This window comes from Streptomyces sp. NPDC059398, assembly GCF_042751845.1.
In the GTDB taxonomy this organism is placed as follows: Bacteria; Actinomycetota; Actinomycetes; order Streptomycetales; family Streptomycetaceae; genus Streptomyces.
The window spans coordinates 1-56,190 of sequence record NZ_JBHYWP010000009.1 but is presented as its reverse complement, the minus strand read 5'-3'; the positions used below and the strand labels follow the sequence as shown (position 1 = coordinate 56,190).

The 56,190-nt window shown below is 72.2% G+C and carries 48 protein-coding genes (1 of these 48 only partly in view); 23 read left to right on the top strand and 25 right to left on the bottom strand.

The genetic code is table 11. From position 1 onward, the window contains the following. Together ACFXBC_RS05600 and ACFXBC_RS05595 are read right to left on the bottom strand one after the other, a co-directional pair. Nucleotides 1-885: the 5' portion of an aldehyde dehydrogenase family protein gene (locus tag ACFXBC_RS05600; protein ID WP_385019016.1), read on the bottom strand. The gene continues 657 nt to the left of window position 1, outside the view; 885 of the gene's 1,542 nt are visible here — the first part of the coding sequence; its start codon is at nt 883-885; its stop codon lies beyond the left edge, outside the window. A gap of 260 nt (nt 886-1,145) precedes the next feature. Then, on the bottom strand, nt 1,146-2,084 hold the full coding sequence (locus ACFXBC_RS05595) for a beta-ketoacyl-ACP synthase III (protein WP_385019014.1): 939 nt from the start codon (nt 2,082-2,084) through the stop codon (nt 1,146-1,148). Nucleotides 2,085-2,385: 301 nt separating this feature from the next. Between ACFXBC_RS05595 and fdhD the strand changes: the two genes are divergently transcribed. Both fdhD and ACFXBC_RS05585 read left to right on the top strand, forming a co-directional pair. Beyond that, nucleotides 2,386-3,225, top strand: coding sequence for a formate dehydrogenase accessory sulfurtransferase FdhD (gene fdhD, locus ACFXBC_RS05590; protein ID WP_385019011.1), 840 nt, complete (start codon nt 2,386-2,388; stop codon nt 3,223-3,225). Between the two features lie 119 nt (nt 3,226-3,344). Beyond that, a complete protein-coding gene (locus tag ACFXBC_RS05585) occupies nt 3,345-4,007 on the top strand; it encodes a hypothetical protein (RefSeq protein WP_385019009.1) in 663 nt (220 codons plus the stop codon). A gap of 12 nt (nt 4,008-4,019) precedes the next feature. On the opposite strand, the gene ACFXBC_RS05580 is transcribed toward ACFXBC_RS05585, so the two are convergent. Next, entirely contained in the window at nt 4,020-4,487 is a 468-nt protein-coding gene (locus ACFXBC_RS05580; RefSeq protein WP_385019007.1) for a MarR family winged helix-turn-helix transcriptional regulator, read from the bottom strand. A gap of 83 nt (nt 4,488-4,570) precedes the next feature. On the opposite strand from ACFXBC_RS05580, the gene ACFXBC_RS05575 reads away from it, so the two are divergent. Further along, nucleotides 4,571-5,497, top strand: a complete 927-nt coding sequence (locus ACFXBC_RS05575) for a zinc-binding alcohol dehydrogenase family protein (RefSeq protein ID WP_385019005.1) — start codon at nt 4,571-4,573, stop codon at nt 5,495-5,497. On the opposite strand, the gene ACFXBC_RS05570 is transcribed toward ACFXBC_RS05575, so the two are convergent. Then, on the bottom strand, nt 5,487-6,509 hold the full coding sequence (locus tag ACFXBC_RS05570; RefSeq protein WP_385019003.1) for a bile acid:sodium symporter family protein: 1,023 nt from the start codon (nt 6,507-6,509) through the stop codon (nt 5,487-5,489). The two genes, ACFXBC_RS05575 and ACFXBC_RS05570, sit on opposite strands and share 11 nt — an antisense overlap. A gap of 146 nt (nt 6,510-6,655) precedes the next feature. Here ACFXBC_RS05570 and ACFXBC_RS05565 point away from each other — a divergent pair, with 146 nt between their 5' ends. Beyond that, the gene (locus tag ACFXBC_RS05565) at nt 6,656-7,522 is read left to right on the top strand and encodes a LysR family transcriptional regulator (protein WP_385019001.1); all 867 of its coding nucleotides are present in this window, start codon (nt 6,656-6,658) and stop codon (nt 7,520-7,522) included. A 102-nt stretch (nt 7,523-7,624) separates the two neighbouring features. Here ACFXBC_RS05565 and ACFXBC_RS05560 read toward each other — a convergent pair whose 3' ends face one another. Together ACFXBC_RS05560 and ACFXBC_RS05555 are read right to left on the bottom strand one after the other, a co-directional pair. Continuing rightward, nucleotides 7,625-8,365, bottom strand: a complete 741-nt coding sequence (locus ACFXBC_RS05560; protein WP_385018999.1) for a class I SAM-dependent methyltransferase — start codon at nt 8,363-8,365, stop codon at nt 7,625-7,627. 126 nt (nt 8,366-8,491) lie between these two features. After that, a complete protein-coding gene (locus ACFXBC_RS05555; protein ID WP_385018997.1) occupies nt 8,492-9,481 on the bottom strand; it encodes an Lrp/AsnC family transcriptional regulator in 990 nt (329 codons plus the stop codon). Nucleotides 9,482-9,618: 137 nt separating this feature from the next. Between ACFXBC_RS05555 and ACFXBC_RS05550 the strand changes: the two genes are divergently transcribed. From ACFXBC_RS05550 to ACFXBC_RS05540, 3 genes are all read left to right on the top strand, one after another. Next, entirely contained in the window at nt 9,619-11,148 is a 1,530-nt protein-coding gene (locus tag ACFXBC_RS05550) for an MFS transporter (protein ID WP_385018994.1), read from the top strand. A gap of 585 nt (nt 11,149-11,733) precedes the next feature. Next, the gene (locus tag ACFXBC_RS05545; protein ID WP_385019090.1) at nt 11,734-13,530 is read left to right on the top strand and encodes an AMP-dependent synthetase/ligase; all 1,797 of its coding nucleotides are present in this window, start codon (nt 11,734-11,736) and stop codon (nt 13,528-13,530) included. A gap of 234 nt (nt 13,531-13,764) precedes the next feature. After that, a complete protein-coding gene (locus tag ACFXBC_RS05540; RefSeq protein ID WP_385018992.1) occupies nt 13,765-14,601 on the top strand; it encodes an aldo/keto reductase in 837 nt (278 codons plus the stop codon). Between the two features lie 79 nt (nt 14,602-14,680). On the opposite strand, the gene ACFXBC_RS05535 is transcribed toward ACFXBC_RS05540, so the two are convergent. Then, entirely contained in the window at nt 14,681-15,544 is an 864-nt protein-coding gene (locus tag ACFXBC_RS05535; protein ID WP_385018990.1) for a class I SAM-dependent methyltransferase, read from the bottom strand. Between the two features lie 69 nt (nt 15,545-15,613). After that, nucleotides 15,614-15,919 (bottom strand): 4a-hydroxytetrahydrobiopterin dehydratase, encoded by a 306-nt coding sequence (locus ACFXBC_RS05530; RefSeq protein ID WP_385018988.1) that lies wholly within the window; start codon nt 15,917-15,919, stop codon nt 15,614-15,616. A gap of 49 nt (nt 15,920-15,968) precedes the next feature. Between ACFXBC_RS05530 and ACFXBC_RS05525 the strand changes: the two genes are divergently transcribed. Then, nucleotides 15,969-16,781, top strand: a complete 813-nt coding sequence (locus tag ACFXBC_RS05525; RefSeq protein ID WP_385018986.1) for a helix-turn-helix domain-containing protein — start codon at nt 15,969-15,971, stop codon at nt 16,779-16,781. A 128-nt stretch (nt 16,782-16,909) separates the two neighbouring features. Here the strand turns inward: ACFXBC_RS05525 and ACFXBC_RS05520 are convergent, their stop codons facing one another. After that, nucleotides 16,910-17,134 (bottom strand): hypothetical protein, encoded by a 225-nt coding sequence (locus ACFXBC_RS05520; protein ID WP_385018984.1) that lies wholly within the window; start codon nt 17,132-17,134, stop codon nt 16,910-16,912. Between the two features lie 262 nt (nt 17,135-17,396). Between ACFXBC_RS05520 and ACFXBC_RS05515 the strand changes: the two genes are divergently transcribed. The 3 genes from ACFXBC_RS05515 to ACFXBC_RS05505 are packed head-to-tail and all read left to right on the top strand — an operon-like array spanning nt 17,397 to nt 20,834. Then, nucleotides 17,397-18,650: a PP2C family protein-serine/threonine phosphatase gene (locus ACFXBC_RS05515; protein WP_385019088.1), complete on the top strand. Its 1,254-nt coding sequence runs from the start codon at nt 17,397-17,399 to the stop codon at nt 18,648-18,650. Beyond that, nucleotides 18,643-20,391, top strand: a complete 1,749-nt coding sequence (locus ACFXBC_RS05510; RefSeq protein ID WP_385018982.1) for an ATP-binding protein — start codon at nt 18,643-18,645, stop codon at nt 20,389-20,391. Before ACFXBC_RS05515 ends, ACFXBC_RS05510 begins: the two co-directional genes overlap by 8 nt. Continuing rightward, nucleotides 20,388-20,834, top strand: a complete 447-nt coding sequence (locus tag ACFXBC_RS05505) for a response regulator (RefSeq protein ID WP_385018980.1) — start codon at nt 20,388-20,390, stop codon at nt 20,832-20,834. Before ACFXBC_RS05510 ends, ACFXBC_RS05505 begins: the two co-directional genes overlap by 4 nt. Before the next feature lie 40 nt (nt 20,835-20,874). Here the strand turns inward: ACFXBC_RS05505 and ACFXBC_RS05500 are convergent, their stop codons facing one another. Both ACFXBC_RS05500 and ACFXBC_RS05495 read right to left on the bottom strand, forming a co-directional pair. Then, nucleotides 20,875-21,246, bottom strand: a complete 372-nt coding sequence (locus ACFXBC_RS05500; protein WP_385018978.1) for a hypothetical protein — start codon at nt 21,244-21,246, stop codon at nt 20,875-20,877. A gap of 65 nt (nt 21,247-21,311) precedes the next feature. Next, nucleotides 21,312-22,715 (bottom strand): NADP-dependent succinic semialdehyde dehydrogenase, encoded by a 1,404-nt coding sequence (locus ACFXBC_RS05495; RefSeq protein ID WP_385018976.1) that lies wholly within the window; start codon nt 22,713-22,715, stop codon nt 21,312-21,314. A 250-nt stretch (nt 22,716-22,965) separates the two neighbouring features. Between ACFXBC_RS05495 and ACFXBC_RS05490 the strand changes: the two genes are divergently transcribed. After that, nucleotides 22,966-25,023, top strand: a complete 2,058-nt coding sequence (locus tag ACFXBC_RS05490) for a phosphocholine-specific phospholipase C (protein ID WP_385018974.1) — start codon at nt 22,966-22,968, stop codon at nt 25,021-25,023. 138 nt (nt 25,024-25,161) lie between these two features. On the opposite strand, the gene ACFXBC_RS05485 is transcribed toward ACFXBC_RS05490, so the two are convergent. Beyond that, nucleotides 25,162-27,258: a phage holin family protein gene (locus ACFXBC_RS05485; protein ID WP_385018972.1), complete on the bottom strand. Its 2,097-nt coding sequence runs from the start codon at nt 27,256-27,258 to the stop codon at nt 25,162-25,164. Between the two features lie 358 nt (nt 27,259-27,616). On the opposite strand from ACFXBC_RS05485, the gene ACFXBC_RS05480 reads away from it, so the two are divergent. From ACFXBC_RS05480 to ACFXBC_RS05455, 6 genes are all read left to right on the top strand, one after another. Further along, complete coding sequence (locus ACFXBC_RS05480; RefSeq protein ID WP_385018970.1) at nt 27,617-28,387, top strand: MBL fold metallo-hydrolase; 771 nt, start codon at nt 27,617-27,619, stop codon at nt 28,385-28,387. Beyond that, the gene (locus tag ACFXBC_RS05475) at nt 28,384-29,019 is read left to right on the top strand and encodes a DedA family protein (protein WP_385018968.1); all 636 of its coding nucleotides are present in this window, start codon (nt 28,384-28,386) and stop codon (nt 29,017-29,019) included. Before ACFXBC_RS05480 ends, ACFXBC_RS05475 begins: the two co-directional genes overlap by 4 nt. Before the next feature lie 181 nt (nt 29,020-29,200). Next, entirely contained in the window at nt 29,201-30,166 is a 966-nt protein-coding gene (locus ACFXBC_RS05470) for an alpha/beta hydrolase (protein ID WP_385018966.1), read from the top strand. Continuing rightward, nucleotides 30,159-31,331, top strand: a complete 1,173-nt coding sequence (locus ACFXBC_RS05465) for an acyltransferase (RefSeq protein WP_385018964.1) — start codon at nt 30,159-30,161, stop codon at nt 31,329-31,331. The genes ACFXBC_RS05470 and ACFXBC_RS05465 overlap by 8 nt, the downstream gene beginning before the upstream one ends. Continuing rightward, nucleotides 31,318-32,649 (top strand): sensor histidine kinase, encoded by a 1,332-nt coding sequence (locus tag ACFXBC_RS05460; protein ID WP_385018962.1) that lies wholly within the window; start codon nt 31,318-31,320, stop codon nt 32,647-32,649. The genes ACFXBC_RS05465 and ACFXBC_RS05460 overlap by 14 nt, the downstream gene beginning before the upstream one ends. Continuing rightward, nucleotides 32,646-33,314, top strand: coding sequence for a response regulator (locus ACFXBC_RS05455; RefSeq protein ID WP_385018960.1), 669 nt, complete (start codon nt 32,646-32,648; stop codon nt 33,312-33,314). The genes ACFXBC_RS05460 and ACFXBC_RS05455 overlap by 4 nt, the downstream gene beginning before the upstream one ends. Before the next feature lie 165 nt (nt 33,315-33,479). Here ACFXBC_RS05455 and ACFXBC_RS05450 read toward each other — a convergent pair whose 3' ends face one another. Together ACFXBC_RS05450 and ACFXBC_RS05445 are read right to left on the bottom strand one after the other, a co-directional pair. Beyond that, complete coding sequence (locus tag ACFXBC_RS05450) at nt 33,480-34,550, bottom strand: MBL fold metallo-hydrolase (RefSeq protein ID WP_385019086.1); 1,071 nt, start codon at nt 34,548-34,550, stop codon at nt 33,480-33,482. A 193-nt stretch (nt 34,551-34,743) separates the two neighbouring features. Next, nucleotides 34,744-35,961, bottom strand: coding sequence for an aminotransferase class I/II-fold pyridoxal phosphate-dependent enzyme (locus ACFXBC_RS05445; protein ID WP_385018958.1), 1,218 nt, complete (start codon nt 35,959-35,961; stop codon nt 34,744-34,746). A 308-nt stretch (nt 35,962-36,269) separates the two neighbouring features. Between ACFXBC_RS05445 and ACFXBC_RS05440 the strand changes: the two genes are divergently transcribed. Continuing rightward, nucleotides 36,270-37,775: a bifunctional phosphatase PAP2/diacylglycerol kinase family protein gene (locus tag ACFXBC_RS05440; protein ID WP_385018956.1), complete on the top strand. Its 1,506-nt coding sequence runs from the start codon at nt 36,270-36,272 to the stop codon at nt 37,773-37,775. Here the strand turns inward: ACFXBC_RS05440 and ACFXBC_RS05435 are convergent. Beyond that, nucleotides 37,747-38,700, bottom strand: coding sequence for a cation diffusion facilitator family transporter (locus ACFXBC_RS05435; RefSeq protein WP_385018954.1), 954 nt, complete (start codon nt 38,698-38,700; stop codon nt 37,747-37,749). The genes ACFXBC_RS05440 and ACFXBC_RS05435 overlap by 29 nt on opposite strands. A 179-nt stretch (nt 38,701-38,879) precedes the next feature. Continuing rightward, nucleotides 38,880-40,748 carry a transketolase gene (locus ACFXBC_RS05430; protein ID WP_385018952.1) on the bottom strand — a complete coding sequence of 623 codons (1,869 nt, stop codon included), beginning with the start codon at nt 40,746-40,748 and terminating at the stop codon, nt 38,880-38,882. Between the two features lie 265 nt (nt 40,749-41,013). On the opposite strand from ACFXBC_RS05430, the gene ACFXBC_RS05425 reads away from it, so the two are divergent. Both ACFXBC_RS05425 and ACFXBC_RS05420 read left to right on the top strand, forming a co-directional pair. Beyond that, nucleotides 41,014-41,823: a methyltransferase domain-containing protein gene (locus tag ACFXBC_RS05425; RefSeq protein ID WP_385018950.1), complete on the top strand. Its 810-nt coding sequence runs from the start codon at nt 41,014-41,016 to the stop codon at nt 41,821-41,823. Nucleotides 41,824-41,895: 72 nt separating this feature from the next. Further along, complete coding sequence (locus ACFXBC_RS05420; RefSeq protein ID WP_385018948.1) at nt 41,896-42,276, top strand: VOC family protein; 381 nt, start codon at nt 41,896-41,898, stop codon at nt 42,274-42,276. A 37-nt stretch (nt 42,277-42,313) separates the two neighbouring features. Here the strand turns inward: ACFXBC_RS05420 and ACFXBC_RS05415 are convergent, their stop codons facing one another. Beyond that, entirely contained in the window at nt 42,314-44,254 is a 1,941-nt protein-coding gene (locus ACFXBC_RS05415; RefSeq protein WP_385018946.1) for a DUF5107 domain-containing protein, read from the bottom strand. Between the two features lie 235 nt (nt 44,255-44,489). On the opposite strand from ACFXBC_RS05415, the gene ACFXBC_RS05410 reads away from it, so the two are divergent. After that, complete coding sequence (locus ACFXBC_RS05410; protein ID WP_385019084.1) at nt 44,490-44,825, top strand: DUF6204 family protein; 336 nt, start codon at nt 44,490-44,492, stop codon at nt 44,823-44,825. Between the two features lie 18 nt (nt 44,826-44,843). Here ACFXBC_RS05410 and ACFXBC_RS05405 read toward each other — a convergent pair whose 3' ends face one another. From ACFXBC_RS05405 to ACFXBC_RS05380, 6 genes are all read right to left on the bottom strand, one after another. Further along, the gene (locus ACFXBC_RS05405) at nt 44,844-45,398 is read right to left on the bottom strand and encodes a GNAT family N-acetyltransferase (RefSeq protein ID WP_385018944.1); all 555 of its coding nucleotides are present in this window, start codon (nt 45,396-45,398) and stop codon (nt 44,844-44,846) included. Between the two features lie 9 nt (nt 45,399-45,407). Then, a complete protein-coding gene (locus tag ACFXBC_RS05400) occupies nt 45,408-46,415 on the bottom strand; it encodes an LD-carboxypeptidase (protein ID WP_385018942.1) in 1,008 nt (335 codons plus the stop codon). Beyond that, nucleotides 46,412-48,412: a prolyl oligopeptidase family serine peptidase gene (locus tag ACFXBC_RS05395; RefSeq protein ID WP_385018940.1), complete on the bottom strand. Its 2,001-nt coding sequence runs from the start codon at nt 48,410-48,412 to the stop codon at nt 46,412-46,414. Before ACFXBC_RS05395 ends, ACFXBC_RS05400 begins: the two co-directional genes overlap by 4 nt. A 13-nt stretch (nt 48,413-48,425) precedes the next feature. After that, on the bottom strand, nt 48,426-49,772 hold the full coding sequence (locus ACFXBC_RS05390) for a M20/M25/M40 family metallo-hydrolase (protein ID WP_385018938.1): 1,347 nt from the start codon (nt 49,770-49,772) through the stop codon (nt 48,426-48,428). Continuing rightward, a complete protein-coding gene (locus ACFXBC_RS05385) occupies nt 49,765-50,598 on the bottom strand; it encodes a M55 family metallopeptidase (RefSeq protein WP_385018936.1) in 834 nt (277 codons plus the stop codon). The genes ACFXBC_RS05390 and ACFXBC_RS05385 overlap by 8 nt, the downstream gene beginning before the upstream one ends. A 187-nt stretch (nt 50,599-50,785) precedes the next feature. Next, nucleotides 50,786-51,157, bottom strand: a complete 372-nt coding sequence (locus ACFXBC_RS05380) for an SH3 domain-containing protein (protein ID WP_385018934.1) — start codon at nt 51,155-51,157, stop codon at nt 50,786-50,788. Nucleotides 51,158-51,541: 384 nt separating this feature from the next. Here ACFXBC_RS05380 and ACFXBC_RS05375 point away from each other — a divergent pair, with 384 nt between their 5' ends. Then, nucleotides 51,542-52,573, top strand: a complete 1,032-nt coding sequence (locus ACFXBC_RS05375) for an MASE1 domain-containing protein (RefSeq protein ID WP_385018932.1) — start codon at nt 51,542-51,544, stop codon at nt 52,571-52,573. A 33-nt stretch (nt 52,574-52,606) separates the two neighbouring features. On the opposite strand, the gene ACFXBC_RS05370 is transcribed toward ACFXBC_RS05375, so the two are convergent. Both ACFXBC_RS05370 and ACFXBC_RS05365 read right to left on the bottom strand, forming a co-directional pair. Next, the gene (locus tag ACFXBC_RS05370; protein WP_385018930.1) at nt 52,607-53,329 is read right to left on the bottom strand and encodes a class I SAM-dependent methyltransferase; all 723 of its coding nucleotides are present in this window, start codon (nt 53,327-53,329) and stop codon (nt 52,607-52,609) included. Between the two features lie 88 nt (nt 53,330-53,417). Next, nucleotides 53,418-55,892 (bottom strand): SpoIIE family protein phosphatase, encoded by a 2,475-nt coding sequence (locus tag ACFXBC_RS05365; protein ID WP_385018929.1) that lies wholly within the window; start codon nt 55,890-55,892, stop codon nt 53,418-53,420. Between the last annotated feature and the right edge of the window lie 298 nt (nt 55,893-56,190).

The following is a 56,190-nucleotide window of genomic DNA, read 5'->3' as shown; positions in this document are numbered from 1 at the left end:
GGCCGTGCACCGCTGCTTCCCGTAGTCGAAGAGCTTGGGGATCACCTTGGAGAGTGCGGACCAGTCCGTGAAGTCCCAGAAGCCCCAGGTGTTGAGCCCCTCCTGTTCGAGGATGTGCCGTTTGCCGAGGTCGGCCACGTCGGTGGCGATCCTCGCCCCGGTGTCCCGGCCGCCCACGAACGAGACACAGCCGATCTCCGGCGAGCGGACCAGAGCCTCCGAGAGCTCACCGCCGCTGCCGCTGACCAGGCTCACCGGGACGCCCTCGCGGGCCATGAGTGCGCAGGCGAGCGTGAGACAGGCAACCCCGCCGTCGGTCGGCGCCTTGGCGATGACCGCGTTCCCGGCCAGCGCCTGCACCAGCATCGCGTGGACCAGTACCGACATCGGATAGTTCCAGCTCGCGATGTTGGACACCGGGCCTTCGAGCGGGGCACGCCCTTCGGCCATCGCCTCGATGCCGTCGGCGTACCAGCGCACACCGTCGATGGCGCGGTCGACGTCGGCCGTGGCCAGCCGCCAAGGCTTGCCGATCTCCCAGACCAGCAGGAGCGCCATCAGCTCACGGTGCTCGGTCAGCGCGTCGAGCGCGGCCAGGACCCGGGCCCGGCGCTCGGGCAGCGGGACCTGGCGCCAGCCGCGGTGCTGGTCGAGGGAGGCGCGTACGGCCTGTGCGGCGGTGGGGGCGTCGAGGCGGGGCGGGCCCGCGATGCGGCTGCCGTCGACGGGGCTGGTCGCGGGCTGCGGCCGTCCGTCGGCCTGCCAGGCGCCTTTCCAGAGGTTCAGTACGCGGTCGTCCCTGAACGCCTCGGGCGCCGCGTCGAGGCAGCGCTGCCAGGCATCGGCCCAGGAGGTTCCGGACTTGAGGGTGAGGGTGGGTGCCATGGGCGGGTCTCCGCTCAGCTGGGCGGGGCAGGTGGTCGTTCTCCTGGTACGCGGCCCACCGCCAGTCGTACGGGCGGCGCCCACCCCGGTCCCGATGACACGGGTGCCGCTCTCAGCGTACGCCGCGATCACCACCACGTCGTGCGCAGACGGCTACACCCTGTGCCCGGCCGGTGGTGATTCCCGCTTTCGGCGCCCCCCTCCGGTCCCGGGTTCCTGCTAGCCCCCGGGCCCCGTCAGTCACCGGCCCCATCGGGCCGTCACGGACAACGCACGACCTGCCCCGCGTACGAGAGGTTCCCGCCGAAACCGAAGAGCAGCACGGGTGCGCCGGACGGGATCTCCCGCCGCTCCACCAGCTTGGACAGGGCCATCGGGATACTGGCCGCGGATGTGTTGCCGGAATCGACCACATCGCGTGCGATCACCGCGTTCACCGCGCCGATCTTCGCGGCCACCGGCTCGATGATCCGCAGATTGGCCTGGTGCAGGACGACGGCGGCCAGCTCATCGGGGGCGACCCCCGCCTTCTCGCAGACCCTGCGGGCGATCGGCGGCAGCTGGGTGGTGGCCCAGCGGTAGACGGACTGCCCCTCCTGCGCGAAGCGCGGCGGTGTCCCCTCGATGCGTACGGCGTTCCCCATCCCGGGGACCGATCCCCACAGCACCGGGCCGATGCCGTCCTCGTCGCAGGCCTCGACCACGGCCGCGCCGGCCCCGTCCCCCACCAGGACACAGGTGGAGCGGTCGGTCCAGTCGGCGATCTCGGCCATCTTGTCGGCGCCGATGACCAGGGCCCGCTCGGCGGATCCGGTCCGTACCGCCTGGTCGGCGACGGCCAGGGCGTGCGTGAAGCCCGAGCAGACGACGTTGACATCCATGGTCGCGGGCGAGCCCATGCCCAGCTTGGCGGCGACGCGGGCCGCCATGTTGGGCGAGCGGTCGATCGCCGTGGAGGTCGCGACGAGCACCAGGTCGATCTCGCCCGGTGCGTGTCCGGCGGCGGCGAGGGCCTTGGCCCCGGCCTGGGCGGCGAGTTCGTCGACCGGTTCCTCGGGACCGGCGATGTGGCGGGTCTTGATCCCCACCCGGGTCCTGATCCATTCGTCGCTGGTGTCGACGAGGGCGGCGACATCGTCATTGGTGAGCACCTTGGCCGGCTGGTAATGGCCGAGTGCGGCGATGCGTGTTCCGGTCATGCCCGGGACCCCTCTGCTGCTGATGTCAGGAGCCCTCCAGTCTCGTCAGCGACTCACCGGTACGACGGCATGTAAAGCAACAGGATTCGGGCGTCCCTCTTGGAGGCTTCGGATCACTTCCGCACGCCGTACGGGCGAACGGCACAGGTACGGGCACGGCTACCGGGAGTACTGCGCCGCTACCGGACGTACCGCGCCGCGCCCTTTTCGGCCGGATGCCCGGTGCCCGCTCCGCGGTCGCCGCCCCCGTCCAGGAGAATGAGAGGGCCGCAGCACCGAGCGAAGAGTAGGACTGATTCCCATGGGCCGGGTCACCGAACGCCGCCGCACCATCCGCATCAGGGACGGCGCGGTCACCACCCGCCCCGACACCCTGGTCGCCGAGGAGCCGCTGGAGATCCGGCTGAACGGCAAGGCCCTGGCCATCACCATGCGCACCCCCGGCGACGACTTCGCCCTCGCGGCGGGCTTCCTGGTCAGCGAGGGAGTGCTCGGTTCGGCGGACGAACTCCAGTCGATCGTGTACTGCGCGGGGGCCACCGCCGACGGCTCGAACACGTACAACGTGGTGGACGTCAGGCTGGCCCCGGGCGTCGAGCTGCCGGACATCACGCTGGAGCGCAACGTCTACACCACCTCCTCGTGCGGGCTCTGCGGCAAGGCGAGCCTGGAAGCGGTACGGACCACCGCGCGCTTCCCGATCGCCGACGCGCCGCCGGTGCGGGTCGAACCGGATGTGCTCTCCGTCCTCCCCGACCGGCTGCGGGCGGCGCAGCAGGTGTTCGACCGGACCGGGGGGCTGCACGCTGCCGCGCTCTTCACACCCGAGGGCGAACTGCTCGACATACGTGAGGACGTGGGCCGCCACAACGCGGTGGACAAGCTGGTCGGCCGGGCTCTGCAGAACGGACTGCTGCCGCTCTCCCAGGTCGTTCTCCTCGTCTCGGGCCGGGCCTCCTTCGAACTGGCCCAGAAGGCGGTGATGGCGGGTATCCCGGTGCTCGCGGCGGTGTCGGCCCCTTCATCGCTGGCGGTGGATCTGGCTGCCGAGTCCGGTCTCACGCTGGTCGGTTTCCTCCGCGGCTCCTCCATGAACGTGTACACGGGTGACGAGCGCATCGCCCTGCGCTCCGGGGTCTGAGCCGGCCCGGGTCTGAGCCGGCCCGCCCCGCCGAGAGCCGCGGACCCTGTTGCCCGCACCGTGCGGCCGCGGTGTGGACGCTGTTCCCCGCGCGGTGCGGCGGCAGTACGGTCAGGGGCATGACCGACCGGCTGTCCGCGACCCAGCGCCGGGCGATCCGGACCGCCGACGCCGGATCCGGACTGCTCCGGGGCCCTGCGGCGGCTCTCGCGCCCCTGGTCGCACAGGGCCTTGCCGTGCGCCATCCGCGGCCCCCGCACCGGCACTATCTGACGCCTGCCGGGCAGCGGATGCGGGAGCGGCTGGCCGCCGAACCGGTCCGGCTGGTCCCGCCGCCGGAGCCGGACCAGGTCCCGGGGCCGGACCAGGTCCCGGCAGCGGACTCCACGGGAGTGGACCCGCCCGGGGTGTTCCATGCCCGCTCCTCCGCCGGGGGCGGGGACACCACGCCGGACCCCGACCCCGTACGGGAGCGTGAGGTGCGCAGCGCGTGGGCCGGTCTGGTCGAGATGCGCCGGGTCACCAACCCCGACCGCTCGGTGGAGCGGCCGTGCGCCTGGGAGCGTACGCATCTGACCCAGGCCGTCGCACTGGCACTTGAGGCGGGCTGCTGCCATGGCTATCTGGTGAGCGAGTCGGCGCAGCCCGAGGCGGTCCGGGTGGACGGGCCCGCTCCCTGGGCCTACACGGAGACACTGAACCGGGCGGGCTGGCAGACCTCGGCGCATACGGACCGGCGGGCGGGCGCCGCCTATCTGCTGGCCTCACCGCGCCGCGTCTGACCGCCCGCGGCGTCATGCGCCCCGCGTGTCCTGGGCGTCCGGCGCGTGCACGATCCGGGAGAGCAGCGCGGTGAGCTGTGCGCGTTCGGCCGGGTCGAGCGGGGCGAGCAGTTCGTCGTTGGCGGCGTCGCCCAGCTCCTCCAGGCGGTGCAGCGCGGTGCGCCCCGCGGACGAGACGGCGATCGCGTTCTTCCGCCGGTCCGCGGGGTCGGGTGTGCGGGTGACGAGGCCCTTGGCCTGGAGTTCGCCGACGACCGTGACCATGTCCTTGGGATCGATGCGTACCGTACGGCCCAACTCCGCCTGGGACACGGGCCCGAGCGCCGCGACGGCGGTCAGCACCACATGGTGCGGCAGCCGCAGCCCCTCCCCCGCGAACGCGTCGGCGAGCAGCCGGTGGCCGCGGGCCGCCGCCCGGCCGAGCAGCCAGCTGGGCAGTGCGGTGATCCGGGCGAGCGCGGGAGAGGTCTCGGATGTCATGGGACGACTCTAACGGAAAACCATTGGGGCCCCCAACGAAAATCGGATACCGTTGGGGGCCCCAATGAAACCTGGAGGTGCCCATGCGCCGTGTCCGGTACGACACGAACGGCGGGCCCGAGGTCCTGTACGTGGAGCAGGCCCCCGTCCCCGAACCCGGCCCCGGCGAACTGCTGGTCCGCTCCGAGGCGATCGGGGTGACCCTGCCCTCCGTACGGAAGGTGCGCGAGGGCAGCGTCCCCGCGCCGCTGGGCGGCGAGATCGCGGGCACGGTCGCCGCCGTCGGGGCCGGGGTCACCCGCTTCGCGGCCGGTGACCGGGTGACCGGCCTCTGCTTCGCGGGCTCCTACGCGGACCTTGCCGTCCTGGGCGAGCCGTTCGCGACCAGGATCCCTGAGCACGCGAGTGCGGTGGACGCGGTGGCCCTGGTCCGCAGCGGCCTGGTGGCCCGGGGCGCCCTGCATGCCGCCAGGACCGGTCCGGGCGAATCGGTGCTGGTGACGGCTGCCGCGAGCGGTGTCGGCCATCTGGCGCTCCAGCTGGCCCGCCTGGACGGCGCAGGACGGTTGGTCGCCGCCACCGGCTCCGCGGAGAAGGCGGAGTTCCTGCGCGGGCTCGGCGCCGACGCGGTGGTGACGTACGACGAAGCGGACTGGGGTGAGCCGGTGGACGTCGTGGTGGACGGGGTCGGCGGGACGCTGCTCGCCCCGGCGGTCGCCACCCTCGCGCCGAACGGGCGGCTGGTCGCGTTCAGTTCGGGCGGCGGCACCCTTGAGGCGTACTCCCTGCTGACCGGCGCCAAGTCGGTCATCGGCTTCCAGATGGCGCTCATCGCCAGGGACCGGCCCGAGCTGTACGCGCAGTGGTGCGCCGAGCTGTGGGAGCTGCACCGCAGCGGACGGCTGCGGGCCGCCGTGCACGCCGAGATCCCGCTCGAAGAGGCGGCGCTGGCCCACCGGTTCATCGAGTCCCGGGCCAACCTCGGCAAGGTAGTGCTGATCACCGGGTAGCGGTCGCGGCCGGGACCGGTTGCTCCACCCCGGCGGGCAGCGGGTCGCGAGAGCGGCGCTTGGCGATCACCGCGCAGACCATCAGCTGCATCTGGTGGAAGAGCATCAGCGGAAGCACGGCCAGCGACGCCTGCGCGCCGAACAGCACACTCGCCATGGGCAGTCCGGCCGCCAGGCTCTTCTTCGAACCGGCGAACTGGATGGCGATCCGGTCGCCCCGGTCGAAGCCGAGCCGCTTGGCTCCGTACCAGCTCAGCACCAGCATGACGGCGAGCAGCACCGCCTCGGCCCCGAGCAGCCCCAGCAGCCGGACGAAGCTCACCTGGTGCCAGACACCGCGCACCATGCCCTCGCTGAACGCCGCGTAGACCACCAGCAGGATCGAGCCCCGGTCGACATAGCCGAGGACCTTCTTGTGCCGTACGAGGAAGCCGCCCACCCAGCGGCGCAGCAACTGCCCCGCCACGAACGGCACCAGCAGCTGAAGCACGATCTTCAGCAGCGAGTCGGCGGAGAAGCCGCCCCCGCCGCTGCCCAGGACCAGCGCCGCCAGGACCGGGGTGATGACGATGCCGGCGAGCGAGGAGAAGGAGCCCGCGCAGATCGCGGCGGGCACATTGCCGCGGGCGATCGAGGTGAAGGCGATCGACGACTGGATGGTCGAAGGGACCAGGCAGAGGAAGAGCAGCCCGTTGTAGAGCGGGGGCGTCAGCAGGAACGGCACCAGCCCGCGCGCCGCGAGACCCAGCAGCGGGAACGCGACGAAGGTGCAGGCCAGGACGGTGAGGTGGAGCCGCCAGTGCTTCAGCCCCTCGACCGCCTCGGCGGTGGAGAGCCGCGCGCCGTAGAGGAAGAAGAGCAGGGCGACCGCCCCGGTGGACGCTCCCCCCGCCACGTCGGCCGCCGCACCACGGGCCGGCAGCAGCGCCGCCACGGCGACGGTACCGATCAGGGCCAGGATGTACGGATCGATCGGCAGCCAGGACGGAAGCTGCGGCTTTCGGCGGCTCATGGTCTCCACTTGCTCTCGGGTACGGACCATCGGGTACGGACTCTCGGGTACGGAAGGTGTCGTGACCATGGTCCACGCGATCCCTCTGATCGGGAATCCTGCATACCACTCTGACTGACATCACGAAGCGCGATAACCTCAGGATCATGTACGACCCCGCGCAACTGCGCACCTTCCTCACCGTGTCGCAGACCCTGAGCTTCACCCAGGCCGCCCACCGCCTCGGCCTGCGCCAGTCGACGGTGAGCCAGCACGTCCGCCGGCTGGAGGAGGCGACCGGCCGGACCCTGTTCACCCGCGACACCCACAGCGTGGAGCTGACGGAGGACGGCGAGGCGATGCTGGGCTTCGCCCGTACGATCCTCCAGGGCCACGAGCGGGCGGCGGCCTTCTTCGCGGGCGCCCGGCCGCGCGGCAGGCTGCGCTTCGGCGCGTCGGAGGACTTCGTGCTGACCAGGCTGCCGGAGATCCTGGAGTCGTTCCGCACCGAGCACCCCGAGGTGGATCTGGAACTCACCGTCGGCCTCTCCGGCACCCTGCACGAGCAGCTGGCGGCGGGCGGGCTCGACCTGGTGCTGGCCAAACGGCGGAGCGGCCAGAGCCACGGCCGCCTCGTCTGGCGCTCCACCCTCGTCTGGATCGGCGCACCCCGGCTGCGCATCGACCCCGAACGCCCGCTGCCGCTCATCCTCTTCCCGCCGCCCGGCATCACCCGCGCCCGCGCTCTCGAAGTGCTGGAGGAGGACGGCCGGGCCTGGCGCATCGCCTGTACGAGCACCAGCCTCAGCGGGCTGATCGCGGCGGCCCGCGCGGGCCTCGGCATCATGGCGCACACCCGCGGCCTGATCCCGCCGGGGCTGACCCAGGTACCGGCCAGGGCCGGGCTGCCCGACCTCGGGGATGTGGACTTCGTCCTGCTGCACGGCCGGGAGGGCGGAAACGCCCAGGAGGCCGCCGACGCGCTGGCGTCGGCGATCCTGACGGGCGCCGACCGGCTGCACCACCAGGTTTAGGCGTACTGCCCGGTGTGACACCACCAGGTCCAGGCGTACGGACCGGTGAAGGAATGCCCTCACGTCCCGGCGCGGCGGAGTCCAGGGTTTGCGCGGCGGAACCTACGGCTTGTGGGTTACCCAGAGCGACTCCGCCGGCCAGTGGTGTGCCCAGTCGGGTGGGTCGGTTTCGTTGTAGCCGTTGGGTGTTCCGCGTCCGGGCCGCGGCTCGATGAGGTCGTCGATGAGGAGACCCGCGCCGCGCAGGACCCTGACCCAGTCGCCGTAGGTGAGCTGATAGCTGGTCGCGCCGTCGCCCTCGGCGATGGTGTTCAGCCCGAAGTAGTCCTGCCGCAGCGTCGTGGTCACGCGGCCCGCGGCTTCGTCGTAGCAGGCTTCGAACCAGGGGCTGGCGACGTTGAACACCAGGCGCCCGCCCCGGCTCAGGACACGTGCGGCCTCCGGGACGGCCAGGTGCGGGGGCGCCCAGCTGAGCCCACCGAAGTCGCAGAACACCAGGTCGAAGCTGTCGGCGACGAAGGGAAGTTGTTCGGCGGCGCCTTGCACCAGCGGGTAGCGGGCCGCTCCCCTCGCACGGGCCGCCGCGGCGAGCTGGGCTTCGGACAGGTCGATCCCGACCACGGTGGCCCCCTCGGCGGCGAGCGCCCTGGACCACTGGCCGGCGCCACAGCCCAGTTCGAGTACGCGCTTGCCGGTGACGTCGCCCAGGGCGTGCAGGTGCGCGTCGGGGACGGAGTACATGCCCCACAGCCGGGGCGTGGCGCCGATCTGCGGGTCGTGCTCGTGCTGGTAGGCGCTGCTGATCCGGTTCCAGAGCCGCCGGTTGGCGGGGATGCTGTCCACGTGCCGAGTCCAGCACTGGCTGCTGGGGGCGGTCAACACGATGGGGGCACTGGCCGGCCCTCGCCTCGGTCCGGGCCTGGCTCCGTCCGCACCTCCCCCGGACAGAACAACCAGCAAACAGAACACCTAGGAAACCGTCCGCCCGGCGGGCCGCTCCTCGTACGTGAGCTGCTTGACCCGGCGCAGCATCGGGGTGCACTCCACATGCTGGACCCCCTCCAGCCGGCCGAGGCGTGCGCTCACATACGCGTACAGCTCAGGGGTGTCGCGGCAGACCACCACAGCGAAGAGATTGCACGGTCCCGATACCGCGCTCGCGGTGGCCACCTCCCGGTGTGTCGCCAGCGCGCGCCCGACCGCGTCCAGCGCGGAAGGGGCCGCGGTGATCCACAGCAGGGCGGCGATGCCGTACCCGAACTGCTCGGAGTCGAACTGCACATCGATGAAGAGCGTGCCGGAGCCCAGCAGCTGGTCGAGCCTGCGGCGCACCGCCGACTCCGAACGGCCCGTGGCCTTGCTGAGTTCGGCGAAGGAGGCACGGCCGTCGCGTGCCAGTGCGGCGACCATCGGCTCGTCGTCCGCGGTGATGCCGGAGCCTGGCGCCCGCCCGGCATCGGCCGGGCGGAGCGCCGCGACCTGCGCGTCGGTGAGCGCGCGGCTCTTGCCGAGCCAGCCGGCCGGGCCTCCGTAGAAGCGGTGGAGCAGCTGATGGGCTCTGATCTCCGTGATGCTCGGGGTGCGCGGGAGCTTTCCGAGGAGCAGGGCCTCGTGTTCACCGCGGGTGCGGGCGCTGGTCTGGCCGACCACCTCGGTGCCGCCCGATGTGAGTCCGATCCAGGCGGTGTCGGGGCGGCGGGCCAGCGCTCTGGCGATCGAGTCGGCGGCGTCGGGCGCGCAGCGCAGCCGGAGCATCCAGGTGTCCTGGCCGAGGCTCGCCGCGTCGCGCACCCCGACCACGCGCAGGCCGCCCTCGGTGTGCAGGCGCCGGTACCGGCGGGCGACCGTCTGGTCGGAGACGCCGAGGACCGCCGCGAGCCTGCTGAACGAGGCGCGCGCATTGACTTCGAGCCCGTGCAGCAGCTGGAGGTCGAGCTCGTCGAAGTCATGCGATTCCACGGTTTGCCACCCTTCAGATGTCGGCTTCCGGCGAATATCCGACCATGGTTAGGGGATCCCGCCGTGCCCATCCGATCGTACGGGGGACCACAAGCAGGACCGAGAGGCCGTGGAACACGGCACAGGGAGAGAACGACATGCGTAAGTGGGGGCCGCTCATAGCGGTCTGTCTGGGCACCTTCATGCTGCTGCTCGATGTGACGATCGTGATCGTGGCGCTGCCCGACATGGCGGGTTCGCTGAAGGCCTCGCTCTCCGATCTCCAGTGGGTGATCGACATCTACGCGCTGGCGCTCGCCGCGCTGCTGCTCGGCGCGGGGGCCGCGGCCGATGTCACCGGGCGGCGCAGGCTGTACGCGGCGGGCACCGCCCTGTTCGCCCTGGCCTCGCTGGCCTGCGGTCTCTCGACGAGTCCGGCGATGCTGATCGCGATGCGCGGGCTCCAGGGGGTGGGCGGCGCCGCCATGTTCGCGACGACCCTCTCGCTGCTCGGCGCCGCCTACCAGGGGCGGGACCGCGGTGTGGCGCTCGGGGTGTGGGGCGCGGTGAGCGGTGCGGCGGCGGCGATCGGGCCGGTGCTCGGCGGGGTGCTGACGCAGTCGCTGGACTGGCGGTGGATCTTCTTCGTCAATCTGCCGGTGAGCGCGGCGGCCATCTGGATCACGCTGCGCACGGTCACCGAGTCGCAGCGGCAGTCGGACCGCAGGGTCGACTGGGCCGGTACCGCGACGTTCGCGGTGTTCGCCGGGGCGCTGACGTTCGCCGTGGTCCGCGCGGACACCGTGGGCTGGACCTCCGGACGTACCGGGGCGGCCGTGGCCGTCGCCGTGGTGGCGCTGGCCGCCTTCGTGCTGGTCGAGCGGCGTGCCGTGCATCCGCTGCTCGATCTGGGGCTGCTGCGCCGCCCGTCGTTCGCCGTGGTGATGGTGGGCGCGCTCGCCTTCAACGCGGCTGCGTTCGGGGTGCTTCCGTACACCTCGATCTGGCTCCAGACGCTGCTAGGGATGAGTCCGGTCAAGGCGGGGCTCGCCGTACTGCCGCTGGCCGTGGCCTCGTTCGTGGTGGCGGCGGTCGGTGGACGGCTGCTGCACGGCAGGTCGCCCCGGCTCGTGATCGGCGGCGGTCTCGTCCTGATCGGCGCCGGGGCACTGGCCCAGGCCACGCTGGACGCGGGGTCGGACTGGACCGGTCTGTCGGCCGGTCTTGTGCTGGCCGGGATCGGCGTGGGGCTGGTGTCGCCCGCGCTCGCGGGGGCTGCTCTCGCCTCCGTACCGCCGCGCAACGCGGGGATGGCGGGCGGCGCGGTCAACACCTTCCGCCAGCTCGGATTCGCGCTGGGCGTCGCGGTGTTCGGCACCGTACTGACCTCGCAGATGGAGGGGGCACTGCCCGGTCCCTCCGCGGCGGCACACTCCACGGCCCATGTCCTGGCCGGCGGCGGGGCCTCCGCGCTGCGCTCCCGGATCCCGGATGCCACGCTGCACGGCGCCTTCGCCTCGGGGCTCAATGGCGCCGCGCTCGTCGCGGGCATCCTGGGCCTGGTCGCCGGGGCCGCGGTTCTGGCCTTCCTGCGTCCCGCCACCGGCCCCGGCGAGCGGCAGAACGGGCGGCAGGACGAGCGGCCGCCGGTGCGCGCCGACGAGCCTGCGGTCGCCGCGTCCCGGTGACCGTGCTGCGGTGACCACGTCCCGGTAGCCACGTCCCCGTGACCACGTCCCGGTGAGTCGGCGTGGCCGGAAACGGTGCCCTGAGGTCGCCGGGAGACATCGCCATGAGATACAGAGGGTGTCCGCACGATCCGTGCGGGCACCCTCCGTGCGTCCCGGCGCCACCATCGGCCCGGAATCCGCCGCCATCGGCCCGGAATCCGCCGCCACCGGGCCGGATCCGCCCCCGCCCCGCCCGTGATCACAGTGGGATCACAGCCACATCACAGGACGCTGCGGTCGGCGGAATGCCCCGCCCCGCGCAACCCCCGCAGGTCACAGGGGTTGAGCGGCCTCCGTGCCTGCTCGGTACAGATTCCGTGGAGATTCCACCTCGCGGAACTTACCGTTCGGTCAGGAGGGTGCCCAACCCTTCCCCAGGTGGGTACATTTCACCTGCCGAACCCCCTGCGGAACCTCGCGGTATCACCGCAAACCGGTCACTGGACCCATCGAACGCCGGGTCCCGCGTTGGGGTAGCGTCACGGCGCTGTGCGGAGCGTCACATAGGAGCAGGTCATTTTGCGCGAGTTCACTGTCCCACCCATAGTGACGGCGCCCCAGGTCGGCGGACTGGCGGACGTCGTGTTCGAGCACGCCGATGACGACCCCCACCGGCCGGCGCTCGGCCGGAAGGAGGACGGGCGCTGGTACGACATGTCGGCCGGCGAATTCCGGGACCAGGTGCTCGCACTCGCCAAGGGGCTGCTCGCCGACGGAGTGCGGTTCGGCGACCGGGTGGCGATCATGTGCCGGACCCGCTACGAGTGGACGCTCTTCGACTTCGCCCTCTGGTCCGTGGGCGCCCAGTCGGTCCCCGTCTACCCGACGTCATCCGCCGAGCAGGTCCTCTGGATGCTGTACGACTCGGAGGTCAGCGCGTGCATGGTGGAGCACGAGGACCACGCCATGACCATCGGCTCGGTGATCGACCGGCTGCCCGCGCTGCGCAGGCTCTGGCAGCTGGACGCGGGCGTCCTCGACGAACTCCTCGCGGCGGGCGCCGACATCGACGACGACGTGGTGCACCGCCACCGGCAGTCCGTGACCTCGGACTCCGTCGCCACCGTCATCTACACCTCCGGCACCACGGGTCGCCCCAAGGGCTGTGTGATCACCCACGCCAATCTGATGTACGAGGCCGACACGATGGTCGCCCGCTGGGAGCCGGTGTTCCGCTCCAAGCGCGGTGAGACCTCGTCGACGCTGCTCTTCCTGCCGCTCGCCCATGTATTCGGCCGGATGGTCGAGGTGGCGGCCGTCCGCGGCCGGGTGAAACTGGCCCACCAGCCGGAGCTGGCGGCCCGCGCGCTCCTGCCCGACCTGGCCGCCTTCCGCCCGACCTTCATCCTCGCCGTGCCCTACATCTTCGAGAAGGTCTTCAACGCGGCCCGCCGCAAGGCCGAGACCGAGGGGAAGGCCGCCCCCTTCGACAAGGCCGTCGAGGTGGCGGTGCGCTATGCGGAGGCCCTGGAGCACAAGGCGTTCGGGCTCGGCCCCGGCCCGTCGGCGGGTCTGCGGATGCAGCACCAGTTCTTCGAGAAGGTCGTCTACGCGAAGGTGCGCGAGGCGATGGGCGGCCGGGTGCGGCACGCGATGTCCGGTGGTTCGGGGATGGACCGGCGGCTCGGTCTCTTCTACGAGGGCGCCGGCGTCTCCATCTACGAAGGGTACGGACTCACCGAGTCGACGGCGGCGGCCGCCGCCAATCCGCCCGAGCGCACCCGCTACGGCACGGTCGGCCAGCCGATCCCCGGTGGCACCGTGCACATAGCCGACGACGGCGAGGTGTGGGTGCGCGGCCGGAACGTGTTCGGCGGCTACCTCAACTCCCCCAAGGCCACCGACGGCGTACTCCACGAGGGCTGGCTCTCCACCGGTGACCTGGGCTCGCTGGACGACGACGGATATCTCACCATCACCGGCCGCAAGAAGGAGATCCTGGTGACCTCCGGCGGAAAGAGCGTCTCGCCGACCGGTCTTGAGGAGCGGGTACGGGGCCATCCCCTGGTCGCCCAGTGCCTGGTCGTGGGCAACGACCGCCCCTATATCGCTGCGCTCGTCACGCTCGACCAGGAGGCGGTCGCGCACTGGCTCTCGCTGCACGGCAAACCGCCGATGAAACCGGCCGCCCTGGTGCGCGACCCGGATCTGGAGATGGAGGTCAGGCGGTCCGTGGTGGCGGCGAACACCCTGGTCTCGCAGGCCGAGTCGATCCGGACGTTCCGGATCCTCGCCCATCAGTTCTCCGAGGAGCACGGCCTGCTCACCCCGTCGCTGAAACTCAAGCGCAAGGCGATCGAGACGGCGTACAGCGAAGAGGTCGACGCGCTCTACCGGTGAGGCGCTCCGGAGCGGGCCGCCCTGCCGCCGAGGCGCTCCGGAGCCGGGCCGCCCTGCCGCTGAGGCGCCCGCCACCGTGACCGGGTGTCCCTGATGCCCGCGATGCCCGAGATGCCCGTGAGGGGATTTCCCCGGCGGCGGGGCGGGAATGGGGCGCTCCGTGTGATCGTTGACCAAAGGCGTATCAACCGATGACGTACTCACCCATCACGCACCAAGAGGAGTCGACCGCTCGTGAGCAAGGTCCCCTTCATCACCCTCAACAACGGCGCCCGGATGCCGCAGCTCGGCTTCGGGGTCTGGCAGGTCGCCGACGACGAGGCCACGAAGGCCGTCGGTACCGCGCTGGAGGCCGGCTACCGCAGCATCGACACCGCTGCGATCTACGGCAACGAGGAGGGCACAGGGAAGGCGCTCGCCGCATCGGGAATCGCGCGTGACGAACTCTTCGTCACCACCAAGCTGTGGAACGCCGAGCAGGGTTACGACTCGACCCTGCGCGCCTTCGACACCTCGCTGTCCAAGCTGGGCCTCGACTACGTCGACCTGTATCTGATCCACTGGCCGGTCCCCTCCAAGGACGCCTACGTGGACACGTACAAGGCGTTCGAGAAGATCCACGCCGACGGCCGCGCCAAGTCCATCGGTGTCTCCAACTTCCTTCCGGAGCACCTGAAGCGGCTGCTGGGCGAGACCTCCGTGGTCCCCGCCCTCAACCAGATCGAGCTCCACCCGCAGCTCCAGCAGGCCGAGTCGCGTGCCTTCCACGCGGACCACGGCATCCACACCGAGGCCTGGTCCCCGCTCGGCCAGGGCAAGGGGCTGCTGGAGGTCCCGACCATCGTCGCCATCGCGCAGAAGCACGGCCGCAGCGCCGCCCAGGTGGTGCTGCGCTGGCATCTGCAGACCGGCAACGTCGTCATCCCCAAGTCCGTGACCCCGTCGCGGATCAGGGAGAACATCGACGTCTTCGGCTTCGAGCTGGACGCCGACGACCTGGCGGCCATCGCCGCACTCGACGAGGGCAAGCGGCTGGGCGCCGACCCGGCCACCATGGCCCTCGGCACCTGACCCGGCCCGTTCCGCGACATGGCCGCCCGCACCGCACCGGTGCGGGCGGCCATGTCGGCGTTGCCCGTTGTGCGGCGGATCAGCCCCGGCGTGCGGTGTGCACCGTGCGGGTCGTCAGCAGATAGGTGTCGTCGCGCAGCAGCAGCCCCCGCGGGTCCTCCGGGGCCAGCAGGACGTCGATGGCGGCGGCGTCCTCCGCGGTGAGCCGGTCCGCGAAGATCTCGCGCTGCCGGGTGAAGTGCGCGACGAGCTGCTCGCGTACGGCGCCGGGCAGCGGTGCGGGGATGTCGAGCAGGAACGACCTGGTGCCGGACGGTGTGAGGCCCGCCGCGGTGAGCAGGGCGCGCCAGTCCTCGACCTCGCGCCGCGAGCCGGGCAGCTTCGCCCGCATCTCCTCGAACCACTCGGCCCCGGCCGCGTCGAGCCGCGCCTCCAGATCCGGCCTGCCGATGCCGGTGTCACGCGGCAGATGACGTGCGGTGAGGCCGCCTTCGGCCACGGCGAGGATGCCGCCGGGGCGCAGCAGCCCGGCGAAGCCCCGGAGCGCGGCGCGCTGGTCACCGATGTGATGCAGCGAGTTACCCGCCCATACCAGATCGGCGCCCCCCAACTCCCCCATGTCCTGCGGGAGTTCGGCCCGGAGAGTATGAACCCGGCCGTCCAGGCCGGTGCGCGCCGCCCGCTGCCGGGCACGGTCGAGCAGGGCCGGGGATGCGTCGACTGCGACCACTTCCGCGTACGGGAAGACCTCGGCGAGCAGACAGGTGACAACTCCCGGCCCACTGCCGACGTCGAGGATCCGGCGGACGCCGCCAACGGAGAGCTGTTCGGCGATCCAGGCCGCCGCGCGCTGGTGTACGGGCCGGTTCAGCTCGGCGGCCCGCTCCAGGAGCGGGGCCATGACGTCCCAGTCGATTTCGGTGGTGTCGTGGTGGTGGCTCATGGGGCCAGGGTGCACCGCCGGCCGCCGGACACGGGAACTGCGTTGCCGTTACGGCAAAACGGACTGCCCTCAGCTCGCCCCGTGCCCCGGAGCGGTCTCCTCGACCCGTCGGGCCAGTTCGAAGTCCTTGGCGGTGATCGCGCCGCCCGCGTCATGGGTGTGCACGCTCAGGGCCACCGTGTTGTATCCGAGCGTCAGCTCGGAGTGGTGGCCCAGCTCCTCCTGGATCTGTGCGATGTGAACGACCATCGCGGTGGCGGCGAAGTGGCCGGGCAGCCGGTACGAGCGGCTGATCCGGTCGCCCTCCACCGACCAGCCGGGCAGCTCGTCCAGCCGGTCCTCGGTCTCTTTCGGCGTCAGCGGTTCCGCGGGCATGTGCGGTACTCCTTCCGGGGGTCTGTCCGTACGACGTTACGGTCTGGGGATGACAACTGTCGCTCCCGACACCGGAGTGGGGCCCCTGCTGCGCGACTGGCGCAGACAGCGCCGGATCAGCCAGCTGGAGCTGGCCCTGCGGGCCGGCTCGTCGGCCCGCCACATCAGCTTCATCGAAACGGGCCGGTCCCGCCCCAGCGAGGAGATGGTGCTGCGCCTCGCGGAACATCTGGACGTGCCCGTCCGGGAGCGCAATGCGCTGCTGCTCTCGGCGGGCTATGCGCCGCGGTACGGGGAGACCATGCTCGACGACCCTTCGATGGGGCCGCTGCACGAGGGGATCAACCAGCTTCTGCGGGGGTACGAGCCGTATCCGGCGCTGGTCGTCGACGCGCGGTACGACGTGGTCGCCGCCAACCGCGGTATCGCGATGCTGCTGGAGGGGGTGGCCGAGCAGCTGCTCGGACCGCCGCTGAACGCGATGCGGCTCACGCTGCACCCGTCCGGGCTGGCCCCGCGTATCCGCAATCTGCACGAGTGGCGGGGGCATCTGCTGCACCAGATGGAGCGCCAGCTCGCGTTGGCCCGCTCCGATTCGCTGCGAGAACTGTACGAGGAGGTCGCGGGCTATCCGATTCCCGCCCCCGCGAAAGAGCGGCCGGGGCCGGGCGAGCAGTCATTTCCGCGTTTCGCGCTGCCGTTGGAGATCGAGCACGAAGGGCGGGTGCTCTCCTTTCTCTCGTCCATCTCCACCTTCAATACACCGATGGACGTGACCGTGGCCGAGCTGGCGATCGAGACGTTCCTGCCGGCCGATCCCGGCACGGTCGCCTATCTGCGGTCACTCCGGCCGACGGCCTGAACGCGACGGGAAATCCACCGCGGGCCCGACGGCTCAGGGCGAGCCGGGACGGGCCAGGACGGGCCAGAGAACTGGCCGGGATGCGCCAGGGAACTGGCCGGGACGCGCCGGGGAACTGGCCGCGGATATCAGGGAACCTGCCGCAGATACAGAGCCCCGCAGGTGTGGCAGAAGGGCTGGCTCCCGCCGGTCCCCCAGGCGTCCGTCGACTGCCTGGGTGCGCCGGGGTCGAGTTCACGCCCGCACAGCGCCGTCGTCTCCCCGGCGTGCGTGATGTGCCAGTACTCCACCTGAGGGTGCTCGTCCGATGGCGACGAGCCCTCCTGGAGATAGGCCCGCATGACGTATTCCATTTCCGCCTCCTTGTCTCTTATTCTCCCACCTCGGCAAATGGATCGACGTCACATGCGAATGCCCTGACCCGTCGTGTCCCGGCCGTACTCCGGGACAACCGGGATAAAGGGACTCCGGAATTCCGCCGACGACTTCGGGGCGACGTCCGGTCGTTGTCCCACCCGGCCGTCGCAGAGCCGGGCCTCTGTCGCATATGCTTCCGGGCGATACGGCGCCCCGTGACCCGCGCCGTCGGGCTGGGTGGGGTGGAGTGTGTCCGAGATGTCTGTGGCCGCTTCGGCGCGTCCTGGGGTGCCTGCCGCGAGGAACCGGCAGCAGCTCCTGACGGCGACCGGTGAGTACGTCGGCGACATCGAAGCGGTCCTGCTGCTGGTCGAGGACGACGCGGGGGACGCCCTGCTCGTCGAGGAGATGCTGGCCGACAGCGATCTGGACTCCCCGGTCAGCTGGTGCAAGACGCTGGCGGCGGCCCAGCAGTTCCTGCGGACCTGCCGCACCCCGGTGTGTGTGCTGCTCGATCTGCATCTGCCGGACGTCCAGGGGCTCGACGCGGTCACCCGTATCGTCGGCTCGGCGCCCGATGTGGCGATCGTGGTGCTGACGGGTCTCGCCGAGGGCGACGCGGGCCTGGCCGCCGTGGCCACCGGCGCGCAGGACTACCTGGTCAAGGACCGGCTCGACCCCGAGTCGCTGAGCCGCGCCGTCCGCTACGCCCTCCAGCGCAAGCAGGTCGAGCAGTCGGCCGCCGCGCTGCAGGCCAACCGGCGGATGGCGGAGGAGAACGCCCGGCTGGAGCGGGGGCTGCTGCCCGTGCCGCTGCTGCGCGGGCGTGACTTCGAGGCCGTCGCGCGGTACACCCCGGGGCGGGCCCACGGGCTGCTCAGCGGGGACTTCTACGACGTGGTGGAGACCGCCGATCGCACCGTGCACGCGGTGATAGGCGACGTCTCGGGTCATGGGGCGGCCGAGGCGGCCCTCGGTGTGTGTCTGCGGGTCGCCTGGCGTACCGCCGTGCTGTGCGGGATGGAGCATCTGGAACAGATCAGGCTCCTGGAGGAGATCCTGGTCGCCGAGCGCTCGGATCCGTGCATCTTCGCCACCGTGACCTCGCTGGTCTTCCCGCCCGGCGGCCGCACCGTACGGGTCACCCGGGCCGGACATCCCGGGTTCCTGGTCCGGCACGGCGCGGAGGTCGGCTGGGCCGAGCCGGGCGGCGGTATGGCCCTGGGCCTCGCCCCCGGCGCGGCCCGCTGGACGGAGACCGAGCTGCCGCTGCCCAGCGGCGGGCAGCTCGTGCTGTTCACCGACGGGCTGTTCGAGGGCCGTACCGGCGCCGAGTCCAGGCTCGGGGAGACGGGGCTGCTGGATCTGGCCCGAAGACACGGGGCGTTGCCCGCCGCCGGATTCGTCGACGCGCTGGTGCGCGGCGCGGACGACGGGGCAGCGCCCTACGGGGGCCTCGCGGACGACGTGGCCGTCCTGCATCTCGGATGGGGGCCGACTCACCATGAGTAGTCAGATCAGTCAGACAAGCCGGACCGAGGGCGTCGGTCAGAGTGGTGGGACCGCCGTGGACGACCGGGCGGCCGACAGCGGCCACAGCGGCACCGGCACGGAGCCCGGCGACGCCCCGGGCAGCGGTGGCCGCCCCGCGCAGCCCCCGGCACGGCCACGCTTCCGCTCCCGTCTCTCGGTGCAGAACTGGGTCCATCTGATCCTCGCCGGATTCGTGATCGTGGTCTGCGGCTGCACAGCCGTGGGCGGTGTCTTCCTCTCCCGTACCAACGACAGGACCACCGCACTCGTCGACCGCATCCAGCCGGCCCGCTCCGCCTCCCTCCAGTTGCAGAAGGCGCTCCTGGACCAGGAGACGGGTGCCCGCGGCTATGCGCTCAGCGGCGACGTGTCCTTCCTGCAACCGTACGAACAGGGCGTACGCGACGAGCGGGTCTACCGCGCCAGGGTCGGCGCGTTCACCGGCTCGGGGCGCCCCTACGCGCAGGACCTGGAGCGGCTCAGGCTGGCCGCGCAGAAGTGGCGCAGCGAGCAGGCCGAACCGCTGATCGCCGCCGTACGGGCCGGGGGGCGCGGCGCCGCGTCGGTGGCACAGATCGCACGGAGCAAGTCCGCCTTCGACGGGCTGCGGGCCGACATGGCCGTGCAGCAGCGCCACATCGAGGATGACGCGGCGCGCGCGAGGGCCGGTCTCGACGCGGCCCGCCGGACCCAGGACCGGGTACTGATCGCCCTGCTCGCCGCCTTCGCCCTGGTGGTGGTCACGCTCAGTGTGCTGCTGCACCGGATCGTGGGCCGGCCGCTGAACGCGCTGCGCGTCTCGTCCGGGACCGTACGCGGCGGGGACTTCCACCACCGGATCGAGATCGGCGGGCCCGCCGATGTGCGGGCCGTCGGAGCGGCCGTGGAGGACATGCGGCGGCGGCTCGCCGACGAGCTGGGCGACTCCCTGGAGCGCGAGACGCTGCTCGCCGGGCAGGCCGAGGAGCTGCGGCGGTCCAATTCGGAGCTGGAGCAGTTCGCCTATGTCGCGTCGCACGACCTCCAGGAGCCGCTGCGCAAGGTCGCCTCGTTCTGCCAGCTGCTTGAGAAGCGGTACGGCGAGGTGCTGGACGACCGGGGCAAGCAGTACATCGACTTCGCGGTGGACGGCGCCAAGCGGATGCAGGTCCTCATCAACGACCTGCTCACGTTCTCCCGGGTCGGCAGAGTTCTCGACGGCTGGAAGACCGTCTGCCTCGACGCCTCGCTGGACGGGGCGCTGGCCAATCTGGCACTGGCGGCCGAGGAGTCGGGGTCGACCGTCGTACGGACGGACCCGCTGCCCGAGGTGACCGGCGACCCCACGGCGCTGGCCATGCTCTGGCAGAACCTGATCGGCAACGCCGTCAAGTTCCGCAGGCCCGGCCACCCCTCCGTCGTCACCGTCGGCTGCACCGCCGACGGCGACAGCTGGCATGTGACCGTGGCGGACAACGGCATCGGGGTCGCCCCGGAGTTCGCCGAGAAGATCTTCGTGATCTTCCAGCGGCTGCACGCACGGGACGAGTACGACGGAACCGGCATCGGGCTCGCGCTCTGCCGGAAGATCGTCGAGTTCCACGGCGGCCGGATCTGGCTGGACGAGTCGGTGACGGAGGGCGCGTGCATCCACTTCACGCTCCCGGTGAGCCCCGCCCCCGCCCCCGCCCCCGCCCTCACCGCCGAGCACCCCACCACAGAACAGGGAGACACCGCGTGAACACCACCCTCCAGACCATCGAGGTCCTGCTCGTGGAGGACGACCCGGGCGACGAGCTGATGACCCGTGAGGCGTTCGCCGACAACAAGATCGGCAACACGCTGCATGTGGTGCGGGACGGCGAGGAGGCGCTGGACTTCTTCTACCGGCGCGGCGCCCACACCTCCGCGCCGCGCCCCGATCTGGTGCTGCTCGATCTGAACCTGCCCAAGTACGACGGCAGGCAGGTGCTCGAACAGATCAAGTCGGACCCCGCACTCTGCGACATCCCCGTCGTGGTGCTCACGACGTCGTCGGCCGAGGAGGACATCGTGCGCAGCTACCGGCTGCACGCCAACGCATACGTCACCAAGCCGGTCGATCTGGAGCAGTTCATGTCGGCGGTGCGCCAGATCGACGACTTCTTCCTCACGGTGGTCCGCCTCCCGCAGCAGCGGATGTGACCCGCGCGGGCGTGTGGGCTACCCGCTCCCCACGCTTGGGCTACCCGTTCCCCAGCTGGAGGTTCAGCTCCTTCTCCTGGTCGCCCAGCGCCTCGCCCTGCTCCTCGACGGAGAAGACGGCGCCCAGCGCGTCCCGCATCATGTCCACCGCGTGGTAGTGCCCCTGCACGGTGGCCTTGACGGGCGCGGTGAGGCGGGCGGAGCCGGGCTGTCCCGGAGCCCCTTCCCGTACCTCGTAGGCCGCCGTCCACACGGTCGGCCTGCCGGGGATCTCCGGCTGCGGGGTGTCGCCGGGCCCGCGGTCGCTCGGGAAGGCGGCGCGCAGTGCGCCGAAGACCGCCGCCGCGTCCTCCCGTGAGTGGCCGGTGAGCGCCACCGTGACAAGGGTGTCCTGGTTCTCCGTGTCGGCCATCGTGCTCACTTTCCTCGCTGGTTCGTGCTCGGTACGCGTACGGGGACGGGCGGGGGCCCGCCGGTTCACTCACCGGGGTCGGCGCCGTGCCAGACGGTGGTGATGTTGCAGAACTCCCGGATGCCGTGGGCGGCGAGCTCGCGGCCGTAGCCGGAGCGCTTGATCCCGCCGAAGGGCAGCGCCGGGTGCGAGGCGGTCATGCCGTTGAAGAAGACACCCCCTGCTTCGAGATCCCGTACGAAGAGGTCTGCTTCCCCGTCGTCCCGCGTCCAGACGTTGGAACTCAGACCGAACGGCGTGTCGTTCGCCACCCGTACCGCTTCTTCGGCGCTCGCCACCCGGTAGACCGTGGCCACCGGGCCGAACGCCTCCTCGTGGTGGATCCGCATGTCGGTGGTGACGCCCATCAGGACCGTGGGCGAGTAGAACCAGCCGCGCCCGGCCCCCTCCGGCCGCCCGCCGCCGCAGAGCGCGGTCGCTCCCTTGCGTACGGCGTCGTCGACCAGCTCCTCCAGATCCGTGCGGCCCTGCTCGGTGGCGAGCGGCCCGACATCGGTCGACTCGTCCAGCGGGTCGCCGACCTTCAGGGCGGCCATCCGGGTGGTGAACTCCTCCGTGAACGCGTCATAGACATCCGTATGGACGATGAAGCGCTTGGCGGCGATGCAGGACTGCCCGTTGTTCTGCACCCGGGCCGTGACAGCGGTCCGGGCGGCCCGCCCGATGTCGGCCGACGGCATCACGAGGTAGGGATCGCTGCCGCCCAGCTCAAGGACGGTCTTCTTGACCTCGTCGCCCGCCACGGCCGCGACCGAGCGGCCGGCGGGCTCACTGCCGGTCAGGGTCGCCGCGGCCACCCGGGGGTCGCGCAGGACCGCCTCGACCGCGCCCGAGCCGATCAGCAGGGTCTGGAAGCAGCCCTTCGGGAACCCGGCGCGTTCGAAGAGTTCGCCCAGGTAGAGGGCGGTCTGCGGCACGTTCGACGCATGTTTGAGCAGGGCGGTGTTGCCCGCCATCAGCGCGGGCGCCGCGAACCGTACGACCTGCCAGAGCGGGAAGTTCCACGGCATCACGGCCAGCACGACGCCCAGCGGACGGTAGCGGGTGTACGCGCGGTCGGCGCCGGAGTCCTCCGCGTCGGCCCGGGAGGGGTGCTCGTCGGCGAGCAGTTCGGGTGCGTGCTTGGCGTACCAGCGCATCGCCTTGACGCATTTGGCGGCCTCCGCGCGGGCGGCGGCGACCGGCTTGCCCATCTCCGTGGTCATCGTGCGCGCGATGTCCGACTGCTCGCTCTCCAGCAGATCGGCCGCCCGGTTCAGCAGCCGGGCCCGTTCGGCGAAGTCCGTCGTGCGGTACTCGCGGAACGTGGCGTGGGCCGCCGCGAGACAGCGTTCGATCTCGTCGGCGCCCGGCGCCTCGAAGGTCCGGAGCGTCTCACCGGTGGCGGGGTTCACCGTGGCGATGGGCATGGGTGGGTCCTCCTCGTACTCGCCCCTCCGACCTTCGCTCGCCCCGGCCGCCGCCGCCCCGCGGGCGGCGGCCGGAGGGACTGGCGCGGCGTGAAGGGACTGTGGTGCGGGTGGGACGAAATCAGTCTGGTTGTTCGGATCGTGTGCCCGGTTCTGTCACTCCCACGTCACCACCCCTTCCCTTTCACCCCCTCATCTGGGAAGACTCGGCTGGATCAATCCCCTCACACCGCGAGAGGTCCCCCACCACATGCCTCAGTTCAATCGGCGCCGCTTCCTCCAGATCGCGGGCGCGACCGCAGGTTTCTCGGCCCTGTCGAGCAGCATCGACCGCGCCGCCGCCATCCCCGCGAAGCGCCGCTCGGGAACGATCAAGGACATCGAGCACATCGTCGTGCTGATGCAGGAAAATCGTTCTTTCGACCACTACTTCGGGTCCATGAAGGGGGTACGCGGCTTCGGCGACCCCCGCCCGATGACACCCGTCGGCGGGAAGCCGGTCTGGTACCAGTCGGACGGGACCAAGGACGTCCTGCCCTACCACCCGGACGCCGACGACCTCGGCATGAAATTCATCGCCGGGCTCGACCACGACTGGGCCGGCGGCCACAAGGCCTGGAACCAGGGCAAGTACGACCAGTGGATTCCCGCCAAGTCCGCGGGCACGATGGCCCATCTGACCCGCAAGGACATCCCGTTCCACTACGCGCTGGCCGACGCGTTCACGGTGTGCGACGCCTACCACTCGTCGTTCATGGGCGCCACCGACCCCAACCGCTACTACCTGTGGTCAGGTCACGTCGGCAATGACGGCAAGGGCGGCGGCCCGGTGCTCGGCAACGCCGAAGCCGGGTACGACTGGACGACGTACCCCGAGCGTCTTGAGAAGTCGGGCGTCTCCTGGAAGATCTACCAGGATATCGGTGACGGCCTGGACAAGGACGGTTCCTGGGGCTGGATCGACGACGCCTACCGCGGGAACTACGGCGACAACTCGCTGCTGTACTTCAACTCGTACCGCAACGCCAAGCCCGGCGACCCGCTGTACGAGAAGGCCCGCACCGGCACCAATGCCAAGAACGGCGACGGCTTCTTCGACATCCTGCGGGCCGACGTGAAGGCGGACAAGCTCCCCCAGATCTCCTGGGTCGCCTCCCCCGAGGCGTTCTCCGAGCACCCCAACTGGCCCGCCAACTACGGGGCCTGGTACGTCTCGCAGGTGCTGGACGCGCTGACGTCGAACCCGGAGGTGTGGAGCAAGACGGCCCTCTTCGTCACGTACGACGAGAACGACGGCTACTTCGACCACGCCGTCCCGCCGTTCCCGCCCGCCTCCGCCGACCGGGGCCTGTCCACGGTGGACACCTCGCTCGACTACTTCCCCGGCGACGCGAGTTACGGCGCCGGGCCCTACGGTCTGGGCCAGCGCGTCCCGATGACCGTCGTCTCGCCCTGGAGCACCGGCGGCTATGTCTGCTCCGAGGTCTTCGACCACACCTCGGTCATCCGCTTCATGGAGCGCCGCTTCGGTGTCGCCGAGCCGAACATCTCGCCCTGGCGGCGCGCCATCTGCGGTGACCTGACCTCGGCCTTCGACTTCGGCCTGCAGAACACCAAGCCCGTCTCGCTGCCGGACACCGACGGTTTCCGGCCGCCTGACAAGAACCGGCACGACAGTTACGTACCCAAGGCGCCCGCCGATCCGGCGCTGCCCAAGCAGGAGGCGGGCTCCCGGCCGTCGCGCCCGCTGCGCTACGCCCCGCTGGTGGACGGGAAGGCGGCGCCGGCCGACGGGAAGTTCACCCTCACCTTCAGCGGGGGCGCAGACGCCGGGGCCTGCTTCACGGTGACATCGGCCAACCGCGGCGACGGTCCGTGGTCGTACACCGCAGAGGCGGGGAAGAGTCTCTCGGACACCTGGAACACGGCCTACTCCAAGGGCTCCTACGATCTGTCCGTGTTCGGCCCGAACGGCTTCCTCCGTACCTTCCAGGGCCCCGGCTCCACCGCCGGTCCCGAGGTGACGGCCCGCCACCGGGCGAGCGACGGTTCGATCGAGCTGACGATGACCAACGCGGGCACCGCCGACTGCCATCTCACCGTCACCAACGCGTACGGCGGCAAGAGCGAGACCTTCACGGTCCGCAAGGGGAAGACCGTGGTGCACACGGTGGACCTGCGCTCCACCCGGCGGTGGTACGACCTGACCGTGGTCTCCGACCTGGACGGCGGCTACCGGCGCCGACTGGCCGGGCATGTCGAGAACGGCGCCCCCGGGGTGAGCGACCCGGCGATCATCACGGGCTGAGTGCCGACGCTGCCGGGTCCCGCAGGCCGGGGCCCGGCGGCGGCCTGCGCCCGGCACAGGCGCGGCGGCCTGCGCCCGGCCTGTAGCGCGGCGGCCTGCGGGGCCCGGCCTGCGGGGCCCGGCGGCATCCCGTCCGGTTCAGGCCGCCGCGTCGGGCGCCGCGTCGTCGGGCGCAGCGCCCTCCGGCACCGGATCCGCCGCCGCGAGCGGGACCTGCGGGCCCTCGCACTCGGTCAGCCAGCGTCGCAGCACCCTGTGCACCTGCTCGGCGCCGACCAGCGGCTGCCCGTCGCCCACGGCCGGGGAGAGGTCGCGCGGCGCCAGCAGGAAGGGCGCCGACTGCTCGCCGCCGAGGCCGCCGTGCGAGCCGATCTGGCCCTCGAAGGCATGTACGGCACCGGTCTCCGGGTCGTACACCGAATTGACCATGACGTCGGCGACATGCGGGAACGCGTCGGTCCTGCGCACGGCGTCGGCCGCGCCGGGCCCGAAGCCCGCGAGCGGACCCTCACCGTCGGCCAGCAGGGCGACGGGCACCTCGGCGCCGCCCGCCCCGAGCACCACCGAGCCGTGCTCCTCGCTCGCCAGGAGCAGGAAGCCGATCCCCGGATGGTTGGCCAGCGTGGGCAGCAGGGCGGGGTGGCGGCGGTCCAGCTGCTCACGTGTCATCCGGCCCGGTGCGTCCGGGAAGGAGATCAGCCCGAGGTTCCCGGAGGTCAGCACGACCGGGTCGGAGCCCGGGCCGGGCGGGGTCCCGTCGCCGTCCGGCAGCGGCCGGTGCAGCACCACACGGACTGCGGCCCGCGCCTCCGAGCCGCTCGGGGTCCGCTGCGCGCGGCGCGGGACCGGCAGCCCGCAGCCCGCCCGCACCAGGTCCTTGAGCGTCAGCCCGTACGCGCCCTCGAAGGTCTGCCCGGGGCTCTGCCCGTGGTCGGAGAGGAGCACGATGCGGTACGGGCGCGGCGCGTGGTCCTCGGCCTTGGCGATCATGGCGAGCGAGCGGTCGAGCCGCGCCAGCACCTTCGCCGCGTCCCTGCTGTGCGGGCCGCTGTGGTGCGCCACCTCGTCGTACGCCACCAGGTCGGCGTAGACCGCGGTCCGCCCCGCGAACATGTCGCCTATCACCGCGGAGACCACCACATCGCGCTCCACCACGGTCGCGAAGGCCCTGATGAACGGGTAGAGGCCGCCGCGTTTGATCCGCGGCTCCTCCTGCCGGGCGCGTGCCCTGGTCGACTGGCCGATCTCGCGGCCGACCTCGGCGAAGAACGAGAGGGCGGTACGGACCGCGTTGGCCGGGTCGGAGAAGTACGCGAAGTAGCCGGCCCGGGAGCGGTGGTCACGGTCCCGGCGTGCGGCGACCGAGAGCACCAGGGCCAGTTCGTCGGCGCCGCCGCTGAAGAGGTTGCCGCGGCTGGCCCCGTCGATGCTGAGCAGCCCGCCGTCACCGGTGCGGGCGACCGCACGGCGCTGGAGCTCGGCCGCGCTGGCCGGGCGGTTGCAGACCATCACGTCGCCGGTCTCCTTCTCGTACCAGCGGAAGGCGGGGATGTCGTGGTTGGAGCCGTGCAGAATGCCCAGCTGGCTGGCGCCGGTCTGGCTGGACCAGTCGGTGCGCCAGGCGTCGAGCCGGTGGGTGGCGCCGATCCAGCCGGCGACGGTGGGCATCAGCCCTTCGTGGACGCCGCGCAGCAGCGCCGCGTGGCCCACCCCGTCGAGCTGGAGGAAGACCGTGCCGTGCGGACCGCTCCGCCCGGTGTCCTCGCCGCGCCGGCGCCGCCTGCGGGAGGCGAGGCGCGAGAGCCTGCGGCGGTACGCCTCGTCGTCGCGTACCGCGAGGGCGGTGGAGGTGGCGGATGCGACGGCGGACATCACGGCGGCTACCACGACAGCCGTCTCGGGGTTGGACGCGCCCCGGCCGTTCGGGATCAGGTCCAGGGCGACGAGCAGCAGCGAGCCGTTGAGGAAGAAGACCAGCAGGCCGAGGACGAGCGCGGGGACCAGCAGCAGCGCGCGCACCACCAGGGGCCACACCAGCGCGCTGAGCAGACCGAAGGCGGCGGCGCCCCAGCCGGCGGTGATCGCCACGGTGGTGGCGCTGTCGCCGTTGACGGACTCCAGCTGGAAGTCGGGCAGGATCCCGGCGAGCGCCAGCATGGTCAGAGTGGACACGGCCCACACCACGATCACCCGGAACAGGGCGCTGCCCGCCCTGCGCCAACGCCCTGCGGCCACGCCTCTTCCACCTCACGTCCTGCGGGACCCCGGGTGGGCCCGCCGGCCAGCTTTTCACAGGACCTTCCGGCGTCCGGCCGCGGTCACCGGGCAGCAGGAGCGGCACCCGGCCCGCGTGACATGCGTCACGGCGGGGACGAGTATCCGCAGGAGTGGCAGATCTTCCAGCCGTCCTGCGTGACGGCGAGGACACCTCCGCAGCGCGGACACTGCTCCGAGTACAGGGTCACGGAGCCTCCTCCCGATTTCGACTGATCGCTACCCACCGTGGGCCGGGACAGACGTGACACGCTGTCCCGGGAGCGGGCCGTACGCAGTCGGGTGCGGCCCGGCGCAGCCAGATGTGAGGAGGCGGCAGGTGCCGGTCGATGTGACCTGGTGGGGACATGCCACATGTACGGTCCAGGACTCCGGGGTCCGGGTGCTGACCGACCCGCTGTTCACGCACAGGCTGGCCCATCTCAGGCGCCGCCGCGGCGCGGTGCCGCCGCCGGGAGCGGCAGCCGCCCGCGCCGTCCTCGTCTCGCATCTGCACGCCGACCATCTGCATCTGCCGTCACTGGCCCGGCTCGCGCCGGGCACCGTGCTGATCGTGCCGCGCGGCGCGGTCCGCGCGGTGCCGGGGCTGCGGCGGCTCGGCCTGGACATCACCGAGGTGGTCGCGGGCGACGAGGTGCGGGTCGCGGATCTGGTGGTCCGCGCGGTACCGGCGCGCCATGACGGCCGCCGGCTGCCGTTCGGCCCGCAGCGCGCGCCCGCACTCGGCTTCGTCGTCAGCGGTGAGGCGCGGACCTACTTCGCCGGGGACACCGGCCTGTTCGACACGATGGCGGACGCGGTGGGCGAGATCGATGTGGCGCTGCTCCCGGTCGGCGGCTGGGGCCCCTTCCTGGGACAGGAGCATCTGGACGCCCGGCGGGCCGCCGAGGCGCTGGCGCTGCTGCGGCCGCGCTCCGCGGTCCCGGTGCACTACGGCACGTACTGGCCGGTGGGGATGGACGGGGTGCGCCCGCACGAATTCCACACGCCGGGCGACGAGTTCGTACGGCAGGCGGCGCTGCTGGCGCCCGAGGTCTCCGTCCACCGGCTCACCCACGGTGAACTGGTGCGGCCGGAGGTGGCCGGGTGATACACGAACTGGCGGCCCAGGTCCCCCCGGAGTCGGCCCAGCAGGCCGTCGGCTATCCGACGCTCTTCCTGCTGGTGGCCGTGGGATCCCTGGTTCCGGTGGTGCCCACGGGCGCGCTGGTGAGTTCGGCGGCCGTGGTCGCCCTCCATCAGACCGATCCGCTGGCGCTGCTCTTCGTGTTCGCCGTGGCCTCGTCCGCCGCCTTCATCGGGGACATCGCGCTGTACTGGCTCGGCCGGCGCGGTGTGCACTCCAAGAACGGATCGCGCTGGCTGGAGGCGCTGCGCAGGCGGGCCCCGCAGAGGCGTCTCGCGAGCGCGCAGGAGCAGCTCGACAAGCACAGCAAGTCGGTGCTCGTACTCTCCCGGCTGGTCCCGGCCGGGCGGATCCCGGTGATGCTGGCCTGTCTGCTGGGCGAGATGCCGCTGCGCCGGTTCGCCCGCGGCGACATCCCGGCGTGCCTCGCCTGGGCCGCCGCGTACCAGCTCATCGGCATACTCGGCGGTTCGCTCTTCGACGAGCCGTGGAAGGGCGTCGCCGTGGCGGTCGTCCTCACCCTGCTGGTGAGCGGGGCGCCCGCGGCCTGGCGCAGGCTGCGGACGCGCGGTGACGGGTCGCCCGCGCCCCACTGAGCCCCGCCGGGGCCGCCAACTCCCGACTCGCCGGGCCACGTTCGGGTTTTCCCTCCCCCTACCCGTAGTACTTGGGAGTGACGCGGGAGGTTCGCTCCGCGGCGGGACGCCGACCACCCGGGGCGCTCCATAGATTCCGTACCGGAAGCACGAAAGCCATTCCGGTACGGAAGGACCACCCATGGCGTCCCGCCCGCACAGCCGACTGCGCCGCGCCCTGCTCACCGCACTCGTCACCGCGTCGGTGGCCGTGCCGGTCTCGGGTGCGGCCCGCCCCACGGCCGTCCCCGCGCCCGCGCCGACGGCCCTCGGCCCGCTGCGGACCGTCGCCCCCGCGGCCCTCGCCGAGCGGTACGCGACGACGCGCTCAGACATCAGGGCCGCGGGGCAGACGGCCCTGGCCCACGGCGACTTGGGGCGAGCCCGCTCGCTGCGTGCCATGGCGCGGCCGGGCCGCCACTTCCTCTCCTTCGACGGGCGAGACGGCGGGCGCACCGCGGAGGTGTTCGGCGACCTGTCGCGGGCCCGGCGGATCGCCGTACTGGTACCGGGCTCGGACACCGGCATCGACCAGTACAAGCGACTGCTGGACGGGGCGACCGCGCTCCAGCGGCAGTTGGGCGGCGGGGCGGCCGTGGTGGCCTGGCTCGGTTACGCGACTCCGGCCACGGTGAGCACCGATGTGCTGACCACCGGCCGCGCGGACCGGGCCGCCCCCGTACTGCGGCGCTTCGTGCGGGAGTTGGGCGGGGCGGCGCCCGCCGCCCGGATCTCGCTGCTCTGCCACTCGTACGGTTCGGTGGTCTGCGGCCGGGCCGCCCCCGGGCTCGCCGCGGCGGACCTCGTGCTGTACGGCAGCCCCGGGGCGGGACGCGGCAGCGCCGCCGCCCTGCACACCCGGGCCACCGTCTGGGCCGGACGAGGGCGCGGCGACTGGATCGCCGATGTGCCGCATGTACGGATCCCGCTGCCGTTCGTCACTCTCGGGCTCGGCGCCGACCCGGTGGCGGCCGGCTTCGGCGCCCGGGTCTTCGACGCGGGCGGCGGCGGCCACAGTGACTATCTGAAGCCCGGTTCGCTGTCACTGGCGAACCTGGCGCGGATCGTCTCGGGGCAGCCCCCTGCCGGGGAGGCCCGCCATGCGTGAGCTGGTAGGGCGGATCGGGTCCTGGACACCACCGGGCCGCGACCGGGCTGTCGACGCGCTGCGCGCCCTGGCGATTCTCGGTGTGGTGCTCGGCCACTGGCTGGTGACCGCGCTGGTCACCGACAGCGGCACGGTGCACGGAGCGAGCCCACTGCGGTACATGCCCCATCTCGCCCCCGTCTCCTGGCTGTTGCAGACCCTGGCGGTCTTCTTCCTGGTGGGCGGTCAGGTGGGCGCGACGGGGTACGCGAGGGCTCGCGCCCGGGGTGTCACCTACCGGCAGTGGCTCGGGGCCCGGCTGGCGCGGCTGGGCCGGCCGGTGGCCGCGGTGCTGATGGTGTGGGGCGTGGCGGCGGCCGTGATGCTCGTGTCGGGTGTCGGCCCGCAGACCGTGTACGCCCTGCTCAAGCTGGTGCTGTCGCCGCTCTGGTTCCTGCTGGTCCTCGCGGGGCTCACCGCGGCGACCCCGCTGGTCGTCCGGCTGCATCCGCTGTGGCCGGTCGCCGTCGTGCTGCACGTCGACCTGATCCGCTTCGGGCTCGGCGGGCCGTCCTGGCTGGGCTGGATCAATGTGGCGGCGGGCTGGCTCGTCCCGTACTGCCTTGGCGCGGCCCGGTCGCGCGGCGCGCTGGGCGGACGCCGGACGGCGTGGGTGCTGCTGCTGGGCGGCGCTGCGGCCACCGCGGGCCTCGTCCTGGGGGCGGGGTACCCGGCGTCCATGGTCGGGGTCCCCGGCTCCCGGGTGTCCAACCTGGATCCGCCGACTCTCGCCGCCGTCACCTTCGGTCTCGCCCAGTGCGGAGCCGCTCTGCTGCTGCTCGGCCCGTTGCGGCGGGTTCTGGTGCGCCCGGCCGCCTGGGCCGCCGTGGCGCTGGTCAATCTCTCCGCGATGACCGTCTTCCTCTGGCACCAGACCGCGATGATGGCGGTCACCGCTGTCGGTATGCTCACCGGCCGGGCACTGCCGGGCCTGCACACCGTCCCGGACGGCTGGGGGTGGGTGCTCGCCCGGGTGGCCTGGCTGCCGGTGTTCGCGGTGGCGCTGCTGGTGTGCTGGGCGGCGTTCCACACGTACGAGCAGGGGCGGCGCGGACGCGGACACAGCACAGTCGTACGGACCGGGGTGCTCGCCCCGCGGGGGGAGACACAGCATGACCACGTCTGAGGTGGGCCGGGCGGCGCGGCGGGAACCGCCGTGGTGGGGGCGGGCACGGGTGACGGCGGCCCTGCGCCGTGCGCCGGGCGCCCTGCTGCACGATCTGCTGGACCCCGCCGACCCGAGGCCGGCCATGGGGCAGCCCGGATACTCCGCCTGGCGGCCGGCGTTCGTGGTGCTGGTGGTCCTCTGCGCTGCGCTGCTCGCCACCTTGCAGGCGAACAGCCTCACACCGGCCGATGGAGGCGCTCTCCCCGGAGTCACGGCACTGCTCGGTATCGCCGAGGGCGCGCTGCTCGTCGCCGGAGTGTTCCGTCCGGTACCCGCCTGGTGGGCCTCGACGGTCCTGATGGTGGTCACCGCCGCCCTCACCGAACAGGAGACCGGCCCCGGCGTGCCCTATCCGCGTACGGTCCCCGGGATGATCCTGACCGGGGGGATGCTGTTCCTGCTGGCCCTGCGGGTCCGGCCCCGGCGGGCGGGCGGGGCGCTGGTGGTGACCCTGCTCGCCGGGCTGGCCTGTATCGCCTTCGCCACCCGGCCGCACAACTACGACCTCGACCGTACGGCCCCCGCACTGATCGCCGTGGTGGTGGTCGGCTCCTCGCTGCGCGGGCTACGGAAGGCCCGCCGGGAGACCGACGCCCAGGCCGAACTCACCGCCGAGGAGCGGACCCTGCGCACCCTCCTGGAGGAGCGCAACCGGATCGCGCGCGAGCTGCACGACGTCGTGGCGCACCATATGTCGGTCATCTCCATCCAGGCGCAGGTCGCCCCGCACCTGGTGGACAACCCCTCGGACGAGCTGCGGGAGAACCTCGCGGGCATCCGGGAGAACGCGGTGACCGCGCTCACCGAACTCCGCCGGGTCCTGGGCGTGCTGCGCTCCGACGACACATCGGACGACGACCTGCGGCACGCCCCGCAGCCCACCCTCGACCAGCTGGACGCGCTGCTCACCCGGGTACGTACGGCCGGACTCACCGTCACCGCCCGTACCACCGGGGGCCCTTGTGAGCTGCCGCCGGGCGTAAGCCTCACGGCGTTCCGTATCGTGCAGGAAGCGCTCAGCAATGTGCTGCGCCACGCACCCGGAGCGGAGGTACAGGTGGAGATCGTCCACCGGTCGTCCGCCCTCGATGTGCGGGTCACCAACACCGCGCCTGCCGGGGCGCCCGCACCGGCGGCCGTGACGGCCGGCGCCGGTCACGGGCTGCTGGGCATGCGGGAGCGCGCCGCCATGCTGGGCGGCGACTTCGCCAACGGGCCGACCCCCGGCGGCGGGTACGAGGTGGCGGCGATACTTCCCCTGGAGGGGCCCTCATGACCATCCGGGTACTGATCGCCGACGACCAGATGATGGTGCGTCAGGGCTTTACGGTGCTGCTCAACGCCGAGCCGGACATCGAGGTCGTCGGCCAGGCCGTCGACGGTCACGACGCCATCGCCCAGATCGCCGGACTCGCCCCGGACGTCGTCCTGATGGACATCCGGATGCCCGGACTCGGCGGTATCGAGGCGACCCGCCGGATCACCGGGCCCGCCGGTGCGACGGTGCGGGTCCTGGTGCTGACGACCTTCGATCTCGACGAGTACGTGTACGAGGCGCTCCGCGCGGGCGCGGCCGGTTTCCTCCTGAAGGACGCTTCGGCCGATGAACTCGCCCGTGCCGTAAGGGTGGTGGCGGCCGGTGACGCGCTGCTCGCCCCGAACATCACCAAACGGCTCATCGCCGAGTTCTCCCGGGTGACCAGCTCGCCCCGCACCGCGCCGAAGGGGCGGGCCGGCGAGCTGACCGAGCGTGAGACCGAGGTCCTCTCGCTCATCGCCCAGGGGCTGTCCAACGCGGAGATCGCCGGGCAGCTGGTGGTGGCCGAGCAGACCGTGAAGACCCATGTGAGCCGGATCCTGGTCAAGCTGGGCCTGCGCGACCGGACCCAGGCCGCGGTCTTCGCGTACGAGACGGGCCTGGTGCGCCCGGCCGGCTACTGACGCGGCCTCCCGCACGCCCCGCCGCTGCCTCGGACGGAACGCTCAGCCGGGCGCGCTCGTCCGGGCCCGCCCGGGCGGCCCCACAGCCGCCCGGCCCGACCCCCACCACTGGCCCGACCCCCACCACTGCCTCCGCCGGGCCCGCCCCGGCGTACGCGCGGCCGGTCACTCGGCGGGCACCTCCTGGAGCACCCGGGACCCGCCGACCGGCAGGTCCCACAGCTCGTCGCGCGCACGTCCGGCCCGCTCCCACGCCGCGCGGACCCTGGTGAGCGGTTCGAGCACCGGCTCGGCGGAGAGCAGGAAGGCGCCCCAGTGCATCGGCGCCATCCGGCGCGCACCCAGATCCTCGCAGGCCGCCACCGCCTCCTCCGGGTCGGTGTGCACGGGCCCGAGCATCCAGCGCGGTTCGTACGCCCCGATCGGCAGCAGCGCCAGATCGATGCCCGGGTGGCGGTGGCCGATCTCCCCGAACCAGTGGCCGTACCCGGTGTCACCCGCGAAGTACACCCGCCGGCCCCGTTCGTCGGTGAGGACCCAGCCGCCCCAGAGCGAGCGGCAGGTGTCGGTAAGGGTGCGCTTGGACCAGTGGTGGGCAGGCACGAACTCGAACCGGACGCCGCCGGTCTCGGACGACTCCCACCAGTCCAGCTCGGTGACGCGGGTGAAGCGCCGGCGCCGGAACCAGCGGGCCAGTCCGGCCGGGACGAAGAGCGGGGTGTCGCGCGGGAGCCGTTTGACGGTGGGGGCGTCCAGGTGGTCGTAGTGGTTGTGGCTGATGACCACGGCATCGATTTTGGGCAGATCCGCCCAGCGGACCCCGACCGGTGTGACCCGGGCGGGCGTACCGAGGATCCGGCGCGACCAGACCGGATCGGTGAGGACCGTGAGCCCCCCGATGCGCACCACCCAGCTGGCGTGGCCCGCCCAGGTGACGGCGATGGTGGTGGCGTCGGCATCGGGGAGCGGAGCGGGCTCGTAGGGCAGCAGCGGAATGTCGCGCAGCCCCTCGGAGCGCGGCCGTACGGAGCCCTCCCGGGCCAGTCTCGCCATGGCCCTGACACCGGGCAGCGGGGCGGTGAGCCGGTCGGCGAACGACTTGGGCCAGAGCCTGGTCTCACCGGGCGGGCGCAGCAGACCGAGCGGGCGGGGCCTGGGGCGGGTCCGGATGTGCGGCCGGGCCTGTGTCTTCCTCAGGACGGGGGCGGGCTGTGCCCCCTCCCCGTACGCGTTCATGTGCACGGCGGGGGCGGGCGCGGTCCGCTCCACGGCGGGGGCCGGCTGCCCGGCCGGGGACACGGCCCGCTCCCGGGGCTGCGGCCCGGGGCGGGAGCTCTCGGTACGTTCCGTCATCGAAGGGCTCCGTCCGGTGGCGGTGAGTCGTTCGGCGAAGAGTCGTTCGGCGGTGAGTCGTTCGGCGGTGAGTCGCTCATCGCAGCTGCTCCAGGGCCGTCGCGAAGGTGCCCAACGAGCGGGCCACATGGGGCAGTTCGAGTGGCTCCGCCGAGTTGAGGGACTCCAGGCGCTCCGTGGGGGTTGCTCCGGCGAGCGGGCCGGTCGCGAACCTCACCCGCAGCGCGGCCGGGTCGTCGCCGAAGCGGTGGCCCCCGGGCACGGGTGCGCCGATCCGCTCCCCCAGACAGTCCTCCAGCTCCATCGAGTCGGTGACACCGAGGGCCGTGAGACCGGTACGCAGCGGGCCCAGGTCCGCGTAGAGATGGCGTCCGGCCTGCGGGGGCCTGGCGAGCGCGCCCGCGGCGAGGACGGTGCGGTGGGCCGCGGTGCCCAGCCGGGCGTACAGGAGGGCCGCCCGTACCGCACGTTCCCGTACGGCCGCCGGTTCGCCCAGCGCGTGGGCGGCCGCTGCGGCGACCGGTGCGGACACCGCGGCCCCGATGGCCGTGAGGACGTCCAGCGTTCTGGCCCGCCGGGCGGCCCCGTCGGCGGTCGCGGGGAAGCGGGCGACCGCCACCGGCCAGGCCGTGGGGGTCAGGGATCCCGCCAGGTCGGACAGGACGGTCACCTCGTCCGGCCACATCTCGGCGGGACTGAGCAGCACCGTCTCGTCCGGCCGGTGCCGGGTGTCGCGCCAGGTCTCGTCGCTGACCAGGTGCAGCCCTTCGGAGAGCGCGGCCTCGCAGGCCCGGTGGAGCAGTTCGGGCGGAGCGACGGTCGCGGTGGGGTCGTCGGCCACGGAGAGCAGCAGCAGCCGGGGGTCGCCGCCCTCGGCGCGCACTCTGCGTACGGTCTCCAGGAGCGCGTACGGATCGGGCACCCCTCCGCACTCCGCGGGGGTGGGCACCGGGTAGGCGGACCGCCCGACGAGACGTGCCTGCGGCAGCCACCAGGCGGGGCACGGGCGGGGCAGCATGAGGTCGCCGCCGTCCGCCGCGAGGAGCGCGAGGAGCAGCGACTGGGCACCGCCCGCGGCGACCGTGTCGGCCGGCGTGCAGTCCAGCCCCCGGCGGCTCCAGTATCCGGCGGCCGCCGCCCGCAGCGCGGTCCCGCCGCCCAGCGGCTCGGGTTCCGCGCGCGGAGCGGCGCCGGTGAAGGTGTCGGCCAGCTCGGTGAGCACCGGCAGTCCGGGGCCGGGGGCGGGCGGCCCGTAGCGGACCGGGCCTCGGCTCTCCGGAACCGTCCGCTGCATACCCGCACCTCCGCTGTCACCGGCCCCCCAGAGACCTTTATACGTAGCTTTGCCCGGCCGGGCGACCGTGGCCGCCGGGGTCTCCGGGGGCTCTCCGGGCGGCGGGGCCTCCGTCCGGACGAGGCCGGGCGGTGGCCACGCGACGTGCGAGGGCGCGCCGGGGGCCGTGCGGCGGCGCGCCGGGGTGGTGCAGGCATCGACCCGGCCGGACGGGGTACGACGATCGGTCAGCAGAGCCCCCGCACCGGGCCGTCCGCCGCACGGGCGACGTGCCGGACGTGCAGCGATCACCGAGAGGGTTGATTTCCATGGCATCCGCCGTCCCCCGCATCGGCCCGGTCCGCCTCGAACGGCTCACGGGCTGGCTCGGGGCCCGGGACCAGGCCCTGTTCCGGTCCGCGGCTGCCCGGCACTGGCCGGCCGCGGCCCCGGTCCTGCCCCGGCTGAGCCGCAGCGCCAACCACGGTCTGCTCTGGTTCGGCGCCGCCGCCGGAATCGCCGCGGTGGGCCGCTCCACCCGGGCCCGGCGGGCCGCACTGCGCGGGGTGACCTCGCTGGCCGTGGCGTCGGCGGTCGCCAACACGGTGGCCAAGGGCTCGGTCCGCCGGTCCAGACCGATACTGGACGCCGTGCCCGTGGTGAGGCAGCTCAAGCGGCAGCCGGTCACCACGTCCTTCCCGTCCGGCCACGCGGCTTCGGCCGCCGCGTTCGCGACGGGTGTCGCCCTGGAGTCGAAGGGCTGGGGCGCGGTGGTCGCGCCCCTCGCCTTCAGCGTCGCCGCATCCCGGGTCTACACGGGCGTGCACTATCCGAGCGATGTGGTGATCGGGGCGGCGCTCGGGGTGGGGGCCGCGTTCGCGGTGCGGGGTCTCGTACCGACGCGCGACCAGCTGCCCGCCCCCGGCCGCCCGCACACCGAGGCGCCTGTGCTGCCCGGCGGCGAGGATCTCGTGGTGGTGGTCAACAAGGCGTCGGGGTCGGCCGCGGCCAAGTCGTCCCTGGTCAGGGATGCGCTGCCGCTCGCGGATGTCGTGGAGTGCGAGCCGGACGACCTGGTGGCGACCCTGGAGAAGGCCGCGCGGAACTGCCGGGCCCTGGGCATCTGTGGCGGCGACGGCACGGTCAACAGGGCGGCCGTGGTGGCGGCCAGGCACGGGGTACCGCTGGCGGTCTTCCCCGGCGGGACGCTGAACCACTTCGCGTACGACATCGGGATCGAGGAGGTCCACGACACCTGCCGGGCACTGGCCTCGGGCGACGCGGTCAAGGTCGACCTGGGCCGCTTCTCGCCGGGTCCCGACGGGCCCGGCGGCGAGCCCGGCCACTTCCTCAACACCTTCAGCCTGGGCTCCTATCCGGAGCTGGTGCGGATCAGGGAGCGCTGGTCGCCGAAGATCGGCGGCTGGCCCGCCGGGGTGCTGGCGGCGGCCCGGGTGCTCAGCTCGCAGCGGCCGCTCCAGGCCGACTTCCAGGGCGAGCGGCGGACCCTCTGGATGCTGTTCGCGGGCAACGGCATGTACCAGCAGATGGGTCCGACCCCCGGCCGCCGTTTCGATCTGGCGGACGGCCTGCTCGATGTCCGGGTGGTGCACGGCGGCCGCCTTCCGGGGCTGCGGCTGCTGGCGGCGGCGCTCGCCGGGCCGCTGTCCCGCTCCCCCGTCCACGCGGCGGAGCGGCTGCGCCGGGTCCGGGTCGCCGGACTCACCCCCGGCACACCGCTCGCCTTCGACGGTGAGATCACCGAAGCGCCGCCCTCGCTCTGGATCGACAAGGACGACGAGGCGCTCACGGTGTACCGTCCGCTGCCGCTCTAGCCGCGTCCGTCACATCGAGATAGACCTGGTCGGCCTCCGGCCAGGTCTTCTCGATGGAGGCCCTGATCCGCATCGAGATCAGCTCCACATGCTCGCTCTCCAGCCCCGGCACCAGGTCGACCCGGGCGGCCACCAGCGTCGACTCCATCCCCAGACGCATGGTCAGCAGCGAGGACACCTGGTCGATCTCGGGCTGAGCGGCAAGCATCTCCTCGATACCGGCGCGCAGGTCCGGGTCGGCGGCCTCCCCGATGAGCTGGTCACGGGCGTCCTTGCCGAGCCGGTAGGCGACATAGCCGAGCAGCGCCCCGATGGCGATCGAGGCCGATGCCTCCCAGGCGATCTGCCCGGTCGCCATGTGCAGGCCCATCCCCGCCATGGCGAGCAGCACACCGATGACGGCGGTGCCGTCCTCGGCGATCACGGTCCGCAGCGCGGGATCCTTGCCGATGCCGTCTCCGGACTGGCCGCGCACCTGGAGGAGGGCGCGCGCCAGTGAGGTGCCCTCGGCGATCAGCGCCACGCCCAGCACCACGAGCCCCACGATGTATCCGCCGGTGGACTCCTGCTCCCCGCCGCCGCGCAACGCCTCGACGCCCTGCCATACGGAGAAGCAGCCGCCCATGACGAAGATGCCGACGGCGGCGAGCAGCGCCCAGAAGAAGCGTTCCTTGCCGTAGCCGAAGGGGTGCTGGGGGTCCGCGGGGCGTTTGCTCCGCCGGAGCGCGAAGAGCAGGAACACCTCGTTGAGGCTGTCGGCGACCGAGTGAGCTGCCTCGGAGAGCAGGGCCGGGGATCCGGCGAAGACCCCGCCGACCGCCTTGGCCACGGCGATGACGAGGTTGGCGGCGAGCGCCACCAGTACCGTCACCTTGGTCTTCTGGTCGGACGTCTCTTCCGTACCGCTGTCCGGCGCTTCACTCATGCGGTCCCCCGTATGTCGTTCCTGCGGTGTCCTGGCGGGCCGGAGGTCCCGGTCGGCCAGGGGTGCGTCACTGCTTCCATGAACCGCCGGGTACCCGCTCCGGCCCGTGGAAGTCCGCGGCCCCCGACCGGACTGCCGGAGTACGGCGTCTACCGGCCGGGGGCCGCGGAATCGGCCACTCAGGCGCCCCCGCCCGGCCTGATCACGGCCTTCTCCACCAGCAGCCGGGCGCCCGCCGCGATGCTCGGGGCGTCGATCCCGGCCGCGGCCAGCTGCTCCTGCGGCGAGGCCGATCCCGGCATGTTGCCGACCGCGAGCCGGACCAGCCGGGGCACCGGCCTGCCGTCCGCGAACGCCTCGGCGACCGCGTCCCCCAGACCGCCCTCGGGGTGATGGTCCTCGACGGTGACCAGACAGCCCGTCTGGTCCGCCGCCGTCCGCAGGGTCCCGGCGTCCACGGGCTTGACCGAGTAGAGGTCGATCACCCGCACCGCGATGCCCTCCCGGGCCAGGATGTCGGCCGCCTCCAGGCACTCGTGGAGCGTCTGGCCCGCCCCGATCAGGGTCAGCTCGTCGCTCGCACCGGAGCGCAGGACCTTGCTGCCGCCGATCGGGAACTCCTCGTCGGGCCCGTAGATGACCGGGGTCTCCCCGCGGTTGGTCCGCAGATAGCGGATGCCGTGGGCGTCAGCCATCTCCGCCACGAGCCGGGCCGTCTGGTTGGCATCGCTCGGGTACAGGACGGTGCTGCCGTGCACGGACCGGAACATCGCCAGGTCCTCCACCCCCATCTGGGAGGGGCCGTCCTCGCCGATCGCGGTACCGACATGGGAGCCCACGACGTTGATGTCGGCCCTGCCGATCGCCGCCATCCGGAAGAAGTCGTGCGCCCGGGTGAGGAACGAGGCGAAGCTGCACGCGAACGGGGTGTAGCCGCGCGCCTGCATGCCGACCGCGCCCGCCGCCAGCTGCTGTTCGGCGATGTAGCACTCGAAGTACCGCTCGGGGTGCTTCTTCGAGAAGAACTCGGCGCGGGTCGAGTCGCCGACCTCGCCGTCCAGTACGACGACATCGCCGCGCGCCGTGCCGAGTGCGGTGACCGCCTCGCCGAACGCGTTGCGGGTCGCGACCTCGTCGCCCTTCTCGTAGCGCGGCAGTACGAGATCGCCGCTGCCGGTGATCCGCCGCGGCTGGGCGTCGGCGGGCTTGTGCACATCGACCCGGGCGGTCCGGCGGCCGCCCAGCTCGTCGACGGCCGCTGCGGCGTCCGGCAGGGGTTTGCCGTGCTTGCCCTCCTGGTCCTCGACGGCGGCCACCCCGCGCCCCTTGCGGGTGCCCGCGATGATCGCGGTGGGCCGGTCCGTGACACCGCGCACCTCCTCGTACGCGGCGTCCACGGCAGCGATGTCGTGACCGTCGATCTCGACCGTGTGCCAGCCGAAGGCGCGCAGCCTGCGCCCGTACGCCGCCAGGTCCCTGCCGTGCCGGGTGGGCCCGCGCTGTCCGAGCCGGTTGACGTCGACGATCAGCGTCAGATTGCCCAGGCCCTCGAACCCGGCGTGCTCGGCCGCCTCCCAGACGGAGCCCTCGGCCATCTCGCTGTCGCCGCTCAGCACCCAGACCCGGTAGTCCACCCGCTCCAGGCACTTCCCGGCGAGCGCCATCCCCACGCCTACCGGCAGCCCCTGTCCCAGCGAACCGGTGGCCACGTCCACCCACGGGATGCGCGGTGTCGGGTGGCCCTCAAGACGGCTGCCCTCCTTGCGGAAGGTCAGCAGCTCGTCGTCGTCGATGGCGCCCGCCGCGAGATACATGGCGTACAGGAGCGGTGTGGCGTGGCCCTTGGAGAGGACGAAGCGGTCGTTGCCCGGGTGGTCGGGCCGGTCGAAGTCGTAGCGCAGATGCCTGGCGAGCAGTACGGCGGCCAGATCCGCCGCGGACATCGACGAGGTGGGGTGCCCGGAGCCCGCCGCGTCGGCGGCGCGCACCGCGTCCACGCGGAGTTGCTGGGCCAGTTCGAAGAGTTCTGCGTTCTGATCCGTGCTCATTGCTGTTCCCTTCCCGCGACCGGGCCTTCAGCGGGGCCGGCGGTGCGGTGTCGAGCGGGCCCGCTCCTGGAGTGGGCGGCCCGGCTGCTCAGCCTGTCCCGGTCGCACAGCACCGCGTACCCGGTCCGGCGCGACGCGCACATGTTTCCCCGGTGTGGCGGCACCCACATACCAGTATGCGAGATACGAATCTCACCATACGGCGAAACCCTCTACGGTGGGTCCACCACATCGGACGAGTTCGACGTCGGACAGGAGTCCCGCCATGCCGGAAGAGACAGCCGTATACACCCACGGCCACCACGAGTCGGTGCTGCGTTCGCACACCTGGCGTACCGCCGCCAACTCCGCGGCCTATCTGGTGGACGAGCTCAAGCCCCATATGCGGATCCTGGACATCGGCTGCGGCCCCGGCACCATCACCGCCGACCTGGCGGCGCTGGTGCCCGACGGCAGTGTCACGGGTGTGGACAGGGCGCCCGAAATCCTGGAGCAGGCACGCGCGCTGGCGGCCGAACGCGGTCTGGCCAACACGGACTTCGCGGTCGCGGACGTGCATGCGCTGGAATATCCGGACGACACCTTCTGTGTGGTCCACGCCCATCAGGTGCTCCAGCATGTGGGCGACCCGGTGCAGGCGCTGCGGGAGATGCGCCGGGTCACCAAACCCGGCGGCATCGTCGCGGTGCGCGAGAGCGACTACGGGGCGTTCACCTGGTACCCGGAGTCACCGGTGATGGACGACTGGCTGGACCTGTACCACCGGGTCACCCGGGGCAACGGCGCCGAACCGGACGCCGGGCGGCGGCTGTTCTCCTGGGCGCGGCAGGCCGGCTTCACGGACATCAGGCCGACGGCCACCAACTGGGTCTTCGCCAACGAGGAGGAGCGGGCCTGGTGGAGCGGGCTGTGGGCGGACCGTACGGTCCAGTCGGTCTACGCGCGGCAGGCGGTCGACGGCGGCCACGCGACCCGGGAACAGCTGACGGCGATCGCGGACGCCTGGCGCGAGTGGGGCGCGCAGCAGGACGGCTGGTTCCTGGTGCCGCACGGCGAAGTCCTCTGCCGGGTCTGAGCGGCGGGACAGGGGGAGGGCACGGCGACCGGCCCTCCCGCCCCCGTTCCCACGTCAACTAGGCTGCTCCGCATGGAGATCCTGGGCACTACCTTGCGTATCTGCGTCGCCGACCTCGAAGCCTCGGTGTTCTTCTACGAACGCCTCACGGGCGCCAAGGCGCTGCGCTTCGAGCGCGCCGGTGTATCCGTCGCCGCGGTCGGCTTCTTCCTCCTGATGAGCGGCCCCGAGTCGGAGCTGGAGATTCTGCGCAAGGTGACGGCGACCATCGCGGTACGGGATGTGGACGAGGCGCTCACCACGCTGAACGAGATCGGCGCACAGGTCATCGCGGGGCCGGTACCGACCCCGGTGGGCCGCAATCTGATCGCGGTCCACCCCGACGGGTCGGTCTTCGAGTACGTGGACCGGAACGGAAGCGGCGGCGAGGCCGGGGCCGGTCCCGCCGCCTGAGCACCGGGGCAGCGGGCGCCAGCCTCCCGCGCCCCCGTCAGCTCTGCGGCCGCATCCGGTACTCGTACATCTCCGGCAGCGGATCGTCCGTGAGGGCCGCCCAGACCTCGTTGAGGATCTCGGCGCCCTCCCGGATGTCCGCCACCTCGAAGCCCTTGTCGAACACCGCACGTGCCGCCCCGATGTCCCCTTCCGCCAGCAGCAGTTGCGCGTCGATCAGCCGGAACCGGCCCCGCGCCCGGGTCTCCTGGTCCAGTCGGCCCCAGACACTCCGGGCGTCGGCGGTGCGCCCGGCCGCGAGCAGCGCGTCGATGGCCTCGCGCCCCAGGGCGGCGGTCACCGCCGTCCAGCCCGCCCCGTTCCGGCGTTCCTCGCAGAGATCGTCGAAGGCCTCGGCGTACCGGTCGGCGGCCCGCCCGTCGTGGCCGTCGCACCGGTCGGCGACGGCGAGACAGCGCAGCAACGGCCAGCGGGAGGGCGCGAGTTCGAGACCGCGCTCCCAGCTGCGCACCGCCTGGGCCCGGTCGCCGCCGTGCCACTGCGCGACCCCCAGGTGGTACTCGGTCAGCGGTTCGGCGCGGGCCGTCTCCAGCATGTCCCGCCAGTGCCTGGACACCAGCGAGGGTCCTGGCGGGGTGACCCTGCGCGGAGCCGGGAACGCACCGGAGCGGTACAGCTCCAGCCACGGCTGCTGGTCGTCACCGAGCGCCGAAGCGTAGTACGGGGTGCCCGGCAGCTTGTATCCGCCGCGCAGCACTTCGAGCGCACCCCAGCCGGATCCGGTGGCGAGCATCTCGTGCGGCTCGCGGTCCATACAGCCGCGCCACGCCCCGTAGGCGGTCTCGACCGCGGCCCGGGGCAGCGCGGCTTCGAGCCGGGACTCCGCCTCGCCGCGGGCCGCGTCCCAGTCGTCGCCGTGCACGGCCGATGCGTCGGCGGTGAGCGGCCCGTAAGCCTCCAGCCAGCTGAACTCGGCGCCTGCCTCCAGGCGTACGTGTTCCAGCTGGGTGCGGGCGAGACCCGCCTGGATCTCCGCGTACCCTCCGGTGCCCGGTTCGGTCAGCCACTGCTGCCAGCGCCGTCCGCCGGTGCCAGAGCCCCAGAGGAAGAGCTTGCGGCCGCGCAGCTGGTCGGTGGAGGTCTGGACGAGCCCCCGGCCCTCCTCGTCCAGCGAGGCGACCCACTTCCTCGCCTCCGGCGGGACCTCGTAGAAGTAGTCCGCCGGGTACTCGCTGCGCAGCGGGTACGTACGGTCGGCGCCGTTCCAGCCGGGTACCGGGACGCGGCGCAGGCTGCGCTCGTAGCCGAAGTGCCAGGCCTCGTCGGCGGGGGCGAGGACCCGGGTGGTGGGGCTCTCGGGCACGGCGATGTTGGACCACCAGTAGGTGGGCACCGGCTGCTCGTGCGGGTTGCGGATCCGGACCCCGACGTACAGGAAGTCGGAGCCGTCGGGCAGCCAGAGGTCCACCTGGAAGGGCAGGTCGCGCAGCCGCTCCCACTCCCAGAGCCGGAGCATCTCGCCGCCGTCGGGCGCGGTCACCAGCGCGGCGTGCAGCGGGGCGCAGCTGAGCGTGGTGTGCCCGGTCGCCCCGATGTTCCACTCGATACCGCCGGAGAACCAGGCGCCGTTCAGCGCGAAGTCGGCGGGCTGGAGCACCGGGTTGCGGTAGAGCAGCTCCCGTCCGGACGGCTTGTGGAAGAGGGAGTGGATCCGGCCGCCGAGACCGGGCAGCACGGTGGCACGCAGCCGGTCGTTCTCGATCACGATCGTGTCGATTCCGGCGGGGGTGCGCTCCCTGTCGTACCCGTCGCGTACACGCACCGGCAGCACGCTGGTCAGCGGCTCGTATCCGATCTGGCGGGCCATGTCGTGCGGGAGATCGGCCCGCCCCTCCGCGTCCACGGTGTGCGTCTCGTCGAGCGGGCGCAGCGCCGGAAGCGGGTTCTCCGGCCCCAACGGGGCGGTGGGCAGCGTCATTACGGCACGTCGCACGGTCGTGGCCAAGGCAACCTCACTCGCTCGTGGGAGCAGCCGTCCGCCCGGCCCCCCTGATGACCATGGAACACCGGCGGGGCCGGTCTGACCAGGGGTTACCGCGAGCCGATTTGCCCGAACGCCGCTCGGGAACCCGCGAACAATCCGGTACCCGGGATCCGGCCCAGCCCGTAACCTGCACCGGGAACGGCGTACGAACGAGATGAGGGCGGACGAGATGGCCGAGCAGCACACCTACCGGGTCATTGTGCGGGGCACCTGGGAGGGGCTGACGGACGACTCGCGGGCCCGGCTGCTCGCCGAGGTGGACGAACACGGCCTGCCCCAGATGCACTTCACCGAGGAGGGCTCCCTCACCTACGACAAGGTGCTGAAACACTTCTCGTTCCGCTATGTGGTCGCGTCGGACGCGGCGGACGGCGAGGAGATGGCGGGCGCCATCGCGGAGGACCGGGCCGAGACCGCGCTGAAGGAGCTGGGGCACGGCTTCGGCCCGCTGCGCTCGACCGTGACGGATATGGACACCATGAAGATCAACCGCAGGGGCCGCTGACCTGCGGCACCCCGGTCCTCAGCGGGCCGTCATCTCCGCGGTGAATGCCCAGCGTTCATGGTCCCGCCAGGCTCCGTCGATGAAGAGGAAGTCCGGTGAGTACCCCTCAAGACGGAACCCGGCACGGCGGATCAGCGCCAGCGACGCCTCGTTGGCCGGCTGGATGTTGACCTCAAGACGGTGCAGGCCGAGCGGGCCGAAGGCGTACTGCATCACCAGGCGCAGCCCCTCCCCCATCAGCCCCCGCCCCGCGGAGTGCGCGAACGCGCCGTATCCGAGCGCCCCGCTGCGGAAGGCGCCCTGGACGATGTTGTTGATGTTGATGAACCCGGCGATGCGTCCGGGGGTGTCGCCCGCGTGTTCGCAGACCAGGAAACCGGCCCTGGCCGGGTCCTCGATCAGCCGGCGCGCGTACACGAGGTAGCTCTCCGGGTCGGCGGGCGGGGCGAGCCAGGGATGGTGCAGCTCCCTGCTCTCCCGTACCAGCCCGGTGAACTCCCCGGCGTCCTCGTACGAGAAGTGGCGTACGCCCACACGGGGGCCCGAGGCGAGATATGCGGTCGTGTCTGGCATCGGGCCAGATTAGACCGCGGGGGCGCGTGCCGCGGAGGGGTGTTCCGGCGCGCGCTCCCCGGCGTCCAGGACCAGGGCCGGAACGTCCAGGGTGAGGGTGCCCGCCCCGGCGTCCAGGACGGCGGGCACGCCGAGCGGCATGGTCTGCGCGGTGGAGCAGTGGCCGAAGCCGAACTCCTCCACCACCGGGACGCCCAGTGTGCCGAGCCGGTCCAGCAGCACCGCCCGCACCTCGTCGTCCGGGGTGCACTCCTCCCAGGAGCCGAGGGCGATACCGGCGACCCCCTCCAGGAGGCCCGAGCGGAGCAGCTGGGTGAGGATCCGGTCGATGCGGTAGCCCTCCTCCCCGATGTCCTCGATCAGCAGCAGCCCGCCGCGCCCGGTGGGGCGGGCGTACGGGGTGCCGAGTTCGGCGGCGAGCAGTGAGAGGCAGCCCCCGAAGGTGATGCCCGCCGCCCGGCCGGGCACCAGGGTGCGGGCCGTGCCGAGGCCGAGCGTGCGGACCGTTTCGGGCTCGAAGAGGGTGGCGCGCAGGGACTCCTGGGTCGCGGTGTTCTCGATGAAGCTGAGGGCGGCGGTCATCGGACCGTGCAGCGTCGAGAGTCCCATCCGCACGGCGAACGCCTCGTGCAGCGCGGTGACATCGCTGTACCCGACGAACACCTTGGGCCCGGCCGCGCGCATCGCCGCCCAGTCCAGCAGATCGGTCATGCGCTGCGCGCCGTAGCCGCCGCGTGCGCAGAGGACCGCGGAGATCCCCGGGTCGCACCAGGCCGTCTGCAGATCGCGGGCGCGCGCCTCGTCGGCGCCCGCGAGATACCGGAACCGCGGGTGCCGGTCCAGCACATGGGGCATCACCACCGGTTCCAGGCCCCAGCCGCGGAGGATGCCGAGACCGGCCGTGAGCCGGTCCTCCGGGACGGGCCCGCTGGGCGACACGACGGCGACCCTGGCCCCCGGCCGGAGCCGGGCCGGCCGGGTCAGCGGGGTCAGGGCGGGCGCCGGACGGGCCGTCATGTGTGCAGCTCAAGGACGGGGAGGTCGGGCCGGTCGATGCCGAAGGTCTGTACGTACAAGGAGAGTTCGGCCTCCAGTGCGCGGACCATGGTGTCGGCCCTGCGGAAACCGTGTCCCTCGCCCTCGAACGTCAGATAGGCGTGCGGGACGCCCCGGCCCGCCATCCGCTCCAGGAACCGTTCGCACTGCACCGGCGGGCAGATCACGTCGTCCAGCCCCTGGAGCAGCAGGAACGGCGCCGACACCCGGTCGGCGTGCTGTGCGGGCGAGCGGTCACGGTAGCGGTCGGGGACCTCGGCGAACGGCCCGATGAGGGTCTCCAGGTACTGGGACTCGAAGTCGTGGGTGCCGTCGTCGGATGCCCAGTCGGTCAGATCGAGGATGGGGTACATGACCGTGCCGCAGGCGTAGACGCCGGACGACGCAAGCGACGCCAGTGAGGCCGCCGACGTCCAGCCGCCCGCGCTGCCGCCGCGGATCGCCAGCCTGGACCGGTCGGCCACGCCTTCGTCGGCGAGCGCACCGGCGACGGCCGCGCAGTCCTCCACATCCACGACGCCCCACTGCTCACGCAGCCGGTTGCGGTACTCCCGTCCGTAGCCGGTCGATCCGCCGTAGTTCACCTCCGCCACACCGATGCCCCGCGAAGTGAAGTAGGCGATCTCCAGGTCGAGTACGAGCGGTGCACGGCTGGTGGGGCCGCCGTGCGCCCAGATCACGAAGGGCGGCAGTTCCCCGTCGGGCGCGGTCCGGTCGGGGCTGTGCGGCGGATGGACATGGGCGTGGATCTCCCGGCCGCCGGGCCCGGTGAACGTACGGCTCTGCGGCTCGGGGTAGTAGGCGGGGTCCACCGCGTCCCGGTGCGGTGAGCCGATGACGCGGGTGTGGCCGCTGCTGGTGTCGAGCTCCACGATCTCGAACGAGCTGCGCGCGCCGGCCGCCAGACCGACCACCCGGCTGTCGCGCGCGGAGAGCGTCGAGGCCCACTCGGTCCAGGGGCCCGGTGCGTCGACGAGTTCGCCGTTCTCCGGGTCGAGCACCCCGAGCGCGGTGTCGCCCGCGCCGTGCACGACGGCGATCAGCCCGCTGTCCAGAGGCTCGAACCACTTCTGGCCGATCTTCCAGAGCGGCCCGCCGAACTCCTCGTCGCGCGGACAGAGCGCGACCGCAGCGCCGTCCTGGTCCGCCCGGTAGAGGTTCCACCAGCCGGTGCGGTCGGAGGCGAACAGCAGCCGCCCGTCGGCCGCCCAGTCCACCTGTGCGACGGACTCGTCCGGCCCTCCTGCGATACGCCGGGCCCCCTCGAAGAGGCCGCCTTCGGTGACGTCGGCGACCATGGCGTCGTTGCCGTCCCACGGCATCCGCGGATGGTCCCAGCCGAGCCACGCGACACGGCGCCCGTCCGGCGAGAGACGGGCACCGGTGACGAACCGGTGGCCTCCGCCGGAGAGTTCACGGACGGCCGCGCGGTCATCGGCGGCCGAGCCGTCCAGCGGTACGGCCGCGATGACCCGCCGTACATCGGTGGGCGACTCGCCGGTGAACTCCTCCATGACGCACCAGGCTTCGCCGCAGCCGGGATGGATCACCGGGTCCACCCAGCGCAGTCCGCCGCCCACGACGGAGACCGGGGTGAGCGGCCTCGGCTCCGCCGCGCCGCCCCGCGCGTCCGGCTCGTACGCGTAGAGCCGCTGGTCGGCGAAGTGGACGAAGACCACGAGCGGCCCGCCCGACGACCGCAGCGCCCCGGCCCAGGGCTGTCCGCCGTACTCGATGACCCGGCTGCGGACGTTCCACGGGGCGGGCAGGGCCGTCTCCTCACTGCCGTCCGCCCGCCGCCGCACCAGTGCGCGCCTGCCGCCCTCGGCGGGGCGCGGCGCGGTCCACCACACCTCGTCGCCGACCGTGCCGATGAACTCGGGACGGCCGTCCTGCGACGCCGCGACTGCGGCGTCGATCGGCGAAGGCCATGTGCCGTAGGCCCCGGTGGTTGCCATGCTGCCAACTCCCCTATGCGGTACGCAGATAGTGATCGAGCACCCGGGCGCCAAAGTGCAGCGCGTCCACCGGCACCCGCTCGTCGACCCCGTGGAACAGGGCCTGGTAGTCGAAGCCGGGAGGCAGCCTCAGCGGCGAGAAGCCGTACCCGGTGATTCCCAGTCGGGAGAACTGCTTGGCGTCCGTGCCCCCCGACATGCAGTAGGGCACCACATGCCCCTCCGGTGCGAACCTCTCGATCGCCGCGCGCAGTTTCGCGTACGTCGGCGAGTCCACCGGTGCTTCGAGCGCGACCTCGCCGTGGTCGAACTCCCAGTCGACGTCCGGCCCGGTGAGGCGGTCCATGGTCGAGCGGAACTCGTCCTCGCCGCCGGGCAGCATCCGTCCGTCGACATACGCCGTCGCGTGCCCGGGGATGACATTGACCTTGTAACCGGCTGTCAGCATCGTCGGGTTGGCGCTGTTGCGGACGGTCGGCTCGACCAGCGCGGCCGCCGGGCCGAGCTTCGAGAGCAGCGCGTCCACGTCGAAGTCCGGGGCCGCGGTGTCCGTTTCGATGCCGTGCAGAGCGGCGATCTCGGTGAGCGCGGCGCGCACGGTCGGCGTGAGCCGTACCGGCCACTGGTGTTCGCCGATACGGGCGATGGCGGCGGCGAGCCTGCTGACCGCGTTCTGCCGGTTGACCTTCGAGCCGTGGCCCGCCTTGCCGTGCGCCGTGAGCCGCAGCCAGGCGGTGCCGCGCTCACCGGCCGCGATGGGGTAGACAGGCAGGTCCGGACCGGCGTGGAAGGTGAAGGCACCGGACTCGCTGATGCCCTCGGTGCAGCCGTCGAAGAGCCCGGGGTGCTGGTCGGCGAGGAAGCCCGAGCCGTCGTCGGCGCTCGCCTCCTCGTCGGCCGTGTAGGCGATGACGATGTCACGCCGGGGGCGCACGCCCTGGCGCGCCCAGGCCCGCACCACCGCGAGCACCATCGCGTCCATGTTCTTCATGTCGATCGCGCCGCGGCCCCAGACCACCCCGTCGCGGATCTCCCCGGAGAACGGGTGCACGGACCAGTCGTCCGGTTCGGCGGGCACCACGTCGAGATGGCCGTGGACCAGCAGCGCGTCCGCCGACGGGTCGGTGCCGGGAATCCTGGCGACCACGTTGGTACGCCCCGGGGTGCGCTCCAGAAGCGTCGGCTCGATCCCCGCACCGGCCAGCCGCTCGGCGACGTACTCGGCGGCGGGCCGCTCCCGGCAGTCACCGCCGCCCCGGTTGGTCGTGTCGATCCGAATCAGCTCCGAGGTGAATGCCACCGCCTCGTCGAGCGCCCGTGCGTCCAGCTGCTCCGGTCCCACCGGATTCACGTCAGCCATACTGTTCCTCCACCGCGGACGAGACGAGGGTCGTCACCGCCTTGAAGGTCCGAATGCCCTCATACATCGTCGCGCTGGTGTACGCGACACGCCGCTCAGCCGTCCTGCGTACCCCCGGTACGACGGTCGCGGCGCCGACCAGATGCTCCGCGTCGAACTCCAGCTCCACCGTGAAGGACTGCCCGGTCACGGGTGCGTGGCGCACGGCGAGCGCGGTGGCGTCGGCCGCGGCGGTACGGATGTCGGATGCCGTACGGGCGGGGGTGCGGCAGACCGCCGCGTACCGCGAGACATGGTCCTTCACCGCCACGGTACGGGCCCGGGGCGCGTACCCCAGCGCGTCGGCGCAGGCGAGGTCGTCACCGGTGACGAGCACCACCGGGACTCCGTACTCCGCGACCACATGGGCGTTGAGAAGGCCCTCGCTCGCCCGTACGCCGTTGAGCCAGACGCCGGTGATCGAGTTGGCCAGATAGGTGTGGGCGAGCACGCCCTCCATACCGGCGCCCGTGTGGTAGCCGACGAAGGCGATCCCGTCCACGTCGCCGTGCTGGACGCCCTCCACCATGGAGAGCGACTTATGACGACCCGTGAGCATCTGGACCCGCTCGTCGAGCCGCTCGATGAGCAGATTACGCATGGACCAGTGGGCTTCGTTGATGAGCACCTCGTCGGCGCCACCGTCGAAGAAACCGAGAGCGGCCGCGTTCACGTCCGACGTGAACAGCGACCGGCAGCGCTCCCACTGCGCACTGCCGGGGAGCACGTCGCCGGGCCAGGTCACACCCGTCGCGCCCTCCATGTCGGCGCTGATGAGGATCTTCATGCGGATGACGCTACCTGCCGACGAATACGCTGGCCAGGCACCGCACACCTATCACAGGTCCATACCACTGACGCCGATTCTGAGTCGGCGAGTATCCAAGCCCTCGGGCCTCCGCACACGGAAAACCCCTCGCGCCTGATGACTGCACAGGAGAAGCGTCATCGCGCGAGGGGTTCACCTACAGGGTTCAGCAGTAGGGCGGAATGCTACCGACGTTGTCGACGTACCGCGCCGAGACGAAGTTCCCCTTGGCGGTCTTGTACCAGAGGATGTTTCCGCCCACGTTCTGGCCGCGGACCTTGCACACGATCGGGATGATCGAGTGGTACGAGTACGAGCCGACGACCCGGTAGTGCTGGCTGGGGCCACTGCGCACCAGCACGCCTGTCCTGGCGATCACGCGGCCCTTGTAGTGGGTCCACGCCGCCGCAGTCGACTGGCCCTTGGCGGCCGGGCCGCTGCTCTCACCGGCGAGAGCCGGACCGGCGGCGACTCCGACGGCCAGCGCACCGGCTGTCAGTGCCATGACGAGCTTGCTGGTCTTGGGCTTGGGGAACAAGTGTTGCCTCCGCGAGATCACAGACCGATGGGGTAGATGCGTGAGACGCCGCCCCCGCCATACGCCGATGTGAACGGCACACTGTTCGCACATCCTCCAGCGAACGGCCCAGGGGCAAAACGGATCGCCTCAGCCCGAGCAAGCTACTGCGGCCTCCACGCCGGCCCGCCCTTACGCGGTGCGACACACAGGGCGTTCTCCTGAATGGGCGCATGCGTCCGTTCTCCGGGCCGGCCGGACCTGCCGGGAACCCAGAGGTCTACTCCACTGAAGGACCGGCCGACGGCGGGTTGGTCTGGATCAGCTAACTTTCCGGGATCCGGCACCGCCACGGTCCGCCATGGGAATACCGGATCACATCAACTCTTCCTCCCGGGACCACTGATGGCGACTGCTCTGTTCGCGCCGTACTCTCGGCGGCCGGCGGTGGTCGCCGCGCAGATCCTGCTGGTGGCCGCCGCGTACTACGGATCGGCCCGCCTCGGTCTGCTCAGGGAGGTGGTCGTCGACGGTGCCGTGGTCACACCGCTCTGGCTGCCCACCGGCGTCGCGCTCAGCGCCCTGCTCTACATGGGGCTGCGCGTCTGGCCCGGTATCGCCATCGGCGCGCTCTTCTCCATCGCCACGGTCGGCGCGACCCTCACCCCGCCGGGCGCCACCATCTCGGCAGGCAACACCCTGGCTCCCGTCTTCGCGTTCCTCATGCTGCGCCGGGTGGGATTCCGCCCCGAGCTGGACCGTCTGCGGGACGGTGTGACGCTGGTCTTCCTGGGCGCCGCGGTGGCGATGCTGGTCAGCGCCTCCATCGGCTGCGGCACGCTGGCGGTGACCGGCAAGCTGCCCCTCCGCGACTTCTGGCCGGTCTGGCTGGCGTGGTGGGCCGGTGACGCCATGGGAGTGCTCGTCGCCACCCCGGTCCTGCTCGTCCTGCGCCGGATCAGGCTCCCCCGGGCCACCGACCGCTGGCCCGAGGCCACGGCGCTGGCCCTCGCCTCGGTGGTGGTCACCCTGCTGGCCACCCGGTCCACGCTCACCCTGCTCTTTCTTGTCTTTCCGCTGCTCATCTGGGCCGCGCTCCGCTTCGAGCTGTCCGGCAGCGCCCCCTGTGCCTGTCTGGCCTCGGTGCTCGCCGTCCTCGCAGCGACCGAGTACATCGGCCCCTTCGAGGGCCGGACCCTGTTCGAGGCGACGCTCAACGTCGCCGTGTTCAACGCTTCGGTGTCGCTGACGGCGCTGCTGCTGGCCGCGATCGTCACGGAGCAGAAGAACATCCGCAGCAAGATCGAGCTGGCCTGTCTGGAACTGGCCGACCTGGTCGAGCAGCTCGCCCCCGGGCAGGTGGACCTCCTGCCACCGCCCGGCGACCTGCCACCGTCCGGCGACCTGCCATCGCCCGGCGGCGGGCCCGGCCGCTGATCCGCCGGCCGGGCTCCGTACCCCCGCGGCGCCTCAGGAGGTCCCGGCGAGCACGAACCAGCGCGCCGGCAGATCGATCCGGGTGCCGTCCGGCAGATGCTCGGTCTGGGCCAGTGCGGTATCACCGCTCGCCAGGATCGTCAGCCCCGCACCGCGGAGGAGCCCGGGTACCTCTTCCTCGGACGCGTCGGCCGGCTTGAGGCCGTTCTGGATGACCCTGCGCAGCTTCTCGGGCGGCCCTCCGGGGCCTTCGGCCACCTTCTGCAGCAGTTCCTTCGAAGCGGGCGTCAGCTCCGCGACGAAGGCCCGCCCCCGCTCGCCGACGAGTGCCGCGATGGCTGCGGCGACGGCCGGGCGCGCCTCGGGTTCGCTCTGGTGGATGACGGCCCGCATGTAGACATTGGTGTCACCGATCCGCCGGCCCAGCTCCCGTACCGCCTCCGTGTCCACCAGGTCGAGCTGGGAGAACTCGGCCACTCCCGCACTGTCCGCCCGCCGCGCGTGACGGATCGCGGCGTGCGAGAGGTCCACGCCGAGTGCGCGGGCGAAGACGGTGGACAGATAGCGGGTCTGAGTGCCGTTTCCGCAGCCGAGGTCCACGACCGGGAGCGACGTGTCGGCGTACGGCAGCAGCAGCTCGGTGTGCGGTACGGCGGTGAGCGACGGGTCCGAGTCCCAGATCGCCTCGCCCGGGGCTTCCGACGTGGCCGACCAGAACCCCTCCCACGCCTCGCGGTACTGCGGCGACACATACATAGGTACTCCTGCGTCCATTGCGCCCCTCGGTGCTCTGCCGGAGAACGACCGCCGTTCTCCGTGGATACGGGCAAGACCGCGGGCAGGCTCAGACGCCCACGGCCGCCGGTGTCACCCGCTGTCCGCTCCGGGGCCCGCCGCCCCGGTCGGCCAGCGCCTGTTCGAACCAGACGGTCTTGCCGTGTGCGGTGGAGCTGGTGCCCCACTCCCGGGCGAGGCTGCTCACCACCAGCAGCCCGCGGCCCGACTCGTCGTCACCGGACGGGCCGAGCAGCACGGCGGGCGCCGGTTCGTCGTCGCTGACCTCGCAGAGCAGGGCGGCCGTCCTGACCAGCCGCAGCCCGATCTCGCGCACCCGGCCGTGTCTGACGGCGTTGGTGACCAGCTCACTGACCATCAGCCCCGCGGGCTCCACCGCGTCCGGCAGCCCCCAGTCGAGCAGCTGCCCGCGGACCAGCCGCCGGGCCCGCGCCACCTCACGGGGATCGAGGGCGAGCCGCCACTGCGCGACGTCATCGGCGGGGATCCCGTTCACCCTGGCCATCAGCAGCGCCACGTCGTCCTTGCGGCCGCCGTCCGGGTTCAGCGCGCGGATGATCGTGTCGCAGGCGTCGTCCATGGAGGCGGCGGGGTGCGCGGCCGACGCGCAGAGCGCGGCGAGCCCGGCCCCGATGTCCTGGCCGCGCACCTCGACCAGACCGTCGGTGCAGAGGATCAGCCGGTCGCCGGGGCCCACCCGTACGGTCGCTGTCTCGAAGGCGACACCCCCGACACCGATGGGCGCACCCGTCGGCAGGGAGAGCAGCTCGGCCCGGCCGTCGGCTGCGCGGACCAGGACCGGCGGGATATGCCCGGCGTTGGCGATCTGCAGTTCGGAGCTGATCGGGTCGTACACGGCGTACAGACAGGTCGCCAGATACTGCTCACCGAGCCGCTGTGCCAGGTCGTCCAGGTTGCGCAGCAGCTGGGCCGGGGGCATCTCCATGGTGGCCATGGTGAGGACGGCGGTGCGCAACTGACCCATCATGGCTGCCGAGTTGAGCCCGTGTCCCATGACGTCGCCGACGACGAGGGCGGTCCGGGAGCCGGGCAGCTTCACCGAGTCGAACCAGTCGCCGCCGACCCGGCCGAGCCGGGCGCCCGGCAGATAGCGGGTCGCGATGTCGCAGCCCGCCATACGGGGTTCGACCTTGGGCAGCATGCTGTCCTGGAGGGTCTCGGCGACGTTCTCCTGGTACGTGTACATCCGGGCGTTGTCGAGGACGAGCCCGGCGCGGGCGGCGAGTTCGGCGCCGGTGGTGCGGTCCATGTCGTCGAAGGGCTCCCTGCCGGGCCGCCGCATCAGCACCATGAAGCCGAGTACCACGTCGCGGGCCTTCAACGGCACGATCAGCAGCGAGCGGTGGGTGATCAGCGGCCGCAGGTCACGTTTCTCGAACTCGCCCGAGATCCGGTTGCTCAGCTCTTCGTCCACATACCGGACGAGAACGGGCTCGCCGGTGACCATGCACTGGAAGAACGGCGTGTGCTCGGGGAACGCGATGGCCTCGCCCACCGGCACGGTGTCGTCCCAGCGGCCCGTTTCGTCGTTGTGCTCGACCCACACCCGGTGCCAGACGGTGGTGACGTCGGGCGGCCCGTCGGGGAATCCCTCGCCCGCGAGCACGGCGGCGCGCAGATGGGTGCCCGCGAAGTCGGTGAAGCGCGGAACGGCGGCGCTGGTCACCTCACGGATGGTGCGTTCCAGGTCGAGGGAGGAACCGATGCGCCCGCTGGCCTCGTTGAGGAACTCAAGCCGCTCGCGTACCGCCGCATACTCCAGGTCGAGTTCAGGGCGGGGCGGGGTACGGGCCGCGTGGAGGTCGTCGCCGGTCCTGAGGGACTCACGGCCGGGCCGACCGGGCGGGGTGTACCGCGGCACCCCCCAGTCCGGGGTGACGGGAACCTGCTCGTGGTGACTGAACTCCAGTACGGGATAGCCCAGTTCAAGGACCTGGGAGACGATCCCGGTCGCCTCCTGGACGCTCATGTTCGGCAGGATCTCGGGGAGCCGCCCGGCCAGTTCGCGGTAGCCGGGGAAGTCGGTGTGGAGCGCGAAGCCGGGGGCTATGGTCCCGGGGGCGCCGCTCTCGTCGCCGTCCGCAAGCTGTGCGGCGTCGGCCGCGAGGACGAGGAGCCGCTCGGGGCCGGGCCCGGCCAGCGGGTACGCCCACCAGAGCACATCGATACGGCCGCGCCGCGGCTCGTCGAGACGGGCCCGGCCCGATGACGGGTAGGCGACGATCCCGCCGGCCGAGATGTCGTCGAGCTCCGGGCCGAGATCGGCGTACGTCCCGTCGGGCCCACGCTCCCCTTCGCTGCGCAACGCCCCGGACACCGGCAGCAGTTCGCCCGCGGCGCAGCCGACCGCTTCCTGGCGCGAGACACCGAAGAGCCGTCGGGCCCCCGTTGACCAGTGCGAGACCAGCCCTCCGGCGTCGACGACCGCCACGGCGAGCGGCACACGGCCCGCCGCGGCGTCCCGCGGCCGGTCCGCCCTCGGTGGCGGCACACCAACGTCCATGGGTGGAAGGCTCCTTCCCGGCCGCGACGCTCTGCGGTACGTGACACCACCGTACGGCCCGTGCCCGGGTCCCGGGGGGTCATCGGCGGAATCGGCCCCACGGGTGGTGCGCCCGGCGTACGCGGGGGCGCACCACCCATGGGGCCCGTCCGTGCGGACCGGTACTCGCGGAAGCTCCTATAGATCGTCAAGCAGCTTGGGTTAGCTGTTCGGTGGTGATCTGGGGGTGGGGCAGGTGTCGGTAGACCTCGCGGGCGACGAACCGTTTCAGGCAGCGGACGATGTCCTTCTTGGTCAT

What these genes read in the sequence shown, in the direction of transcription:
- ACFXBC_RS05530 (WP_385018988.1), bottom strand. Translation starts at nt 15,919, where the DNA reads ATGCCCGCGGAACCGCTGACGCCGAAAGAGACCGAGGACCGGCTGGAC.
- ACFXBC_RS05515 (WP_385019088.1), top strand. Translation starts at nt 17,397, where the DNA reads ATGTCTGTGGCCGCTTCGGCGCGTCCTGGGGTGCCTGCCGCGAGGAAC.
- ACFXBC_RS05430 (WP_385018952.1), bottom strand. Translation starts at nt 40,748, where the DNA reads ATGAGCACGGATCAGAACGCAGAACTCTTCGAACTGGCCCAGCAACTC.
- ACFXBC_RS05550 (WP_385018994.1), top strand. Translation starts at nt 9,619, where the DNA reads ATGCGTAAGTGGGGGCCGCTCATAGCGGTCTGTCTGGGCACCTTCATG.
- ACFXBC_RS05520 (WP_385018984.1), bottom strand. Translation starts at nt 17,134, where the DNA reads ATGGAATACGTCATGCGGGCCTATCTCCAGGAGGGCTCGTCGCCATCG.
- ACFXBC_RS05570 (WP_385019003.1), bottom strand. Translation starts at nt 6,509, where the DNA reads ATGAGCCGCCGAAAGCCGCAGCTTCCGTCCTGGCTGCCGATCGATCCG.
- ACFXBC_RS05580 (WP_385019007.1), bottom strand. Translation starts at nt 4,487, where the DNA reads ATGACATCCGAGACCTCTCCCGCGCTCGCCCGGATCACCGCACTGCCC.
- ACFXBC_RS05585 (WP_385019009.1), top strand. Translation starts at nt 3,345, where the DNA reads ATGACCGACCGGCTGTCCGCGACCCAGCGCCGGGCGATCCGGACCGCC.
- ACFXBC_RS05425 (WP_385018950.1), top strand. Translation starts at nt 41,014, where the DNA reads ATGCCGGAAGAGACAGCCGTATACACCCACGGCCACCACGAGTCGGTG.
- ACFXBC_RS05405 (WP_385018944.1), bottom strand. Translation starts at nt 45,398, where the DNA reads ATGCCAGACACGACCGCATATCTCGCCTCGGGCCCCCGTGTGGGCGTA.
- ACFXBC_RS05595 (WP_385019014.1), bottom strand. Translation starts at nt 2,084, where the DNA reads ATGACCGGAACACGCATCGCCGCACTCGGCCATTACCAGCCGGCCAAG.
- ACFXBC_RS05410 (WP_385019084.1), top strand. Translation starts at nt 44,490, where the DNA reads ATGGCCGAGCAGCACACCTACCGGGTCATTGTGCGGGGCACCTGGGAG.
- ACFXBC_RS05440 (WP_385018956.1), top strand. Translation starts at nt 36,270, where the DNA reads ATGGCATCCGCCGTCCCCCGCATCGGCCCGGTCCGCCTCGAACGGCTC.
- ACFXBC_RS05510 (WP_385018982.1), top strand. Translation starts at nt 18,643, where the DNA reads ATGAGTAGTCAGATCAGTCAGACAAGCCGGACCGAGGGCGTCGGTCAG.
- ACFXBC_RS05420 (WP_385018948.1), top strand. Translation starts at nt 41,896, where the DNA reads ATGGAGATCCTGGGCACTACCTTGCGTATCTGCGTCGCCGACCTCGAA.
- ACFXBC_RS05435 (WP_385018954.1), bottom strand. Translation starts at nt 38,700, where the DNA reads ATGAGTGAAGCGCCGGACAGCGGTACGGAAGAGACGTCCGACCAGAAG.
- ACFXBC_RS05370 (WP_385018930.1), bottom strand. Translation starts at nt 53,329, where the DNA reads ATGTATGTGTCGCCGCAGTACCGCGAGGCGTGGGAGGGGTTCTGGTCG.
- ACFXBC_RS05465 (WP_385018964.1), top strand. Translation starts at nt 30,159, where the DNA reads ATGCGTGAGCTGGTAGGGCGGATCGGGTCCTGGACACCACCGGGCCGC.
- ACFXBC_RS05415 (WP_385018946.1), bottom strand. Translation starts at nt 44,254, where the DNA reads ATGACGCTGCCCACCGCCCCGTTGGGGCCGGAGAACCCGCTTCCGGCG.
- ACFXBC_RS05525 (WP_385018986.1), top strand. Translation starts at nt 15,969, where the DNA reads ATGACAACTGTCGCTCCCGACACCGGAGTGGGGCCCCTGCTGCGCGAC.
- ACFXBC_RS05375 (WP_385018932.1), top strand. Translation starts at nt 51,542, where the DNA reads ATGGCGACTGCTCTGTTCGCGCCGTACTCTCGGCGGCCGGCGGTGGTC.
- fdhD (WP_385019011.1), top strand. Translation starts at nt 2,386, where the DNA reads ATGGGCCGGGTCACCGAACGCCGCCGCACCATCCGCATCAGGGACGGC.
- ACFXBC_RS05400 (WP_385018942.1), bottom strand. Translation starts at nt 46,415, where the DNA reads ATGACGGCCCGTCCGGCGCCCGCCCTGACCCCGCTGACCCGGCCGGCC.
- ACFXBC_RS05535 (WP_385018990.1), bottom strand. Translation starts at nt 15,544, where the DNA reads ATGAGCCACCACCACGACACCACCGAAATCGACTGGGACGTCATGGCC.
- ACFXBC_RS05495 (WP_385018976.1), bottom strand. Translation starts at nt 22,715, where the DNA reads ATGCCCATCGCCACGGTGAACCCCGCCACCGGTGAGACGCTCCGGACC.
- ACFXBC_RS05565 (WP_385019001.1), top strand. Translation starts at nt 6,656, where the DNA reads ATGTACGACCCCGCGCAACTGCGCACCTTCCTCACCGTGTCGCAGACC.
- ACFXBC_RS05395 (WP_385018940.1), bottom strand. Translation starts at nt 48,412, where the DNA reads ATGGCAACCACCGGGGCCTACGGCACATGGCCTTCGCCGATCGACGCC.
- ACFXBC_RS05455 (WP_385018960.1), top strand. Translation starts at nt 32,646, where the DNA reads ATGACCATCCGGGTACTGATCGCCGACGACCAGATGATGGTGCGTCAG.
- ACFXBC_RS05460 (WP_385018962.1), top strand. Translation starts at nt 31,318, where the DNA reads ATGACCACGTCTGAGGTGGGCCGGGCGGCGCGGCGGGAACCGCCGTGG.
- ACFXBC_RS05365 (WP_385018929.1), bottom strand. Translation starts at nt 55,892, where the DNA reads ATGGACGTTGGTGTGCCGCCACCGAGGGCGGACCGGCCGCGGGACGCC.
- ACFXBC_RS05390 (WP_385018938.1), bottom strand. Translation starts at nt 49,772, where the DNA reads ATGGCTGACGTGAATCCGGTGGGACCGGAGCAGCTGGACGCACGGGCG.
- ACFXBC_RS05445 (WP_385018958.1), bottom strand. Translation starts at nt 35,961, where the DNA reads ATGCAGCGGACGGTTCCGGAGAGCCGAGGCCCGGTCCGCTACGGGCCG.
- ACFXBC_RS05470 (WP_385018966.1), top strand. Translation starts at nt 29,201, where the DNA reads ATGGCGTCCCGCCCGCACAGCCGACTGCGCCGCGCCCTGCTCACCGCA.
- ACFXBC_RS05450 (WP_385019086.1), bottom strand. Translation starts at nt 34,550, where the DNA reads ATGAACGCGTACGGGGAGGGGGCACAGCCCGCCCCCGTCCTGAGGAAG.
- ACFXBC_RS05500 (WP_385018978.1), bottom strand. Translation starts at nt 21,246, where the DNA reads ATGGCCGACACGGAGAACCAGGACACCCTTGTCACGGTGGCGCTCACC.
- ACFXBC_RS05575 (WP_385019005.1), top strand. Translation starts at nt 4,571, where the DNA reads ATGCGCCGTGTCCGGTACGACACGAACGGCGGGCCCGAGGTCCTGTAC.
- ACFXBC_RS05490 (WP_385018974.1), top strand. Translation starts at nt 22,966, where the DNA reads ATGCCTCAGTTCAATCGGCGCCGCTTCCTCCAGATCGCGGGCGCGACC.
- ACFXBC_RS05385 (WP_385018936.1), bottom strand. Translation starts at nt 50,598, where the DNA reads ATGAAGATCCTCATCAGCGCCGACATGGAGGGCGCGACGGGTGTGACC.